The sequence below is a fragment of the Streptomyces sp. RKAG293 genome (assembly GCF_023701745.1).
Taxonomy (GTDB): Bacteria; Actinomycetota; Actinomycetes; order Streptomycetales; family Streptomycetaceae; genus Actinacidiphila.
This window is the reverse complement of the sequence record NZ_JAJOZB010000001.1, coordinates 2312887-2370557: the sequence shown is the minus strand read 5'-3', so window position 1 is coordinate 2370557 and position 57671 is coordinate 2312887. Positions and strand designations below refer to the sequence as shown.

Genomic DNA, 57671 nt, shown 5'->3' with positions numbered 1-57671 from the left:
CCACTGCCCAGCACCGACCAGGAGTGACCGTCATGCCGGCACCGTTCGACGTCCTGCGTATCGCCAACTGCTCGGGCTTCTACGGCGACCGGCTGTCCGCCGCCCGCGAGATGGTCGAAGGCGGTCCGATCGACGTATTGACCGGTGACTACCTCGCCGAACTGACGATGCTGATCCTGTGGAAGGCGCGGCAGCGCGACCCCGACGCCGGCTACGCCGTCTCGTTCCTCGCCCAGATGCACGAGGTGCTCGGCAGCTGTCTGGAACGCGGCATCAAGGTCGTCGTCAACGCCGGCGGTCTCAACCCGGCCGGACTCGCCGCCAAACTCGGCGAACTGGCCGCGCTCGGCGGCCTCCACCCCACCATCGCCCACCTGGAGGGCGACGACCTCCTCGACCGTCTCCCCGAGCTGCGCGAGAAGGGCCACGGGTTCGCCAACCTGTCCACCGGCCGGCTGCTCGCCGACTCCGGGATCGAGCCCGTCACCGCCAACGCGTACCTCGGCGGCTGGGGCATCGCCCGCGCACTGCGCGCCGGCGCCGACGTGGTCATCTGCGGCCGGGTCACCGACGCCGCGCTCGTCACCGGGCCGGCCGCCTGGGCCTTCGACTGGGCGCTCGACGACTGGGACCGGCTCGCTGGGGCGGTCGCCGCGGGCCACATCATCGAATGCGGCGCCCAGGCCACCGGCGGCAACTTCTCCTTCTTCACCGAGATCGAGTACCCCGTGCACCCCGGCTTCCCCATCGCCGAGATGCACCCCGACGGCTCCTGCGTCATCACCAAGCACGAGGGAACCGGCGGCGCGGTCACCGTCGACACCGTCACGGCCCAACTGCTGTACGAGATCGAGCGACCCGAGTACCTGAACGCCGACGTCGTCGCCCGCTTCGACACCCTGCGACTGGAGCAGGAGGGACCCGACCGGGTCCGGGTCACCGGCACCCGCGGCGAGCCCGCGCCCGACACCCTCAAGGTCTGCCTCAACTACCTCGGCGGCTTCCGCAACAGCGCCACCTTCGTGCTGACCGGCCTCGACATCGAGGCCAAGGCGCGGTTCGCGGAGGCGTCCCTGCTCGACGCGACGGGCGGCGGCGACCGCTTCGACGAGTTCGACCTGCGGATGGAACGGCCGGCGGCCGACACCGCCCGGCTGACCCTGACCGTCAAGGACCCCGACCGCGACAAGGTCGGCCGCGCGCTGTTCACCGCGGTCGCGGGCACGGCGCTGGCGAGCTACCCCGGCTTCTACCTGGAGCAGGCGTCCCCCGGCCCACCGAGTACGGGGTGTACTGGCCCGCGCTGGTCGCCGCCGACGAGGTGCCGGCCCAGGTCGTGCTGGCCGACGGCACCAGGCTGGACGTGCCGAGGCCGCCGACGGTGGCGCGCGTGCGACAGGAGCGGCCGGCCGCCGGCTCCGAGCCACGTCCGGCCATGGCGTCCGGCCCCACCGTCCGGGCACCGCTGGGCCGGCTGGTCGGCGCCCGCTCCGGCGACAAGGGCGGCGACGCCAACATCGGCCTGTGGGCCCGCACTGACGAGGCGTACGCGTGGCTCCACGCCCACCTCGGCGTCGACGAGCTGCGGCTGCTGCTCCCGGAGGCCGCCGAGCTGGAGGTCGTCCGCTACGAACTGCCCAATCTGCGCGCCCTCAACTTCGTCCTGCACGGCCTGCTCGGCGAGGGCGTCGCCGCCTCCACCCGCCCCGACCCGCAGGCCAAGAGCCTGGGCGAGTACCTGCGGGCCCGCCCGGTCGACATCCCCATGGATCTTTTGCCTGGCCTGTAGACATCTTTGCCCGGCGCGGAGATCTCTTTGCCCAAGTGCTGACGGTCGTCTGCGTACCGTGGGAAGCGGCCCACCGCAAGAGGCGGGTGGGCGTTCCGAGGGGGGCATTCCGATGGACCAGTCGATTCTGCACAAGGCGATCTTCCTGCTGCGCGACTGCCACGAGTCCGAGCAGCAGGTGGTCACCCGGCTCAAGGACTACTTCCCCGACCTCGACCTGAGCGCCCGCGAGCGCTACACCAGCGAGGCGATGGACCTGGTCCACGGAGTGCACCCGGGCATGTGAGGCACCGGGCATACGGGGTGCCGAGGCGTCCGCGGACCGGTGCGCGATGATCGGGGCATGAGCAACCTCGATGTGAAGCCCGCACCGACCGTGTGCGGCGGCCGCGACGACGTCTCGGCCGAGCCCGTCCGCGAGCTCCTCGCCGCCCGCACCGTCACCCTCGGCGAGAGCACCCAGGTGCGGCGCCTCCTGCCGAACCTGGGCCGCCGGATGGTCGGCGCCTGGTGCTTCGTCGACCACTACGGCCCCGACGACATCGCGCGCGAGTCCGGGATGCAGGTCCCGCCGCACCCGCACATGGGCCTGCAGACGGTGAGCTGGCTGCACGACGGCGAGGTGCTGCACCGCGACAGCCTCGGCACCCTGCAGACCGTACGCCCCCGCGAGCTGGGACTGATGACCTCCGGCCGGGCCATCTCGCACTCCGAGGAATCGCCGCGCGACCACCCCCGGCTCCTGCACGGCGCCCAGCTCTGGGTCGCCCTCCCGGAGGCCCACCGGAACACCGCGCCGGCCTTCGAGCACCACGCCGACCTGCCGGTCGTCACCGGAGGCGGCGGTCTGCAGGCCACCGTCATCATGGGCGAACTGGACGGCGCCGTCTCACCCGGCACCACCCACACCCCGCTCGTCGGCGCCGACCTCGCCCTGGCAGCGGGCACCGACACCCGCCTGCCGCTCCGCCCCGACTTCGAGTACGCGGCCCTGACGATGTCCGGCGAGGCCGAGGTCGACGGCGTACGCCTCGCCCCCGGCTCGATGCTCTACCTCGGCTGCGGCCGCCGCGACCTCGCGATCCGCGCCGACGTGGACAGCGGCCTGATGCTGCTGGGCGGCGAGCCCTTCGACGAGAAGATCGTCATGTGGTGGAACTTCGTCGGACGGTCCAACGACGACATCGCACAGGCCCGTTCGGACTGGATGAGCGGCTCCCGTTTCGGGGATGTGAAGGGCTATGACGGCGCCCCGCTGCCCGCGCCGGAGCTTCCGGCGACGCGGCTCAAGCCACGCGGGCGCGCCCGCTAGACGGCCTTTCGGTCGTCCAGCGAGCGGGCCGGGCGTGGGGCGGTGACCGTCAGGCGGTGGGGCGGGGCACGATGTGGCCCGTTACCTCGCCGAAGCCGATGCGGGTTCCGTTCGGGCCCGGTGCGGTGGCGGTGATGACGACCTCGTCGCCGTCGTCGAGGAACGTGCGCTCGCTGCCGTCCGCCAGTTTCAGCGGCTCCTGGCCGTTCCACGTCAGTTCGATGAGCGCGCCGCGCGTCTCGCGCTCGGGACCGCTGATGGTGCCGGAGGCGAAGAGGTCACCGGTCCGCAGGGACGCGCCGTTGGCGGTCATGTGCGCGAGCATCTGCGCGAAGGTCCAGTACATGGCGGCGAACGGCGGGCGCGAGACGACATGGCCGTTGAGCCGGACCTCGAAGGCGATGTCGAAGCCGGACGGCTCGGCCGCGGCGTCCCGGTCGTCGAGGTACGGGAGCGGCTCGACGTCGCGCTCCGGCGGGGTGGTGCGGGCCTGCGCGAGGGCGTCCAGCGGGACGATCCACGGCGAGACCGACGTGGCGAAGGACTTGCCGAGGAACGGGCCCAGCGGCACGTACTCCCACGCCTGGAGGTCGCGGGCGGACCAGTCGTTGACGAGGCAGACGCCGAAGACGTGCTCGGCGGCGTCGGCCAGCGCGACCGGGCTGCCCAGCTCGGACGGCGTGCCGACGACGAAGCCCAGCTCCGCCTCGATGTCCAGGCGGCGGGACGGGCCGAAGTCCGGAACCGGGTCGGCCGGGGCCTTGCGCTGCCCGGACGGGCGGGTGATCGGCGTACCGGAGACGACGATCGTGCCGGAACGGCCGTGATAGCCGATCGGCAGGTGCTTCCAGTTGGGCGTCAGCGGCTCGGAGCCGGGCCGGAAGATCCGGCCGAGGTTCGTCGCGTGGTGCTCGGACGCGTAGAAGTCGACGTAGTCGGCCACCTCGAACGGCAGGTGGAGGGTGACATCGGCGCGCGGCACCAGGCACGGCTCGACGGCCGCACGGAGGGCCTCGTCCGTCAGCCACCGGGTGATCGCGGCGCGCACCGCGGTCCAGACCGGCCGGCCGGCGGCCAGCAGCGGGTTCAGCGAGGGCGCGTCGAGCGTGGCGAATCCGGGTTCGGCGAGGGCACCGACGCTGCGGGCCGCCGCGCCCGCGTCGAGAACGTGGCCACCGATGGCGACACCGATCCGGCGCTGATCCGGCCGGTCGGCGGTGGTGAAGACGCCGTACGGCAGGTTGTCTACGCCGAACGGAGAGTCGTCCGGGACGGTGAGCGGGCTGCTGGCGCTCAACTGGCCTCCAGGGAGAGAACGAACGTGCCGAGACTATCTCCCGTCTCCAGGGCTCCCGTCTCAAGGGCCGGACGCGGGTCGGACGCGGGTCGGACGCGGGTCCGGCGGGGCCCTGCACCCGCACCATGGCGACGGTACGTGCCGGTCCGGACACCGACGGTAGATCCAGGGGGCGCCGACGGCCTCGAGTTTGGTGGTGCTACACGTGCGTACGTAGAGTTCCGCCTGACTCGGGTGGACTCGGGGCGGAACAGACAATCCAGAAGGCAGTAACGGCATGACAGCGAGTGATCAGACGGAAACCCGGCGCGACGATTCGACGGGCATCGACCCGGCGCGCCTGGAGCTCTGCCTGAGCGTGCTCGCGGAGCTCGACGAGCTCGACGTCGACCACCCCGACGCCATCGCCGTACGGCGCGCCACCGCCGGCATCTACCGGACGGTGAAGCAGCGCCGCCGCCAGGAGCGCCGCGCCTCGAAGACGGCGAACGACAAGGCCGTCACCGAGGCCACGGCCACCGGCGCGGCCGACCGCATCGACGACGAGACGCTGGGCAACATGCTCACGACGTCCGTGACGCAGGAGATCGCCGGCATCCTGGAGCGCCCCCGCTCCTGCTACGTCTGCAAGACCCGCTACGTCGAGGTCGACGCGTTCTACCACCAGCTCTGCCCGCCCTGCGCGAAGGAGAACCGCAGCCGCCGCGACGCGCGCACGGACCTCACCGGACGCCGCGCCCTGCTCACCGGCGGCCGCGCGAAGATCGGCATGTACATCGCGCTGCGCCTGCTGCGCGACGGCGCGCACACCACCATCACCACCCGCTTCCCGAACGACGCGGTCCGGCGCTTCAAGGCGATGCCCGACAGCCCGGAGTGGCTGCACCGGCTGAAGATCGTCGGCATCGACCTGCGCGACCCGGCCCAGGTGATCGCGCTCGCCGACGAGGTCGCCGCCGAGGGCCCGCTCGACATCCTGATCAACAACGCCGCGCAGACCGTCCGCCGCAGCCCCCGCGCCTACGCGGAGCTCGTCGCCGCGGAACTCGCCCCCCTGCCGGCCGGCGAACTGCCCTCGCGCACCGTCCTGGGCCACTTCGGCAGCGGCGCGCAGATCGCGCTGCCCGGCCCGTCGTCGGCCGGCCACGACGCGCTGACGCCCGAGTCGATCACCGCCCTGGCCCTGACCACCGGCTCCGCGACCCCGGCCCGTATCGAGGCCGGCACCGCCATCGACGCCGGCGGCCTCGTACCGGACCTGGACGCCACCAACACCTGGATCCAGCGCGTCGAGGAGGTCGACCCGCTCGAACTCCTCGAAGTCCAGCTCTGCAACGTCACCGCGCCGTTCGTCCTCGTCAGCCGGCTGCGCCCGGCGATGGCCGCGGCCACCGCGCGCCGCAAGTACGTCGTCAACGTCTCGGCGATGGAAGGCCAGTTCAGCCGCGGCTACAAGGGCCCGGGCCACCCGCACACCAACATGGCCAAGGCCGCGCTGAACATGCTCACCCGCACCAGCGCCCAGGAGATGCTGGAGACGGACGGCATCCTCATGACCGCCGTCGACACCGGCTGGATCACCGACGAGCGCCCCCACCCCGACAAGATGCGCCTCGCCGAAGAGGGCTTCCACGCCCCCCTCGACCTCGTCGACGGCGCCGCCCGCGTCTACGACCCCATCGTCCGCGGCGAACTCGGCGAAGACCTCTACGGCTGCTTCCTCAAGGACTACGCCCCGGCTGCCTGGTAACCCGGCTCGCCTGGCCGTTCGCCCGCGCCAGGGTGCGCGTGCCGGTTCGAGCAGATCCATGACGGAGCGGGCCGCCCACCTCCGGAACGACGTCCTGCCCGCGGTCACGCGCGACGTCGATCTCGGCGCCCATCTGCTCGAAGTCGGCCCGGGCCCGGGCGCGGCGACCGACTCACGTTCACGGCCCGCCGCCGACCGCCCGCCGCCCGGCGGAGGCGTAGCTCCGCTGTTCCGTGGGGCGTTGGGCGGGGACTCGTTGTCGGAGGGTGCGCGTAGGGTGACGCCAAGTGGTCGATGAGGCACATCGGCCACGCCAGGGGAGGCGCGTCGTGCATGCCGAGGAAGTCACGTTCAGCAAGCTGGTGGCCGGGGAGAAGCAGTTCCAGGTGCCTCTCTACCAGCGCACATACAGCTGGACGGACAAGGAGTTGAAGCAGCTGTGGGACGACGTCACGGAGCTGGTCGGCCAGGCCATGGCCGAAGTGAGGACGCCGTCCCACTTCCTCGGCTCCGTCGTCCTCGCACCGGGCCAGATGAGCGCCGGAGGCGTATCGCGCTGGCTGGTGGTGGACGGGCAACAGCGGCTCACGACCCTGATGGTGGCGTTCACCGCGCTGCGCGATCACATTCGCGAAACCGGCGGTCAGGAGATCGCCATGCTCGCGGAGAAGATCCACGAGCAGTATCTGGTCAACAAGTTCCTTGACGGCAACGACCACTACCGGCTGTTGCCGACCCAGGCGGACCGCGGCGCCTTCATCGCGTGCGTCGCGGGCAGCCCGCGCGCCGGGGGCGGGGACAACATCGGGCATGCCTACCGGTTCTTCCGGGGCGTGCTAGCGCGGGGCCAGGAGGAAGGTGGAGACACCTGGGCGAGAGTGGTCGTCACCGTTTTGGGCGGGCTGCTCTCCATCGTCGAGATCACCGCGGAGCCCGGGGACAACGTCTACCGGATCTTCAAGTCCATCAACAACACGGGTGTCCAGCTGCAGCAGAGCGACCTGCTGCGGAACCACCTCTTCATGCTGCTGCCCCGACAGGGTGAGCAGGTGTACCAGGAGCTGTGGCTGCCCATGCAGCAGGGCCTCGGCCCGAAGAACCTGGAACTGCTCTTCTGGCTGGACCTTGTGCTGCGGGGGGTGTCCAAACCGAAGGTCAGTGAGATCTACGAAGCCCAGCAGCAGCGTCTGAAGCCGGTGGAAGGTGATGAGGACGCGCTCAGGGCGGAGATCGCGGACCTCGTCCGGCTGTCGGAGCGCCTGCTGCGCGTCCTGCGTCCGGAGCGGGAGCAGCACCCGGCTCTGCGCGAGGTGTTGTCGCGGCTCGCGGACTGGGGCAACCAGACGTACTACCCGGTGGCGTTGCAGGTGCTCGATCTGGTGGATGCCGGCCGGCTCGACGCGGAGGCCGCCGTGGAATCCCTGACGTACGTGGAGAGCTTTCTCGTCAGGCGTCTCATCTGTCAGATCTCTCCGAGCAGTCTCAACCGGATCTTCGTCGAAGCCCCCAAGGAGCTGGAGAAGTCGCATCTGCCGGTACCCGAGGCGATCCGGCACTACCTGTCGGGCCGCCGCCGCTACTGGCCCACGGACGCTGAACTCTCCGCCGCCGTAAGGACCAAGCCGTTCTACTGGGCGGGAAAGTCCCACCAGCGCCACTACGTGCTTCGCCGGCTGGAGGAGAGCTACGACTCCGCCGAGCCGGTCGACTTCGCCAAGGCCGCGCTCACCGTCGAACACGTCCTTCCGCAGCATCCGGCCGAGGCGTGGTTCGAGCTGCTCGCGAAGGAGACCGAGGACGGCCAGACCCCGCAGGACCTGCGCGACCTGCTGGTGCACACCCTCGGCAATCTGACCCTCACCGGTGAGAACTCGAAGCTGTCGAACCACCCCTTCCAGCGCAAGCAACAGATCCTGGACGGCAGCGCCCTGCGCATGAACCGTGAGATCGCCGGCGCATCCGGCTGGGGGAAGGCCGAGATCCTGGTCCGCGCGGACGCGCTCTCCGCGCGGACGCGCTCTCCGAGCGGGCCGTCCAACTGTGGCCCGGACCCGAGGACGGTGCTCCCGGCGCCGACGACGAATGGCCCGGCTGGGCCGAACTGCGGGCCGCCCTTCTCGCGATGCCGGCCGGCACGTGGACCACCTACGGGGCGATCGCCGAACTCATCGGCAGCCACCCCGTCGCCGTGGGGACCTTCCTCACGGCCAAGGGCGTGCACGGCGACTACCGGGTGCTCAATGCCGACGGACGTGTCTCGGCCGCCTATGAGCCCGCTGATCGCTCACCGCGAGAACTGCTCGAAGCGGAAGGAGTCGGCTTCGACGAGGCGGGCCGCGCCCACCGGCCGTCGCGTCTCGTCGCGGAGGAACTGGCCGAGCTGCTCGGAAAGGAACTCCGGGCGCACGACGACGTCACGACCCCTTCCCCGGCAGCGGACACGACCGACCGGGCCACCCGCTTCGGCGAACTTCTCTCCACCAACCAAGCGCCGGCCACGAACGAGAGCCTCCGCAGCGTGCTCCGCTTCTGGCAACAGCAGGATCCCGCGTGCCACCTGGACTACGGAAGGGGCGCCGAGACCAGCTGCTTCCCCCTCCTCGACGTCGGAACCTCACCGCGCTCCCGAACGATGCGGCCGCTCGGCCTCTACCCGGTGACCGGCGTGGCGGAGGTCCCCTTCGGACACCTCAAGGAGCGGGCACCCTTCGACGACGCGGCGCTGCGCCGTGAACTCCTGCTGCGGTTCAACCGGATCGACGGCATCGATCTGGCCGAGGCGAAGCTGGAGCTGTATCCCACCTTCCCGCTGGATGTCTTCGCCTCTCGCCCGGACGAGATCTGTGCCGTCCTCGAGTGGTTCGTTCACACCACTGCCCTGCACGCCGGCGAACGTGATGCGGGATAAGTCGTCCGGACAGCCCTGAGCCGGTGAATCATGTGACGGAACCGGAGCGGGTGGATCACGAGGGGCGCCATGGGTGGGGTCGGGTTGGAGCGGAAGGCGGTGCCTGCCGGCAAGGGAGCCAGGGAGGTGCTTCTGAGGGCTGACGCCCTCATGGCGGCTGCCAGGGGAGTGATCGCCGATCACGATCAGGCCCGCGCCGCGGTCCGGAGCGCCCTGGACCCGTTGAAGGACGAGCTGGTCCGTCGTGAGCTGGACGGCATTCCGGTCTCCCGGCTCAAGGACGTGACCGAGGGCCGGCTGCGGCTGACCGCCCTGGAGCAGGCCGGGTACTCCACGGTCCGGCAGGTGTTGGACGCCCGGCAGTACGCGCTCCAGCAGCTCCCCGGCATCGGTGCGCAGAGCGCGGTTCAGGCGATAGCCGCCGCGCGGCAGATCGCGGAGGCGGTCGCGGAGCATGTCACCGTCCGCATCGATCCCGACGCGAGTGCCGATCCTCGTACGACGGAGCTGGTCACGGCATTGAACCAGCTGGTGAACGCCGGGCCGGACATTCCCCGGGCCGTCGCGGCAGCCGCTCGGATCGACGGTGAACTCGCCCCGCTGATGGCCGGCGCCCGGCCGGCCCGGGGGCGGTTGCGCATGCTGTTCGCCGGGCGGACGGGCCGCAAGGAGGCACAGGACGCGGTCCAGGCGATCGACGCCCTTCTCGTCGCGCGCACGGACGACGCCACGCCGCTGCTGCTCGCCCAGGCCTCCACGGATCTGCTGCGCCCACCGGTTCCGGCCGACGAGGCGTGGATCGACTTCCAGGTCCGCTCACCCGACTACTACAGCCTGCTCGCCGAGATCGCCGGGCTGGCGCCGGACGCGGACGCGGCCGAGGGGTTCCTGCCGACCGACATCTCCGGCCGGGTGCGGGCCCAGCGGCTGGACGACACCCACCGCCGGGTCTCACTGCGCGGCTACCAGGACTTCGGGGCCCGATTCGCTCTCACCCAGCGCCGGGTGGTTCTCGGCGACGAGATGGGGCTCGGGAAGACCATCCAGGCCATCGCCGCACTCGCCCATCTCAAGGCGGAGGGGCGGACGCACTTTCTCGTGGTCTGCCCGGCCAGCGTCCTGATCAACTGGACGCGGGAGATCGAATCCCGCAGCACGCTGGACGCGTACCGGGTGCACGGCCCCTACCGCGAAGCCGCTCTGGACGAGTGGCTCCGGTGCGGTGATGTCGCCGTCACCACGTTCGACGGCCTGAACACCCTGGTGGTCCCGGAGGAGACCACGGTCGGCATGCTCGTGGTCGACGAAGCGCACTACGTCAAGAACCCGGCGGCCCGCCGTTCCCGATCCGTCGCCCGCTGGACGGCCCGTGCCGGCCACGTCCTGTTCCTCACCGGCACGCCGATGGAGAACCGGGTCGAGGAGTTCCGCAACCTGGTCCACTACCTCCAGCCCGATCTCGTGCCCCACGTCCGCAACAGCGACGCCGTCGCCGGCTCTGAGGTGTTCCGCCGCGCCGTCGCCCCCGCCTACCTCCGGCGCAATCAGCTGGACGTGCTGACCGAACTCCCCGAGCTCATCCAGGTCGACGAGTGGGAGGAGTTCACCGCCGCCGACCTCACCGCGTACCGCTCGGCCGTGACCGCCGGAAACTTCATGGCCATGCGGCGGGCCGCCTACGCCGACCCCACGAAGTCCGCGAAGCTCCAGCGCCTGCTGGAACTCGTCAGGGAGGCCGCGGAGAACAACGCGAAGGTCGTCGTCTTCTCCTACTTCCGCGATGTCCTGATCGCCGTGCGGGAAGCCCTCGGCGACGCGGCCCTCGGCCCCATCACCGGCAGCGTGGCCGTCACCGCACGCCAGCAACTCGTCGACGACTTCACGGCCACCCCCGGCCACGCCGTGCTGCTCAGCCAGATCCAGGCGGGCGGAGTCGGCCTGAACATGCAGGCCGCGTCCGTCGTCATCCTCTGCGAACCCCAGGTCAAACCCACCATGGAGTCCCAGGCCATCGGCCGGGCCCACCGGATGGGCCAGGTCCGCCGGGTACAGGTCCACCGCCTCCTGACGGCCGACAGCATCGACCAGCGCATGCTCGAAATCCTCGACGGCAAGAAGCGCCTCTTCGACGCCTACGCCCGCCGCAGCGACACCGCGGAGTCCACCCCCGAAGCCGTCGACATCTCCGAACAGTCCCTGGCCCGCCAGATCGTGGCGGAGGAACAACTCCGCCTCGCCACCTCCGCCACGGGGGACGAGGCTTCGTGAACCGACCCCCGTGGCACGGCCCGCCCCGCTACGGGCGGCGGGCCGCCGGGCGTTCCAGTTGGGTGACGACGGTGGAGTGGAACCGGTCCACCGCGGCGTCGACGCTGCGGATGAAGCCGGACTCGGCACTGCCACGGGAACTGCCCATGCCCTTGAAGAGGGAGAGGCGGAACCCGGTGATCTGGCCGCCGTCCTTGGGGAGGAGGTCACCGGGCTCGGGGCGCAGCCTCTCCAGAGTGCCGCGGGGGCCGCTGCCGTGGCCCTCGACCAGGGTCTCGATATGGAGGTCGGCCGGGGCCTCGGCGAGCTGGCGGACCAGGCGTTTGGTCCACGAGAGCGGGTAGCCCTGCTCGGAGCGCGGGATCTCCAGGGAGATCCGCAGTTTTCCGGTGCGCAGGTCGGCGGTGATCGCCAGGATCCCGACGCTGCCGTCGATACGGATCTCCGCGTGCAACCGGCCGTCGTCGCAGAGCTTGTCGGCGAGGGCCGCGCGCCGTGACTGCGGATCGGAACCGCGCTTCGCGCGCTGGACCGGCAGGACCTTCTGGCCGAGTTCACCGCCGAGTCGCAGACAGACCTGCCGGATCAGCCGCTCCCAGTTCTCGACGACCTGCACCGCGCGCTGGTCGCCCTGGCAGAGGGTCTCCTCGTCGATGCCGTTGCGCACCGGCACCCACGCGGGGCCCATGTTCTGGAAGCCGTGGCAGCCGGAGTTCTCGTGCTGGAGGTAGTGCAGGAACTCCTCGAGGAGCGAGGCGTGTGCGGCGCTGCCGACGCCTTCGTGGCGGATCAGCATCTGGGCCTGCTGGGTGACCTCGGCCCAGGACAGGTGCCACAGGGCGACCTTGTGCTTGCGCCGCCCGTCGATCTTCACGTCCACGAGCGGGCTGCCTTCCAGAGCCACGTCGTTGGACACGGTGATCACGGCTTCGTAGCCCCGGCGGGCCGCGATGTCCATGTAGTCCTGGACCTGTTCGCCCTTGAGCGGATTGCCGTTGGTCTTCGTCTCGACCAGGGCGGTCCAGAGCCGGCCGGCGCGTTCCACCCGGATGACGCCGTCGGGGCGCTTCGGGGTCTCGCCGTGCGGCAGCGAGACTTCGGTGAACGTCTCCATCCGGCCGGCGGGAGCCCCGAACGCGGCGGTGAGCCGGCGCCCGAACTCGGGGACCTCGGCCATCACCGACAGCAGGATGGACGTGGCGCGCGTCTCCCGCTCGTGGTCGCTCTTGAGGGACGAGGCCGGGAAGAGCCGGGAGGGCCGCCAGGAGTCGTTCTCGGCGAGCGACTTCCTGGTCGCCTTGGGCAGCGTCACCTTCTTCTTGGCGGTACGCGGGCGCTTCACCGGTAAGGGGGTTTCGGGGACGTTCTCGGGGGCGGCGGCTCCCGCGGGGAGCACCGGAACCTCGGGGACCGGCTCATGTTCGAAGGCGGGCGGCGGCGCGGCCGGCACATCAGCAACGACCGCCGCACCTTCCTCCTCCGCCTCATGGGCATCGTCGACGTCCTCATCGGCGTCATCGACGTCGATGCCGTAGTCCGTGGCCAGTCCGCCGAGCCCGGTCTCGTACCCCTGCCCGACGGCCCGGAACTTCCACTCCTCGCCCCGCCGGTACAGCTCACCGAAGATGAACGCGCTCTCGACGCCCGCGTCGGTGATGGGGAACGCGAGGAGGTTCTCACCGGAACCGTCGGCCAGCGTCAGCCGCAGGTCCTCCAGGGTGCCGAACCGATCGTCGCCGTACCGGCTGGCCGCGACGACGACCTGCTGGACGTCCGCGGGCATCGCCGTCAGATCGAGGCTGATCCGGTCCTCGTTACCGTTCGCGGTGGGCGTCTTGCCCAGCAGCTGAACGCTGCCGTCCGGGGCGGCCGGATGGTTGTAGAAGAAGAAGTCCGCGTCGCTGCGGGCCTTGCCGTCGGCGTTGAGCAGGAGCACGGAGACATCCGCGTCCCCGTCCCCGGTCGCACTGCTCCAGCCCAGACTCACGATCACGGAGCCGGTGTCCTCGCTCAACGTCGCCAGGCCGACATTGGCGCCCTTGGTCATTTCCCGCATGAGGCCCCCTCGGTGCATGGCCGCGCGGGCGAACCCGGGCAACCGGTCGCGCTGTCAACGCAGTTGGGACGCGTCTCCAAGTGCGTTCGCTGAACCTTAGCGCCGGAAGCGACACCTTTGCCCTGGGAAGTCCTGACATGAAAAAAGACCCTGTCGCCAGGGTCTCTCACAGGTGTCCGAGGGGGGACTTGAACCCCCACGCCCGATAAAGGGCACTAGCACCTCAAGCTAGCGCGTCTGCCATTCCGCCACCCGGACCGGGTGTACCGCAGGCCTCTCGGCCGCGGCGACGAGGTAAACCATAGCAAAGATCCCAGGGGCCCGATCACGGGTGCCGGTGTGAAGGGATCATGACGTGGGGCGGGTGGCTCTTGGGTGCGGGGGGCGGGCGGGGGAGTATGGGGAGCGGAATCCGCCGCGGTCGCCGGATGCGGGCGCGGGAGTGCGTGAGGGACGAGGAGACAGCGTGAGCGAGTCGATTTCGGGCGCGAGGAGCGACAGGAAGATCACCGGTGAGGACGAGGTCGTCGACCTGTGCCGGGATCTGATCCGGATCGACACCAGCAACTACGGGGATCACTCGGGGCCCGGCGAGCGCGCCGCGGCCGAGTACGTCGCCGAGAAGCTGGCCGAGGTCGGTCTCGAACCGCAGATCTTCGAATCGCACAAGGGGCGGGCGTCCACCGTCGCCCGGATCGCGGGGGAGGACCCCTCCCGGCCAGCCCTGCTGATCCACGGGCACACCGACGTGGTGCCGGCCAACGCCGACGACTGGACGCACCACCCGTTCTCCGGCGAGATCGCCGACGGGTGCGTGTGGGGGCGCGGGGCCGTCGACATGAAGGACATGGACGCGATGACGCTGGCGGTGGTGCGCGACCGGCTGCGCAGCGGCCGTAAGCCCCCGCGCGACATCGTGCTGGCGTTCCTGGCGGACGAGGAGGCGGGCGGCGTCTACGGCGCGCGGCACCTCGTCAACAAGCACCCGGACCTCTTCGAAGGGGTGACGGAGGCGATCGGCGAGGTCGGCGGCTTCTCCTTCACCGTCAACGAGAACCTGCGGCTGTACCTGGTGGAGACGGCGCAGAAGGGCATGCACTGGATGCGGCTCACCGTCGACGGCACGGCCGGGCACGGCTCCATGACCAACAACGACAACGCGATCACCGAGCTGTGCGAGGCCGTCGGGCGACTGGGGCGGCACAAGTTCCCGGTGCGGATGACCAAGTCGGTGCGCGGTTTCCTCGACGAGCTGTCGGACGCGCTGGGCACCGAGCTCGACCCGGAGGACATGGACGCGACGCTGGCGAAGCTCGGCGGCATCGCCAAGATGATCGGCACCACGCTGCGCAACACCGCCGCCCCGACGATGCTCGGCGCGGGCTACAAGGTGAACGTGATCCCCGGCCAGGCCACGGCACACGTCGACGGGCGCTTCCTGCCCGGTTACGAGGAGGAGTTCCTCACCGACCTGGACCGGATCCTCGGCCCGCGGGTGAAGCGCGAGTCGGTGCACTCCGACAAGGCGCTGGAGACGGACTTCGACGGTGCCCTGGTGGACGCCATGCAGACCGCGCTGAAGGCCGAGGACCCGATCGCGCGGGCGGTGCCGTACTGCCTGTCCGGCGGAACGGACGCGAAGTCCTTCGACGACCTCGGAATCCGCTGCTTCGGATTCGCGCCGCTGAAGCTTCCGCCGGAGCTGGACTTCGCGGGCATGTTCCACGGTGTGGACGAGCGGGTTCCGGTGGACGGGCTGAAGTTCGGCGTTCGAGTGCTGGACCGTTTCATCGAAAATTGCTGATGATTCGACCATCTGTGTCAGTCGAACTGAGACGGGTGAAAGCTCCCGCAGTTTCGTAGCTCGTTTCCTTCGGGGTCGTTACGACTTGTGCGGTCCGCGGCTGGGACCGCATTTCGAACTAGGAGGAAACCATGATCAAGAAGATCGTCGCTGCTGCTGCTGTCTCTGGTGGTCTCGTGCTCGCCGGTGCGGGCCTGGCCGTTGCCGACGCCGGCGCGCAGGGTGCTGCCGTGCAGTCCCCGGGTGTGCTCTCGGGCAACCTGATCCAGATCCCCGTCCACGTCCCGGTCAACGCCTGTGGCAACACGGTCTCCGTGATCGGTCTGCTGAACCCCGCCTTCGGCAACAGCTGCGTCAACCAGTGACGTCATGTTCGACCCGTTGAGGGTCTGAACCGGGCCGGCCCCGGAGTGCTTATTCCGCGCTCCGGGGCCCCTCGGTCTTTATGGGGGAATCGGACAAGGATTTCACAGCCGTCCGTTCCCTTCCCGGGGCCGCGACCCCGGGGACTCACTGACAGCGAAGGTAGGGAAGGCTATGCGACAGGTCGCGAAAAAGGGCCTGATCACCGTGGTCGCGACGGGCGGCGTTCTCGCTGCCGGCAGCGGCTTCGCGTTTGCGGACTCGGGTGCCGTCGGCACCACGTCCGACTCGCCGGGCGTCGGGTCGGGCAACAACGTGCAGGTGCCGGTGCATGTACCGGTGAACCTGTGCGGGAACACGGCGAACGTCATCGGGCTGCTGAACCCGGCGATGGGCAACAGCTGCGCGAACGTCTCGGGCCATGGCGGACGGGGCGGAGCGGGTGGTTCCGGGGCGGTGGCGCACGGCGGTGCCTCGCACTCGCCCGGCGTTCTCTCCGGCAACTCGGCGCAGGTTCCGGTCGACGTTCCGGTCAACGCGTGCGGCAACAGCATCACCGTGATCGGCGCCCTCAACCCCGCGATGGGCAACGGCTGCGGGAACACGGAGTGGCACGCGCCGCACGGCTCCGACGACTGCCCCGACAACCCCGGCCAGCCTGGGCATCCGGGGAACCCGGGCACGCCGGGTCACCCGGGTCACCCCGGAAACCCGGGCACGCCGGGGCACCCGGGCCAGCCGAATCACCCGGGCCAGCCGAACCACCCCGGTCAGCCCGGCCACCCGGGTCAGCCTGGACATCCGGGGCACCCCGGTCACCCTGGCCAGCCTGGTAACCCCGGTACTCCTGGCAACCCGGGGACTCCGGGCAACCCCGGCCAGCCCGGTAACCCGGGAACGCCCGGTAATCCCGGCACTCCGGGTCAGCCTGGCAACCCCGGCAACCCCGGCACCCCGGGTAACCCCGGCACGCCTGGTAACCCCGGCACGCCTGGTAACCCCGGCACCCCGGGTAACCCCGGAACCCCCGGCACCGGTCACTCCAACCCGGGCGGGCCCTCGTCGCCCTACGCTCCGGCCGCGCACCACCCGACCGCTCAGCTGGCCGCCACCGGCGCCGGTGCGATCGGGATGGCGCTGCCGACCAGCGCCGCGCTGCTGCTCGGCGGCGGGATGCTCTACCGCCGTAACCGCGCCGCCCGTCGCTGACGGAAGGGAGCCGCAGGGCGGGCCGCGAGGCCAGCCGGGCGGCTCGGCGGGACAGCTCGATGGGACCCCGCGGTCGCGGGGTCCCATTTATGCGTTATGGGTTGATGTCAGTTCACCAGGTTGCTCTGACCTGGCGGATGATCCGGCGGCGCAGCCGCACCCGGCGGCTTCCGTCGGGGTAGAGGCGCAGCCGGTCCAACTCCCAGTGGCCGTACTCCGCGTGATCGGTCAGCAGTCGCGTCGCGTCCTTCCGGGACACACCCCGGGGGACGTACATCTCTGTGAATTCGTATTCCGGCATCGCATCTATTGTGCGGGCAACGCCCTGGTGCGGATAGCGTCTGCACCATGTCTGATGACGTGCAGCCCACCGTTGCCGAGGTACGTGCCGCCGCTGAGGCGGTCAAAGCCGCGCTGGACCGCCACCTTGAGGCGATCGAGAACCGGACGGGGGAGGACGACCCCGCCGTCTACACCGCTTTCGACGATCTCGCTTCGGCCGCCGAGGCCTATGACGAGCTGCTGTACGACGCCTATGACGAGGTCACGCCCTTCGAGGTGCCGTCCGGTGACACGCTGCCCGAGTACGCGGGCTCCGATGAACCTGCCGCGATCAGCGTGCTGATCCGCCGTGACTACAGCATCGTGGAGCCGCAGCGGCTGCTGCTGCAGGCCCGCCGGGTCGCCGACGCCGACTCCGGACCTGACACCGGGGTGAACGCGGCCGTCGGCATTCTCTTCGGCGAGTACGAGCCGGACGAGATCGCCCAGCGGCACAAGGAGTTCGGGCTCGAGGAGGGCGACTCGACCCTGTGGGTCTCCGCCGCGGAGCCCGCCGATCCGGGGGACTGGCTGGCCACCCCGTTCGATCAGGCCGACCCCCAACTGATCATCTGCCGGTTCGACGTCAGCTCGGTCTTCGACGACGAGCTGAGCGCGCTCGACCCGGACAACTAGAGCCGGACGACTGGGCCCGGACGGCCAAGGCCCCGGACGACCAAGGCCCCGGACAACTGGGCCGGACGGCCAGAGCCGGACTCCGCAGGAAAACGATTGCCGGGGCGGACGCTTTTCCGTCCGCCCCGGCCCGGCTCACTCCGCCGCCTGCTCGCGCGCCTGCTCGCGCAGCACCGAACGCAACCGGGTCGTACGGTCCTTCGCCGGGATGCCGGCCACCGCCTGGGCCAGGCCCTGATCGGCGCCCTGCACCACCGAGAGGTGGCGCTCGCCCCGGCCGAAGGCCGTGTAGACCCACGCACGGGTCAGCGCCTGCACCGCGTCGCCCGGCAGCACCACGACCACGGCGGGCCAGCGGAGCCCGGCGGACTGCTGTGCCGTCATCGCCCATCCGTGCCGCAGCGCCGCCACCTGGTCGCGCGGTACGAGGACCCGGGTGCCCGCGCAGTCCAGGTTCAGACCCTCGGGATCGGCCGACAGCACCGTGCCGGGCAGCGTCAGGCCCGGCTCCGGCGCGTACACCACCCGGTCGCCCGGGTCGAAGCCGCCGAACCGGCCCGGGCCGGGATTGAGCCGTTCCTTGAGCGCCGCGTTCAGCACCTGGGTGCCGACGGCGCCGCCGTGGCCCGGCGTGATGACCTGGGTCTCCGTGGCGGGCACCCCGATGACGCGCGGCACCGAGTCGGCGACCAGCTGCACCGCGCGGTGCACCGCCTCGCGGGGGTCGCGCACCGGGACGATGACGACCTCCTTGCCGGGGGCCTCCACCGCCGTCAGCTCCCCGATGCCGATCCCCGACACCAGCTCGCCGATCGGCCCCGGGTCCGGGGTCCTGGACGCCACCTGCGGGCAGGTCTTCGCCGCCAGCAGATCCGCGAAGGCCCGGCCGGGCCCGGCCGACCACAGCACCCCGGGGTCACCGCTGAGGACCAGCCGCGCGCCGTCGGGAACGGCCTCGACGAGCGTGGCCGAGAGCTCCACGTCGAGCTGCGGGGCGTCCAGCACGGCCAGCACGTCCAGAGCCAGGCTCCCGTCGGCCTCCCGGCCAGGACCCTCCTGCCCGGACAGCAGCCCGGCGACGGTGACGGCGGTGTCCTCGCCGAGGTGCGCGGCCAGCCGTCGCCGGCCCTCCGCGGTGTACGCGGCGGCATACGCGCGCAGCCCCAGCTCCCGGGCCGCGGCGACCAGTGCGGCCGGCTCCGCACGGGCCGCCTCGCCACCGGTGTGCGTGACGAGACCACTGACGGCGGCGGCACGGACCAGCGCGGCGGCGGACGGCGAGGACGTGGCGGCCGCGGCCGACTCCCAGTCGAGATCGTCGCCTTCGAAGGTCTTGAGCAGCCGGTCCAGGCCGTCCGCGAGGCTCTCCTCGGCGAGCGCGTACCGGTCGAGGCCGAGCAGCAGCCGGACCGGCGGCCCCTCGTCCCCCTCGTCCGTCGCGGCGGGCTTCGCCCCGGGGACGTCCTCGGCGTCCTGGAACACCAGCACGCGGCCCTCGGCGATGGCGGCGCTCAGTCCTTCCTCGGCGCCGGAGACCGACTGCTTCTCCAGCGCGGTGCGCAGCACGGACGATTCGAGGGCGGTGTGCCCCTGCTCGGCGGCCCGCTCCAACAGCCACACGACCAGGGCCCGTACGCGGCGCTCGTCGTCTGGCCCGCACTCGCCGCCGAGCAGCGCCCGCGCGAACCCGTCCGCGTGCTCGACCCGCACGCCGGCCAGCGACAGCACCTGCCACGGATCCTCGCGCAGTGCCTGCGCCGCCCGTTCGCCGAGCGCCGCCACCGCGGGTTCGGCCAGCTCCGCGGGCGCCCCGCCCTCGGCCAGCACGGCCCGCACCGCCTCGACGGCGGCCGGGTCGTACACCACCGGCACCCGCGCGAGACGGACCGGTTCGCGTTCCGCCCGCTCCCGGACCGGCCGTTCAGCGGGGACTGCGGCTGGAGCCGGGGCCGCAACGGGTTCGGCCGCGACGACCTCCTCGGGCTCGTCCTCCCCGGCGTCGTCGGGGCTCTCCGCCTCCGTCTCCGAAGGCGCGGGCGGTTCAGAGGGATCGGCGGACCCGTCGGGCGCCGACTCCGCAGCGTCCTGATCTTCCGCAGCGGCGGCCTCCGGACCATCGGCGACAGCCGACTCGTCCGCCCCCTCGGAACCCTCGGAACCGTCCGAACCCTCGGAACCCTGAGCCCCCTCCGCTGCTCCGGCCCCCTCCGTAACCTCGGCAACCTCGGCGACGTCGGCCCCCGGCACCGGACCGCCCGCCGCGGCCGCCGCCTCGGCGGCCTGGAGCTTCGCCGCCTCCGCGGCCATCGCGTCGCGGCGCTTGCGGCGGGCGGCCGCGGCATCGCCCTTGGGGGCGGGGGCCGCGGGGTTGTCGCCGCGTTCGATGGAGCGCATGGCGGCGGCGAGGTCCGCCAGGTCGACCGCGGGCTTGGCACGGGCGCCGGCCCGCGCGGCCGGGGCGGGGACGAGCGGCGCGGCGGCATCGTCTATGACCCGCTCCTGGGCCCGCTCCGTCTCGGCGAGGCGGGCGGGGGCCGTGGGCGGTTGCCCGTCGGCGCCGGGCGTCGCGACGTCCTGGTCGGTGCGGTCCTCGGTCACGTGGGCCTCCGTGGTGCGGCGTGGTGCGGCGGATCCCCGGCCGGGCTCGCTCAGAGCGTGCTCCAGTCGTGATCCGGGTAGCGGTGCAGCGGCGCCGACACATCGTCCAGCGCCTGGCAGATCTCACCCGGAAGACTAAGGGCCTCCACTGACAATGCCTGCGCCAGCTGCTGCGCGTTGCGCGCGCCGACGATGGGCGCGGTCACTCCCGGCCGGTCCCGGACCCAGGCCAGCGCGACGTCCATCGGCCGGACCGCGAGCCCGTCGGCCGCGGTGGTGACGGCGTCGACGATGAGCCGGGCGGTGTCGTCGAGGTACGGGTCGACGAAGGCCGCCATCTCCTCCGAACCGCCGCGCGACTCGACGGGCGTGCCGCTGCGGTACTTGCCGGTGAGCACGCCCCGGCCCAGCGGGGAGGACGGCAGCAGGCCGATGCCCAGATCGAGCGCGGCCGGCAGCACCTCGCGCTCGATGCCGCGCTGCAGCAGCGAGTACTCCATCTGCGTGCTCGCCAGCGGGGTCCGGCCGGGCACCGCGCGCTGCCAGGTCGCGGCCTTGGCGAGCTGCCAGCCGCAGTAGTTGGACACCCCGACGTACCGCGCCCGGCCGGAGGTGACGGCGATGTCGAGGGCCTGCAGCGTTTCGTCGAGCGGGGTGACCGGATCGAAGGCGTGCACCTGCCACAGGTCGACGTAGTCGGTGCCGAGCCGCTGCAGGGAGGCGTCGAGGGCCGAGAGCAGGTGGCCGCGGGAGCAGTCGAAGCGCCGGTCGGGATCGGGCACGCTGCCCGCCTTGGTGGCGATCACCAGATCCGCGCGGGGGACGAAGTCCTCGATGAGCCGCCCGAGCACGTACTCCGCGCCGCCGTCCGCGTAGACGTCGGCGGTGTCCACCAGCGTGCCGCCCGCCTCCCAGAACGTCTTCAGCTGGTCGGCCGCGTCGCGTTCCCCGGTGTAGCGCCCCCACGTGAGCGTGCCCAGGCCGAGCCGCGACACGCGCAACCCGGTGCGCCCGAGGTGCCTCTGTTCCATGACCGCTGAGATTACTGGTGAAGTGGCTGATTGGGCAGCAGTGACGAACCCGACAGGCGCGCGCAGCACGCCATGGCGCTAAAGTCCGGAGTGACAGAGACGTTACTCATCAGTAAGGGGAGCGGCATGCGGCTCGGAATCAACCTCGGCTACTGGGGCGCCGGGATGGACGCGGACAACCTGGCCGTCGCCCAGGAGGCGGACCGGCTCGGCTACGCGGTCTGCTGGGCCGCGGAGGCGTACGGTTCCGACGCCGCGACCGTGCTCTCCTGGGTGGCCGCGCAGACCGAGCGCATCGACATCGGCTCGGCGATCTTCCAGATCCCGGCCCGTACCCCCGCGATGACCGCGATGACCGCCGCCACCCTCGACTCGCTGTCCGGCGGCCGCTTCCGGCTGGGTCTCGGCGTCTCGGGACCGCAGGTCTCCGAGGGCTGGTACGGCACGCGCTTCGACAAGCCGCTGTCCCGCACCCGGGAGTACGTCGAGATCGTCCGCAAGGCGATGGCCCGCGAGCGGCTCTCGCACGAGGGCGAGCACTGGACGCTGCCGCTGCCCGACGGCCCCGGCAAGGCGCTCAAGCTCACCGTGCACCCGGTGCGCGAGCACATCCCGCTGTACATCGCCGCGATCGGCCCCAAGAACCTGGAGCAGACCGGCGAGATCGCCGACGGCGCGCTGACGCTCTTCTGCGCCGCCGAGAACATGGAGGACACCTCGCTGGCCCCGCTGCGCGCGGGCCGCGCCAAGGTCGGCAAGACCCTCGAGGGCTTCGACGTCTGTCCGACGCTGCCGCTCGCGCTGGGCGACGACGTGGACGCGCTCGCCGACATCTTCCGCCCCTACACCGCCCTGTACGTCGGCGGCATGGGCAGCAGGAAGCAGAACTTCTACAACCGGCTCGCGCAGCGCATGGGGTACGAGAAGGAAGCCGCCGAGATCCAGGACAAGTACCTGGCGGGCGACAAGGACGGCGCCGCGGCCGCCATCCCGCGCGAGCTGATCGACCGGACCAGCCTGCTGGGCCCGGTCGAGCGGATCGCGGACCGCATGCAGGAGTACGCGGCCGCCGGTGTCACCACCCTGACCGTCACCCCGGCCGGCTGGACGCTCGACGAGCGGGTCGCCGCGCTGCGCGCGGGAGTCGAGGCCATGGAGCGCGCGGGCCTCGCGTAGCCGGAAGAGGACCGGCCCCGGTCCCGCGCGGGACCGGGGCCGGTTGAGGTGCCGACGGGGACCGTCAGGGTCTCAGCTGGGCACCAGCCGTCCCAGCAGTCGTCCGAACGCGACGAGCCGGGCTATCTGGCCCGGTCCGCCGTCGTCGAGCGACTTGCTGAAGCGGAACGCCTCAGGACGGAAGCGGGCGGCGGCGACCGGTGAGTCCGGATCGCCCTGCACGGCGCTCAACTCGTGCGGCATCGACGTCGCGAGCACCAGGTACACCCCGCGGTCGACGCGCACCCCCTGCTCGTTCCTGCCGACCAGCGTCCGCATCCCGACATGGCCGATCGAGTTCAGCGGGAGCACCTGCACCGACGAGTCCAGCACGGTCCCGCCGGGTGCGCTGTCGTCGGCCAACTCCTCGCTGTGCCACAGGATCAGCCGCCGGCCGTCGCAGACCGCCGCCTCCTGCCAGACCGAGGTCCCGGCCTCCGTCAGATCCACCACCCGCTCCAGGGTGAAACCGAGGACCTTGCGGCGTCCGAGCACCCCCCTGATCGCGTCCAACGCGACGTCCGCGTGCAGGAAGTAGGCGTCCGACGCGTCCTCGAGGCGCTCGTACGGCGACCAGTCCGACCCCGCCGGACCCGACCGGCGCGTGGTCGGGCGGCTCCTCGTCGCCTTGCTGAACATGTCCACCTGCTTCGCGATTCACGGCCTCGTTGGCCCCTCAGCCCCCGTTGCACCTTACCCAGGAGGTAAGACAGTGCGGGATGAGGAGGCTCGACCGGATCGCTGGGATTCTGCGGCCGTGGTGGGGGCTCGGGGGTCTTCCCCGCCACGGCCGTCAGCAAACACAACGCCTCAGCGGGCCAGGAGTTACGCCCCACGGGCACCCGCCCCGCACCGTCACCGCCACCCACACCGTACGGTCACCGTCACCCGCCCCGCCCGGCCGCGACCACCCGCCCCCACCCCGCTACAGCCACCCGCGCCGTTTGAAGAACCGGTACAGGCCCGCGACGATGCCCGCCATCAGCGTCATGACGGCCGGATAGCCCCACGTCTGGTGGAGCTCCGGCATGTGGTCGAAGTTCATGCCGTAGATGCCGGCGATCATCGTCGGCGCCGCGGCCATCGCCGCCCACGCCGAGATCTTGCGCATGTCGTCGTTCTGCCGCACTCCCACCTGCGTGAGATGCGCGGCGAGGATGTCGGACAGCAGCCGGTCCAGGCTCTCGCCCTGCTCGTTCGCCCTGGTCAGGTGGTCGGCGACATCGCGGAAGAACGGCCGGCTGGCCTCCGAGACGAACGGCACCCCGCCGCCCGCGAGCCGGGCCATCGGGTCCATCAGCGGACCGGTGGCACGGCGGAACTCCAGCGCCTGGCGTTTGAAGGTGTAGATCGTGCTCGCGGTGTTCGCCGTGTCGCCGGCGTTCGGGGTGAACACGCTCGACTCCAACTCATCGAGATCCAGTTGCAGTTCGTAGGCGATCTCCACGTAGTGGTCCACCACTGTGTCGCTGATCACATAGAGCACCGAGGGCGGCCCGTGCTTCAGCAGCTCGGGATCCTTCTCCAGCCGGCGGCGCACCTCGGCCAGCGCGCTGCCCTCGCCGTGCCTGACCGTCACCACGAAGGCGTCGCCGATGAACACCATCAGCTCACCGGAGGTGACCGTCGCCGCCGCGTCGTCGTAGTCCAGCGGTTTGAGGACCACGAACAGCGAATCGTCGTAGACCTCCAGCTTGGGGCGCTGGTGTGCGGTCAGGGCGTCCTCGACGGCCAGCGGGTGCAGACCGAACTCCGAGGTCACCAGGTCGAACTCGTCCTCCGTCGGCTCGTGCAGCCCGATCCAGAGGAAGGCGTCGCCCGACGCCCGCGCCTGGTCCAGGGCATCGGAGAGGTCGTCGGGCCCCTCGGTACGGTGCCCGTCCTTGTAGATGGCGCAGTCCACGATCACGATGGCTATTCTTCCGCGATCCGGCGAAGTCACACCACCGACGTAGGCTGGCCCGCATGCCCACCGTGATCCTTGTCCGCCACGGGCGGTCCACCGCCAACGCCGACGGAGTGCTGGCCGGCTGGAGCCAGGGCGTCGCCCTGGACGACAGCGGCCGTGCCCAGGCCACCGAGCTCGCCGCCCGGCTGTCGGTGGTGCCGCTGGCCGCCGTCGTCACCAGCCCGCTGCAGCGCTGCCGGGAGACCGTCCAGCCGATGCTGGACACCCGCCCCGAGCTGCCCGTTCACACCGAGGACCGGATCGGCGAATGCCGCTACGGCGACTGGACGGGCCGCAAGCTCGCCGAGCTCGCCGACGAGCCGCTGTGGGCCACCGTGCAGCGCCACCCGTCCGCCGCGGTCTTCCCCGGACCGGACGGCGAGTCGCTGCGGGCCATGCAGGCGCGCGCGGTCGACGCGGTACGGGACTGGAACGCGCGGATCGAGGAGAGCCACGGACCCGACGCGGTCTACGCCGTCTGCTCGCACGGCGACATCATCAAGGCCATCGCCGCCGACGCCCTGGGCATGCACCTCGACCTCTTCCAGCGGATCGCCGTCGACCCCTGCTCGGTGACCGCGATCCGCTACACCGCCTACCGGCCGTTCCTGCTGCGGCTCGGCGACACCGGAGACCTCACCGGGCTGGCGCCCGCGCCGTCCGCGGCGGCCACCGAAGCGTCGGAAACGGCCGGAAACGCGGCCGGGGACACGACGGGGGACGCGGTGGTCGGTGGTGGCACCGGCACACCGTGATCGGCTTCCGCAGTAGGGTGGTGGACCGGCAGTGTTCCACCGCCCCGGACCCGTGTCCGGCGGTACGGAACGGCCGGTCAACAGCCATAACTGAGCCCAAACAATTGAGCACAGCCGCAACTGAGCACCGCCACAGCTGAGCAGTCCCACAGTCGAGCAGCCGCACAGTCGAGCAAACGGAGCAGGACGTGCCCCGTCAGGTCTTCTTCTACGAACAGCCGGACCGGTTCGTCGCCGGCACGGTCGGTGAGCCGGGCCAGCGCATCTTCTTCCTGCAGGCGACCGGCGCAGGCCGTACCACCAGCGTCGCCCTGGAGAAGACACAGGTCGCGGCGCTGGCCGAACGGATCGACGAGCTGCTGGACGAGGTCGTTCGGCGGACCGGCGGCAGCACCGTGGTGCCCGCGGTCGCGCCGGGCGAACTGGCCGACACCGCGCCGCTCGACAGTCCCGTCGAGGAGGAGTTCCGGGTCGGCACCATGGCGCTGGCCTGGGACAGCACCCAGGAGCGCATGGTCCTGGAGGCCCAGGCACTCGTCGAGGTCGAGCCCGACGCCGACGACGCCACCCTCGAGGCGGCCGAGGAACTGCGCGAGGACGACGAGAACGGCCCGCCGCTGCTGCGGGTCCACCTGACCGGCGCGCAGGCCCGGTCCTTCGCCAAGCGGGCCCTGGACGTGGTCTCGGCGGGCCGTCCGCCGTGCCCGCTGTGCAGCCTGCCCCTGGACCCGGAAGGACACGTATGCCCGCGCCAGAACGGGTACCGGCGGGGGGCCTGACCGGCGACGCCGGCCCGTCCGGCGCCGCGGGCGACACCACCGGCCCGCCCGCCGGCCCCGGCGCTGCCGGGGACGCCATGGAGCTGCTCACCCGCGGTGAGCTGACCGTGCGCGGGCGGCTGCGCGACGCCTCCAACGCCGTCCTGTACTGCGAGGTCGCCCTCGACGGCCGGACCGCCGAGTGCGTGTACAAGCCGGTCGCCGGGGAGCGCCCGCTGTGGGACTTCCCCGACGGCACCCTCGCCGAGCGCGAGGTGGCCGCGTACCTGGTCTCGGAGGCCACCGGCTGGGGCCTCGTACCGCCGACGGTGCTGCGCGACGGCCCGTACGGCGAGGGCATGTGCCAGCTGTGGATCGACGAGGCCGACGAGAAGCCCGGCCAGGAGCCGGAACTGCTGGCCCTGGTCGAGGAGGACGAGCCGGGCGAGGGCTGGAAGGCCGTCGTCCGCGCCGAGGTGGGCGGCGGCCGCACCGCGCTGCTGGTGCACGCCGACGATCCGCGGCTGCGCAGGATCGCCCTGCTGGACGCCGTGATCAACAACGCCGACCGCAAGGGCGGCCATCTGCTGTCCGCACCGGACGGCCGGCTCTACGGCATCGACCACGGCATCGCCTTCCACGCCGAGGACAAGCTGCGCACCCTCCTGTGGGGCTGGGCGGACGAACCGCTGCCCGAGGACGCCGTCGAGGTGCTCCGGCACCTCACGAGCGCCCTGGAGGGCGAGCTCGGCGGCCGGCTCGCCGAGCTGCTCACCGAGGCCGAGGTGGCGGCGGTCGGCACCCGAGTGGCGGATCTGCTGCGCACCGGTCGCTACCCGCGGCCGAGCGGCCAGTGGCCGGCCATCCCCTGGCCGCCCGTCTAGCCACCCGTCGAGGACTCCACAGCCCCAGGTCTGCCCTGCCGGCACAGCCGTCCGGCCGAGGACCCCGGGCCGCACCTCCCGGACGGCGGCGCGCGGAAAAGTCAAGACGGCGAATCCGGCCCATCCGCACTCCAGCCTGCCTCCGGTTCGTTTCCGGAACCCACGTCCGGTTACGCTCATGTCATGTATGCCTGGCCCGCTTCCGACGTCCCTGCCCTTCCCGGCAGTGGCCGCGACCTCCGCCTCCACGACACCGCGACCGGTGGCCCGGTAACCCTGGACCCCGGTTCGGTCGCCCGCATCTATGTCTGCGGGATCACTCCCTATGACGCCACCCACATGGGGCACGCGGCCACCTACAACGCGTTCGACCTCGTGCAGCGCGTGTGGCTCGATACGAAGCGTCAGGTGCAGTACGTCCAAAACGTCACGGACGTCGACGATCCGCTCCTGGAGCGGGCCATCGCCAACGGAGACGACTGGACCGCGCTCGCCGAGCGTGAGACCGCCCTGTTCCGGGAGGACATGACCGCGCTGCGGATGCTCCCCCCGGCCCACTACATCGGCGCCGTCGAGGCCATACCCGGGATCGTCCCGCTGGTCGAACGGCTGCTGGAGCTCGGCGCCGCCTACGAACTGGGCGGCGACACCTACTTCTCCGTCGACTCCGACCCGCACTTCGGCCAGGTCTCCCGGCTGGACGCGACCGCGATGCGGATCCTGTCCGCGGAACGCGGCGGCGACCCGGACCGTCCCGGCAAGAAGAACCCGCTGGACCCGATGCTCTGGCTGGCCGCCCGTGAGGGCGAGCCGAGCTGGGACGGCGCCTCCCTCGGCCGCGGCCGGCCCGGCTGGCACATCGAGTGTGTGGCCATCGCGCTGGACCACCTCGGCATGGGCTTCGACGTCCAGGGCGGCGGCTCCGACCTCGCCTTCCCGCACCACGAGATGGGCGCCTCGCACGCCCAGGTGCTCACCGGCGAGTTCCCGATGGCCAAGGCGTACGTGCACGCCGGCATGGTCGCCCTCAACGGCGAGAAGATGTCGAAGTCCAAGGGCAACCTGGTCTTCGTCTCCCAGCTGCGCCGTGACGGGGTCGACCCGGCCGCGATCCGGCTCTCGTTGCTCGCCCACCACTACCGCGCCGACTGGGAGTGGACGGACGGCGTGCTCGCCGACGCCGTCGAACGCCTCGCCCGCTGGCGCGCGGCGGTCTCCCGTCCCGACGGACCGCCGGCCGAGGTGCTCGTCGAGGAGATCCGCGAGGCGCTCGCCAACGACCTGGACGCACCGGCCGCGCTCGCCGCGGTCGACCGCTGGGCCGCCTCGCAGGCCCTGTCCGGCGGCACGGACGAGGGAGCACCCGGTGTGGTCTCCCGTGCGGTGGACGCACTCCTGGGCGTCGCGCTGTAACCCGACGACTCATAGCCCGACCGAACGGCCCTGGCGGATCACCGCCGGGGCCGTTTCGTTGTGCGCGGCGGACCGCGGAACGGGCCCGCCGCACCGCAAACCATGGTCCGGGACCCGAACGCCCTCTGGTCATGAGCACGGCATCTGCGCTATACACGCTCGCAGTTGCTCATTTCTTGCTTCTAACTGCGCGCAAGTGCAGCCGGAGAGGTGTTCATGCACAGGGATGCTCAAGAACGTCGCAGAATGTCGGCGATACCACTGATCGTGTTGCTGGGCCTGCTCGTGGCCCTCCTCGTCCCGGTCCCGGGCACGGCCCACGCCGCCGCGCCCGCCGACAGCACCGTCGGGAACCTGACCGGATTCTCCGCCGCCGGGCCCGTCTACCATCTGACGGCCGGCCAGGCCGAGGCCCGGGTCACCTTCGTGTCCGGGCAGACGTTCCGGGTGGAGCTCGCGCCCGACGGGAAGTTCAGCGACCCCACCGGCAGCGACATCGTGCTGCCGCAGGGCGCCGCGCCCGTCACCCGGTGGCGGGACGCGGGTGACCGGTACGAGCTGAGTACCTCGCAGGTCACCCTGCGCGCGTACAAGTCACCGCTGCGCTTCGCCCTCTACCGCGCCGACGGCACCAAGGTCTGGGCCGAGTCCAAGGGCCTGACGTGGAACGGCACCAGGACCACCCAGACCCTGGAGCGCGGCGCCACCGAGCAGTTCTACGGCGCCGGAATGCAGAACGGCCGCGGCAACACCTCGCACCGCGGCCAGACCGTCGAGGTCGGCGTGGACGACAACTGGAACGACGGCGGGCACCCCAACTCCGTCCCGTTCTACCTGTCCACGGCCGGCTACGGCGCCTTCCGCAACACCTACGCGCCCGGCACGTACGCCTTCACCGATCCGGTGGCGACGACCGAGCAGGAGAACCGCTTCGACGCGTACTACTTCGCGGGACCGTCGGCCAAGGACGTCATCGGCCAGTACACCCAGCTGACCGGCCGCCCCTTCCTGCCGCCCGTGTACGGGCTCGAAGTCGGTGACTCCGACTGCTATCTGCACAACGCCAACCGGGGCGAGCGGCACACCCTGGACTCCCTCAAGGTCGCCGACGACTACGTCAAGAACGACATGCCGAACGGCTGGATGCTCGTCAACGACGGCTACGGCTGCGGCTACGAGAACCTCCCGCAGACCTCCGCCGGTCTCCAGGACCGCAAGATGAAGACCGGCCTGTGGACCGAGGACGGCATCGACAAGCTCGCCGACCAGGTCAAGGCCGGCCAGCGGATCGCCAAGCTCGACGTGGCGTGGGTCGGCGACGGCTACAAGTTCGCCCTCGACGGCTGCAAGGACGCCTACCAGGGCATCGAGGACAACAGCGACGCCCGCGGCTTCACCTGGGCCCCCGAGAGCTGGTCGGGCGCGCAGCGCTGCGGTGTGCAGTGGTCGGGCGACCAGTCGGGCAGCTGGGAGTACATCCGCTGGCAGATCCCGACGTACGCGGGCGCCACGATGTCCGGCCTCGCCTACACCTCGGGTGACATCGACGGCATCTTCGGCGGCAGCCCCAAGACCTACACCCGCGACCTGGAGTGGAAGTCCTTCCTGCCGGCCGTGATGACGATGGACGGCTGGGCCGCGAACGACAAGCAGCCGTACCAGTACGGGGAGCCGTACACGTCCATCAACCGCCAGTACCTCAAGCTCAAGGAGTCGCTGCTGCCGTACACGTACTCCTACTCGGCCGAGGCGAACCGCACCGGCGTCGGCCAGGTGCGGCCGCTCGCGCTGGAGTACCCGAACGACCCGAAGGCCGCCTCCGACGCGGCGAAGTACGAGTTCCTGTCCGGCGAGGACTTCCTCGTGGCGCCGGTCTACCAGGACACCGCGGTGCGCGACGGCATCTATCTGCCGAAGGGCACCTGGACCGACTACTGGACCGGCCGCGTCTACCAGGGCCCGACCACGGTCAACGGCTACAGCGCGCCGCTGGGCACCCTGCCGCTGTTCGTCAAGGCCGGTGCCGCCGTGCCGATGTGGCCCGGCATCAGGTCCTACCAGGACCGCACCCCGTCCTCGCCGGTCGCCTGGGACGTCTACCCGCAGGGCACGTCCTCCTTCACGCTGTACGAGGACGACGGCGTCACCCGGCAGAGCCGGGCCGGGAAGTCCGCGCAGCAGAAGGTCACCGTCCGGGCCCCGTCGTCCGGCGCCGGCGATGTGACCGTCGACGTCGGCGCGAGCAACGGAACCTTCCAGGGCAAGCAGACCGCACGGCCGTACCAGTTCACCGTGCACACCGGTGACGCGCCGGCCGGTCTGCTGCTGGACGGGGCCGCGCTGCCGAAGTACACCTCCAAGGCCGCCTTCGACGCGGCCTCGCGCGGCTGGTGGTTCGACGCGGCCGACCGGGGCGGCGTGGTGCAGGCCAAGACCCAGTCGCTGAGCACCGCGAAGCCGTTCGCCCTGCGGCTGCTGGGCGCGAGCGCGCTCGGCGGCAAGGCGCCGGGCAGCGCCGCCGTCGTGTCGTCGCCGCCGGCGCAGGAGGTCGGCGCGGGCGTGCCGGCCACCGTGCCGGTGGACGTGACGGCGGGCAGCAGGGACGCCACCGGCGTCCAGCTGACGCTGAAGGCACCGGCAGGCTGGTCGGTGACCGCCCCCGCGCCGGTGGGCCGCATTCCCGCCGGGACGACCCGGCGGGTCCAGGTCACCGTCACCCCGCCGCAGAACGCGGCACCGGGGGAGGCCGTGCTGACGGCCTCCGCCGCCTATCGGACGACCGGGCAGGACCGGGTGACGGCGCAGCCGTTCGCGGTCTCCGCGATGCCACGGCCGCCGGTGGCCGACACCTGGGCGAGCGACATGGTGTGGCTGGGCGAGGGGAACGGCTACGGGCCGCCCGAACGCGACCGCAGCAACGGGGAGTCGGGTGCCGAGGACGGTCATCCGATCACCCTGGCGGGCACGGTCTACCCCAAGGGGATCGGTGCCCACGCCGACTCCGACATCGAGCTGTACACCGGCGGCCGCTGCACCCGCTTCACCGCGGACGCCGGGATCGACGACGAGATCAACGGCTACGGGGAGGTGGCCTTCTCGGTCGAGGCCGACGGCAAGGTGCTGTGGACCTCGCCCAAGGTGACGGGCGCCTCCGCGACCGTGCCGGTGGACGTCCCGCTCGGCGGGGCGCGCCACGTCCATCTGAAGATCACCGACACCAACAATTCCAAGAGCGGTGACCACGGGGACTGGGCCGCGGCGAAGTTCAGCTGCGCGTAGCGCGGTGGCGCCGTTGGCGCGGTGACCGACGGCCGGGGCCGGGGGCCGGTCCCTCCGGGAGGGGGGTCCGAAATCGACTATTCACGAGCCTGGCGGCTCACAAATAGCTCGGCAGCATTTCGGACCCCCCTCCCTACGGGCCCGTCCCCCGGCCCCTCAGTCGTCGTCGGAGTTGTCCGCCTCCGGCTCGTCCTTGGTGCCACCCCGTGCGGGATGCTGGGGCCCCTGATGGGGCCCGGAGGAGGTGTCCCTGAGGTAGGGATGGGCCTCGCCGGTGTCGGGGTCGCGGCGCCGCAGATAGCGCTCGAACTCCTTGGCGATGGCCTCGCCCGACGCCTCCGGCAGTTCGACGGTGTCGCGGGCCTCCTCCAACGTCTGCACGTACTCGGCGACTTCGCTGTCCTCGGCCGCGAGCTGGTCCACCCCGACCTGCCAGGCGCGCGCGTCCTCCGGCAGTTCGCCGAGCGGGATCCGCACGTCGAGCAGGTCCTCCAGGCGGTTGAGGAGGGCGAGCGTCGCCTTGGGGTTCGGCGGCTGCGACACGTAGTGCGGGACGGCGGCCCACAGGCTGACCGCCGGGATGCCGGCGTGCGTGCACGCCTCCTGGAGGATGCCGACGATGCCGGTCGGGCCCTCGTAGCGGGACTCCTCCAGGTTCAGGGCGACGGCCAGGTCCGCGTCGGAGGTCACCCCGGTGACGGGGACCGGGCGGGTGTGCGGGGTGTCGCCCAGCAGCGCGCCCAGCACGACGACCATCTCCACGCCGAGTTCATGGGCGAAGCCCAGGATCTCGTTGCAGAACGAGCGCCAGCGCATGCTCGGCTCGATGCCGCGGACCAGCACGAGGTCACGGGGCCGGGGGTTCTGGACGCGGACCACCGACAGCCGCGTGGTCGGCCAGGTGATCTTGCGTACCCCGGCGTCCAGCCAGACGGTCGGCCGGTTGACCTGGAAGTCGTAGTAGTCCTCGGCGTCCAGTGCCGCGAAGACTTCCCCCTTGAATTCCCGGTCCATGTGGCCGACCGCGGTGGAGGCTGCGTCGCCGGCGTCGTTCCAGCCCTCGAACGCGGCCACCATGACCGGGTCGATCAGCTCGGGTACTCCCTCGAGCTCGATCACCCAGCGCCTCCTTCCGGCCGGAGGGGGCGAGGCCGTCCCCTGCCGGCTGCTGTTCGTGTCAGTGCGGGACCAGCCTACGGCTTACGGAGGCCCTCTCCGCAGCCCTCGTACCAGGATGATCCCCACGGTCATCGCACGTACTCGCCCGGTCACCATCCGCTCGTACGGCGCTCAGCGCCCGCCCCATCCGGACCGGTACGCGGCCCAGTCGCCGGGGGTCGCGGCGAAGTCCACGTAGAGCGCCATACCGAAGGCCTCGCGGTCCTTTCCGTGCCTGGCCAGACCCAGTCGCGCGCCGCGTACGGCGGCCGTGACGGTCTCGGCGGAGGGATGGTGCCCGCTGGTGCTGGTGTGGTAGCCGGGCAGCCCCATGATCAGGTCGGTACCGGCCGGGGTGACCTCCAGGGCGAGGGCGGTCTGCTGGGCGAGGTAACCCCCGAACAGGCTTTCCAGTGGCATCGCCGAGTCGTACGCCATCACCGCGACCTGGTCGACGCGGCGGGCGACCTCGGCGAAGTACTTCTGCGACCACCACTTGGGATTGCCGAAGAAGAGCCCGGCGTGGTGCAGCCCCGGCAGCGGGTCGATCTGGTGGGTGGCCACCGACAGCGCGGCGCCGTGCGCCGAGGTCGTGGCGCGCAACCGGTCCAGGACGTCCAGGAAGTCCTTGTCGCCGGAGTAGTTGGGCTCCAGATCGAGGTGGACGCCGTCGAATCCGGCGGCCAGCACCTGCCGGCCGCTGGCCTGGATGCGGGCGCGGGTGGCCTCGTCGGCCAGGTGCAGCCCATCGTCCCCGTCGTGGTGCGCGATGACGTTGCCGAGCCAGGCCTGCACCCGGACGCCCGGCAGGACCCGGTGGACCTCGCTGATCAGCCACGCCGAGCCCGGGTAGAGCTTCGGATCGAGGCTGCCGTCCTGCTCCAGCGGTCCGGTGTGCACATAGAGGTCCCGGATCCCGGTGCCCTGCACCTGGACGCGCAGGGCTTCGAGGTCGGCCGCGTTGTGCCGGCCGTCGACCCAGGCGTGCCCGAGCCAGACCGCGTCATGCCCCCGGGTGCGGCCCGCCGCGCCGGGATCCCCGGCGTATTCGAGCCGCAGCGCGATGGCCACCGCCACTACGGGCACCAGGACCACCACAGCGGTCACCAGCGCCCCACGACGCAGCCATTTCAGGAGTCTCTCGCGAGACATCCGATCTGTCTTCCACAAAGTTGGCTCTACCCCCTGGACTTCGCGAGGTTTTCGGCGCTATACATCGGTTGTTCGAAAAAAGATCCGATGTCTCACGACGGGGGTGTACGTGAGTCCGACCATTACCGAGGTCGACGTCTACGACATACGCTTCCCGACCTCGGAGCAGCTCGACGGCTCGGACGCCATGAACCCCGACCCCGACTACTCCGCCGCCTACGTAGTTCTGCGCACCGATGACCCCGACGGCCTGGAGGGTCACGGCTTCTGCTTCACGATCGGCCGCGGTAACGATGTCACCGCCGCCGCGATCCGCTCCCTGCGACCCTACGTATTGGGGCGCGGCGTGGACAGTGTTACCGGTGATCTTGGCGGGCTCCACCGGGAACTGACCCATGACTCGCAGCTGCGCTGGCTGGGCCCGGAGAAGGGCGTCATGCACATGGCGGCCGGCGCCGTCATCAACGCGGCCTGGGACCTGGCGGCCAAGCGGGCCGGACAGCCGGTCTGGGAGTTCCTCGCCTCGATGAGCCCGGAACAGATCGTGGACATGGTCGACTTCCGCTATCTGACCGACGCGCTCACCCGCGAGGAGGCGCTGGACATCCTGCGCGCCGCGGAACCCGGCCGGGCCGCGCGGGCCGCGCTGCTGCGCGACCGCGGCTACCCCGCCTACACCACCTCGCCGGGGTGGCTCGGTTACTCCGACGAGAAGCTCGCCCGGCTGTCCAAGGAAGCGGTCGCCGACGGCTTCCACCAGATCAAGCTCAAGGTCGGCGCCGATCTCGGCGACGACCTGCGCCGGATGCGCATCGCCCGCGAGGCCGTCGGCCCGGACATCCGGATCGCCGTCGACGCCAACCAGCGCTGGGACGTCTCCGCCGCGCTGGAGTGGATGAAGGCCCTGGCCGTCTACGACCCGTACTGGATCGAGGAGCCCACCAGCCCGGACGACATCCTCGCGCACGCCGCGGTGCGGGCCGGGCAGCCCGTCAAGGTCGCCACCGGTGAACACGCCGCCAACCGCGTCATGTTCAAGCAACTGCTGCAGGCCGGCGCCGTGGACTTCGTCCAGATCGACGCGGCCCGCGTCGCCGGGGTCAACGAGAACATCGCGATCCTGCTGCTCGCCGCCAAGTTCGGGGTGCCGGTCTGCCCGCACGCCGGCGGTGTCGGCCTGTGCGAACTGGTCCAGCACCTGGCGATGTTCGACTACGTCGCCGTCTCCGGGAGCTGGGACGACCGGGTCATCGAATACGTGGACCACCTCCACGAGCACTTCGAGGACCCCGTCGTCATCGACCACGGCCGCTACCGCGCCCCCGCCCGTCCCGGCTTCTCCGCCCGGATGAAACCCCGTTCCATCGCCGACCACCGCTACCCGGAAGGCCCGGTCTGGCAGATCCGGCAGGAGGGCTGCCCGGTCCCGCAGACCCGGGAGGAAGGATCCGCATGAACAGCAGCCAAGACCGTGACCTCCAGGGGCTCACCGCCCTCGTGACCGGCGGCGCCTCCGGCATCGGCGCCGCCACCGCCGCCCTGCTCACCGCGCGCGGCGCGCGCGTCGCCGTCCTGGACCGCGACCCCGCGGGAGCGCCGCCCGGCACCCTGGCCGTCACCGCGGACGTCGCCGACGGCCCCGCGGTACGCGCCGCGGTCGCCGAGGCCGTCGGACTCCTCGGCGGCCTGCACATCCTCGTCAACAACGCGGGGATCGGCGCGATCGGCACCGTCGAGGAGAACGACGACGACGAATGGCTCCGCGTCCTGGACATCAACGTCCTCGGCATGGTGCGCACCGCGCGGGCCGCACTGCCGCACCTGCGGGCCGCCGCTGCGGACCGCCCCGGCTGTGTGTCCATCACCAACACCTGCTCCATCGCGGCCACCGCGGGACTCCCGCAGCGCGCCCTGTACAGCGCCAGCAAGGGCGCGGTGCTCTCGCTGACGCTCGCGATGGCCGCCGACCACGTCCGCGAGGGCGTACGCGTCAACTGCGTGAATCCCGGTACCGCCGACACCCCCTGGATCGGCAGACTGCTCGACCATGCCGACGATCCGGCCGCCGAGCGCGCCGCACTGAACGCCCGGCAACCGCTGGGCCGCCTCGTCGCCGCCGACGAGGTCGCCGCGGCCATCGCCTACCTGGCGAGCCCCGCCGCCGCGAGCGTCACCGGGACGGCACTCGCCGTCGACGGTGGCATGCAAGGCCTGAGACTCCGCCCCACCTCCTGAGCATTTCCGAGCCGCTACACACCAAGAAGGGCAGGACTCGACGATGAGACTGCGGCAGCGTTCCCTCACGAGCACCATGGTCACGGCGTGCGCGGCACTCCTCGCGGTCACCGCCGTCGCCGGCTGCAATCGCGGCAGCGACGACAAGGCGGGTACCTCGGGCAAGGTCGGCATCGACCTGCCGCGCGCCGACAGCGATTTCTGGAACTCGTACCAGCAGTACATCGAGAAGGGCGTCAAGGACGGAGTCGTCTCCGCACTGCCGCGCAGCAACTCGCAGAACGACATCACCAAGCTCGTCGCGAACACCCAGACCTTCACCGACCAGGGCGCCAAGGCGGTGGTGATGGCCCCGCAGGACACCGGCGCCATCGCCTCCACCCTGGAACGCCTGGCGGACAAGAAGATCCCCGTCATCAGCGTCGACACCCGCCCCGACAAGGGCGACGTCTACATGGTGGTGCGCGCCGACAACAAGGCGTACGGGCAGAAGGCGTGCGAATACCTCGGCCAGCAGCTCGCCGGCAAGGGCAAGGCCGTCGAGTTCCAGGGCGCGCTCGACTCCATCAACGGGCGGGACCGCTCCGAGGCGTTCGCGTCCTGCATGAAGGAGAAGTTCCCGAACATCAAGGTCATCGAGCTGGCCACCGACTGGAAGGGCGACGTCGCCTCCTCCAAGCTGCAGGCCACCCTCGCCTCCGACCCGGACATCAACGGCATCTACATGCAGGCCGGCGGCGTCTTCCTGCAGCCCACCCTCGCGCTGCTGGAGCAGAAGCACCTGCTCAAGCCGCCGGGCACGGCAGGCCACATCACCATCATCTCCAACGACGGGATCCCCGAGGAGCTGAAGGCGATCCGCGAGGGCAAGATCGACGCGACGGTCTCGCAGCCCGCCGACCTCTACGCCAAGTACGCGCTGTTCTACGCGAAGGCCGCGCTGGACGGCAAGACGTTCCAGCCCGGTCCGACCGACCACGGCTCCAACATCATCAAGATCCCGAACGGTCTGGAGGACCAGCTGCCCGCCCCGCTCGTCACCAAGAGCAACGTGGACGACGCGGCGCTGTGGGCCAACCAGCTCGGAAAGAGCTGACCATGTCCCAGGCACCAGCCAAGGAACTCCCCGGCCAGGAGCCGGCGGCCGGGGCACCGCCGCCGGCCGTGCACGCCGAGGGTGTCGTCAAGCGCTTCGGCCCGACCGTCGCGCTCGACCGGGTGCGGCTGACCGTGCAGGCCGGCGAGTCCCACGCGCTCGTCGGCCGCAACGGCGCGGGCAAGTCCACCCTCGTCTCCGTACTGACCGGGCTGCACGCCCCGGACGCGGGCTCCGTCGCCTTCCAGGGCGAGGCGGCGCCCGCGTTCGGGGACACCACCGCCTGGCAGTCGAAGGTCGCCTGCGTCTACCAGAAGTCCATGGTCGTCCCGGATCTGACCGTCGCGGAGAACCTCTTCCTGAACCGGTACGGCCTCGCGGCCGGCCGGTTCGGGGAGGGCCGGATCCGCTGGCCGAAGTTGCGCGAGCGGGCCCGCGAACTGCTCGCCGAGTACGGCGTCGAGGTCGATCCGGCGGCGCGCGCCAAGGATCTGACCGTCGAGCAGCGGCAGTTCGTAGAAATCGCGAGAGCGCTGTCTTTCGGCGCCCGCTTCATCATCCTCGACGAACCGACCGCCCAGCTCGACGCGGCCGGTATCGAGCGGCTCTTCGCCCGGCTGCGCGAACTGCAGCGGCAGGGCGTCGCCTTCCTGTTCATCTCCCACCACCTCCAGGAGGTGTACGACCTGTGCACCACCGTCACCGTCTACCGTGACGCCCGGCATGTGCTCACCGCGCCCGTCGCGGAGCTGGGCAAGGCCGACCTGGTGCAGGCGATGACCGGGGACGCGGCGCAGTCCGCCACCGCCTGGCAGGCGGGCGCCGCGCTGCGGCGGGAGGACGAACCCGTGCTCCGCGCCGAGGGGCTGGCGCTCGACGGCGCCTACCAGGCCATCGACTTCACCGTGCGCCCAGGCGAGGTGCTCGGCCTGGCCGGGGCGACCGCCAGCGGCAACACCGCGCTGGGGGAGACCCTGGTGGGGCTGCGCAAGCCCACCGCGGGTCGGACCGTCGTCGGGGGCCGGACCGTACGGCCGGGGAGCGTGCCGCACGCGCTCGGCGCCGGCATCGGCTACGTACCGGAGGACCGGCACCGGCAGGGCCTGGTGCTGGGCCGCAGCGTCGCGGAGAACGCGACGCTCACCGTCACCGACCAGCTCGGCCCGTACGGCACTGTGCTGCCCTCCCGCACCCGGGAGTTCGCACAGTCGATGATCGACTCGCTGGACATCAAGACCTCAGGACCCGGCCAGTCGGTCTCCGACCTGTCCGGCGGCAACCAGCAGAAGGTCGTCATCGCGCGGGCCCTGGCCCGCAAACCGCGGGTGCTGGTGGCGATCAGGCCGACCGCGGGCGTCGACGTCAAGTCCAAGGACTCGCTGCTCGGTGTGGTGCGGGAGGTGGCGGACAGCGGGAACGCCGCGGTCATCGTCTCGGACGAGCTGGACGACCTGCGGGTCTGCGACCGCGTCCTGGCCCTGTTCCACGGGCAGGTGATCGCCGAGTTCGACAGCGGATGGACCGACAGGGACGTGGTCTCCGCGATGGAAGGACTGCCCGTGACCCCGGGCGGCCGTAAGGGAGACGACGAAGATGAGTGACACCACCCAGCTGACCGTGGAGCCGGTCGGCACCGCCAGGACGCGCCGGCCGGGAGGTCTGAGCTTCCAGCTGGCCCGCTACCGGGACCTGTCGCTGATCCCGGTGCTGCTCGTGCTGTGCGTGATCGGCTTCATCGTCTCGCCGGCGTTCCTGACCTCCGACAACCTGATCGGCGTCGCCCAGCAGTCCACCGAACTGAGCCTGCTGGTGCTGGCCGAGGCGCTCATCCTCATCAGCGGCCGGATGGACCTGTCGCTGGAATCCACCATCGGCGTGGCCCCGGTCATCGCCATGTGGCTGGTGCTGCCCTCGTCGGGCCCCGCGACCTTCCACGGTCTGGGCGTACTGCCGTCCTGGACCGCGATCCCGGTCTGCCTGGCGGTCGGCGTGGTGATCGGCGGCATCAACGGCTTCCTCATCCTCAAGCTGCGCGTCAACGGCTTCATCGCGACGCTCGGGATGCTCACCATGCTGCGCGGTCTGCAGATCGGGGTGGCCGAGGGCAAGTCGATCGTCAACGTGCCCGAGTCCTTCGCCTACCTCGGCAAGGCCTCCTGGTTCGGCGCGCCCGCCGCCATCTGGATCTGCCTGGTGCTCTTCGCGACCGGCGGCCTGGCCCTCGGCTATCTGCGGCACGGCCGGGCGCTCTACGCGATCGGCGGGAACACCGAGGCGGCGCGCGCCGCCGGCATCCGCGTGGACCGCATCACCTGGATCGTGCTCGGGCTCGGCGGGCTGCTCGCCGCGTTCGCCGGAATCCTGTACACCGGCCACTACGGCTCGGTCTCGGCCAGCCAGGGCAACGGCTGGATCTTCCAGGTGTTCGCCGCCACCGTCATCGGGGGCGTCAGCCTCAACGGCGGGCGGGGCACGCTCTTCGGGGCGCTGACCGGGGTGCTCACCCTGCAGCTGGTCGTCAACGTGATGACGCTGGGCGGTGTGCCGCCGCTGTGGAACCAGTTCCTCAACGGCGCGATCATCATCGTGGCCCTGATCATCTCCCGGTTCGCGAGCGGCGAGAAGCAGGACTGACCCCCGGACCCACCGACCGGACCGGCCGACGCGAGGACAAGGACCGACACATGCCCGTACCGCCACTGCCCCGCCTGGGCCTGGGCTGCGCGCCGCTGGGCAATCTGTACCGGGCCATGCCGGACGGGACCGCGGCCGCCGTCACGGCGGCCGCCCTCGACCTCGGCTGCGGCTACCTCGACACCGCCCCGCACTACGGCCTCGGCCTGTCGGAGGAGCGCCTCGGCCGGGCGCTCGCCGGCCGGCCGCGCTCCTCGTACGTGCTGTCCACCAAGGTCGGCCGCCGGCTGCGGCCGCTGGCCCCGGGGGAGCGGACCGACGGGCAGGGCTTCGTCGACACCCCCGCCCGCGCCCGTGAGTGGGACTTCACCGCCGACGGGATCCGGGCCACGCTGGAGGGCTCCCTGGAGCGGCTCGGCACCGACCGGGCCGACATCGTCTACCTGCACGATGTCGAGGACCACCTGGCGGAGGTCTACGCGACCGGCTTCCCCGCCCTCGCCGCACTGCGCGACGAGGGCCTGGTGGGAGCCATCGGCTTCGGCATGAACGACAGCGGGGTCCTCGCGCGGCTCGTCGCCGACCTCGACGTCGACGTGGTGCTGTGCGCCGGCCGCTGGACGCTGCTGGAGCGCACCGCCTACGACGACCTGCTGCCGGTGTGCGCCGAGCGCTCCACCGCCGTGGTCGTCGGCGGCGTCTACAACTCCGGGCTGCTCGCCGACCCCCGGCCCGGCGCCCCGTACAACTACGCGGCGGCGCCGCCCGAACTGGTGCGCCGGGCCCTGGACATCGCGGCCGTCTGCGCGGAGTTCGGCGTCCCGCTGCGGGCGGCCGCGCTCCGCTTCCCGTTCGGGCACCCGTCGGTGGTCTCCGCGGTCGTCGGCGCGGCGAGCCCGGAGGAGGTCCGGGACAACGCCGCGCTCTTCACGTACGAGATTCCCGGCGGGCTGTGGAGCGCCCTCGTCGAGCGGGGACTGCTCGACGAGGACATCCCGCTGCCCGCGCCCGTCTGACGAGTCCTACAGCGTGGAGCGCAGCCACTGCTCGACGCTGGCGATGTGCACGGTCGCCCAGGAGCGGGCGGCCTCCGCGTCACGGTCGCGCAGTGCGGACAGGATCGCCTGGTGCTCGTGCAGGGTGCGGCTCACCGCGTCCTGCTGGGTGAGCCCGCGCCAGACGCGGGCCCGGGTGGTGGGCCCGGACAGCCCGTCGAGCAGTGAGCAGAGCACCGAGTTCCCCGACGCCTGCACGATGCCGCGGTGGAACTCCAGGTCGGAGGCGACCAGTTCCTCGACGGAGGGCTCGGGGCCGAGCGCGTCCAGCTTGCCCTGGAGCACGTCGAGTTCCGGCCCGGGGATGCGCAGCGCCGCCATCGCGGTCGCGGCCGGCTCCAGGATCCGCCGGACGGCCAGGAACTCCAGCACGGTGTCGTCGCGGTGGAAGTCCACCACGAAGCTCATCGCCTCCAGCAGCAGCTGCGGATCCAGGCTCGTCACGTAGGTGCCGTCGCCCTGCCGCACATCCAGGATCCGTATCAGCGACAGCGCCCGCACCGCCTCGCGCAGCGAATTGCGCGACAGCCCCAGCTCGGCCGCGAGCTCGCTCTCCTTCGGCAGCCGGTCGCCGGGCCGCAGCGCCCCTGAGACGATCATTTCCTTGATCTTCTCGATCGCCTCGTCGGTGACCGCCATCGCGACCTCCCCCTGTCCTGGTCCCGCTACCCGCCGCCAGACCTCCGATGTATCCGGCCATTATGCCCCCGGACGGGCCGCTGCGCGGACTCCCTGCGCAGACGGTCTCCGGCTCCGGACTACTCGCCCGCGTAGCGGGCCGGGGAGGCGCCCACCGTGGCGGTGAAGTCCCGGGTGAGATGGGACTGGTCGCTGTAGCCGAGGTCGGCGGCGAGGGCCGACCAGTCGATGCCCACGCCCTGGTCGGCTCGGGCGGCGGCCTCGTGCAGCCGGGCCCGGCGCAGCACCCACTTGGGGCTGGCGCCGACGTGTTCGGCGAAGAGCCGCTGGAGCCTGCGGACGGAGACCCCGAGGTCGTCCGCGACCTCGTCGACGCGGAACAGGGAGGGGGAGGCGGTGATCCGCTCCACCATGGCGGCGACCTCCGCCGTGACCGGGTCGGGGGCCGTCTCCGGGCCGGGCAGCAGGCTCAGGAGGAGCGATTCGGCGGTGGCGGTCATGGTGGATACGTCGGACGCCCCGAGGATCGTCCGCTCCGCGGTGGTGACGGCCGGCCCGAACAGCTCCGCGGCGGGCACCGACCGGTCGGTGAGGTCCGCGACCGGTGAGCCCAGCAGCGGGCGGAAACCGCCGGGCCGGAACTTGATGCCCAGCACCTGGCCGCGGTCGCGCAGCACCCGGGTGAACACCCCGCGCTGCACCCCGTAGACCGCGGTCTCGGGCTCCTCGAAGACCAGATGCACATTGGGGTGCGAGAGGACCTTCTGCTCGTGCGGCGGCCGGCCGCGCAGATCCCAGCGCACGATCCAGTAGAACTCCACGTACGGAGCGACGGCCTCGGCCGGCTCCTCCCGCAGCAGTTCGAACCGGGTCGCCGCCACGGCGGGACGCAGCACTCCCCGCCCCATCTCCGGGGTCGTCATCCGGCCAGCCTAGGACCTCTGAGCTGTCGCGTTTGTTCAATACGGGCCCCGGCCGCGGATCTACCGTGGGATTCATGAACATTCATCCGCAGCTGGTCCGCGGTGCCGCAGAAGCCGCCCGTATCGCCCGCACCATCACCCCGGAACACCTCAGCGCGCCGACCCCGTGTCCGGAGTTCGACGCCCGCACGCTGATCAACCACTGGGTGCTCTACACCTCCCACGGCCTGGAGCACCGCGCCCTGCGCACCACCCTCCCCGAGGAGCTCACCGAGCACGACTTCACCGCGGACCCGGAGTGGGCCGAGGCGTACGCGGCGCAGCTCGACCGCGCGCTCGCCGCCTGGGCCCGGCCCGAGGCGTGGGAGGGCGGTATGGACATGGGCGGGGCCGAGATGCCCGCCGCCGACATCGCCGCGATGCTCCTGCTGGAACTGGTCCTGCACGGCTGGGACGTCGCGAAGACCGTCGGCCAGGAGTTCCGCGCCGACGACGAGACCGGCGCGGTGGTGCTCGCCGCCGTGGAGCAGCAGGCCGAGATGTTCCGTCAGTACAAGGGCTTCGCCGAACCCGTCGTGCTCACCGGCCCGGCCACCGATCTCGAACGCGCCCTCGCGCTCTCCGGCCGCGACCCGCAGTGGAGCGCATGATCCGCGGACCGGGCGGCGCGACGCGCGAACGGCCGGGCGAACGGGGGATCCCCGCTCGTCCGGCCGTTCCGTTGCCGCTTGCCGTGTACCGCCGGACGGCTCAGGCCCTGCGGGCCAGCATGTCCTCGACCCGGGTCCTGACGGCCTCGGTGTCCAGACCGCGCACCGTCAGCGTGGTGCGGCGGCGCAGCACGTCGTCCGCCGTCTGGGCCCACTCGTGGTCGCGGGCGTACACGACCTGCGCCCAGATCTCCGGGCCGTCCTCGTGGATCCGCTCACCGAGCGTCGGGTCCTCGTTGACGAGCCGGGCGATGTCGAACGACAGCGACCCGTAGTGGCTCGCGAGGTGACGCGCCGTCAGCGGGTCCATCCGCATGCCCGGGTCACGGTCCACCAGCAGCCGGTGGGCGACCGCGTTCGGGTTGGCGAGACCCGGCAGCGGCATCCGCCGGGGCAGCAGCTTCTGCGGCTCCATGTCCTCGCCGAGCGGCCCGCCGGGCAGCTTCGCGAGCTTGTTCATCACCGTGCGGCCGATGTGCCGGTACGTGGTCCACTTGCCGCCCGCCACCGACAGCATCCCGCCGCGGCCCTCGGAGACGACCGTCTCCCGCTTGGCGGACTCGACGCCGCCGGGCCCGCCCGGCAGCACCCGCAGCCCGGCGAAGGCGTACGTGATGAGGTCCCGGTCCAGGTGCTCGTCCTTCACGGAGAACGCGGCCTCGTCCAGGATCTGCTGGATGTCGGCCTCGGTCGCCCGGACGGCCGCCGGGTCGCCGGTGTACTCCTCGTCCGTGGTGCCCAGCAGCAGCTGGTCCTCCCACGGCAGGGCGAAGGTGATGCGGTACTTGTCGATCGGGGTGGCCATGGCGGCCTTCCACGGCACCTTCCGCTTCATCACCACGTGCGCGCCCTTGGACAGCCGGATGCTGGGCGACGAGCCCTTGTCCTCCATCGTCCGCAGGTGGTCCACCCACGGCCCGGTGGCGTTGAGCACCAGCCGGGCGCTGACCCCGAACTCGGTCCCGTCCAGCTTGTCGCGCAGCTCCGCGCCGGTGACCTTGCCGTGCGTGAAGCGCAGCCCCGTCACCTCGGCGTGGTTCAGCACCACGGCACCGGACTCCACGGCCGCGCGGACCGTCATGACGGCCATCCGCGAGTCGTTCATCTGGTGGTCGTGGTAGACCGCGACGGCCTTGAGGTTCTCCGTGCGCAGGCCCGGGTTGTCGGCCACGGCCTTCGCCGGGGAGATGACCCGGCCGACGCCGTCACCGAAGGCGGACAGCGCCGAGTACGCGAAGACACCCGCACCGAGCTTGGCGGCGCCGTGCGGGCCGCCCTTGTACACCGGCAGGTAGAACGTGAGCGGGTTGACCAGGTGCGGAGCCACGTCCTTGGCGAGCACCCGCCGCTCGTGGTGGTTCTCGGCGACCAGCTTGACCGAGCCGGTCTGCAGGTAGCGCAGCCCGCCGTGGACGAGCTTGGAGGATGCCGACGAGGTGGCGCCGGCGAAGTCGCCGGCGTCCACCATCGCGACCCGCAGCCCGGACTGCGCGGCGTGCCAGGCGACCGAGGTGCCGAGGATGCCGCCGCCGATCACCAGTAGGTCGTACGTGGCGTGGCTGAGCAGCTCCCTGGTCTCGGATCGGCTGGGGTCGGTGCCGGCGGTCGGGTGCGTCCCGAGGGTGGGGACGCTCTGCAGGGTGGAAGACATTCTGATCAGTTCTCCTCTTCGATCCAGCCCATGGTCCGCTCGACGGCCTTGAGCCAGTTCTTGTACTCGCGGTCGCGCTTGTCCGCGTCCATTCGGGGGGTCCATTCGGCGGCCCGGCGCCAGTTGGCGCGCAGTGCGTCGGTGTCGGGCCAGAAGCCGACGGCGAGACCGGCCGCGTAGGCGGCGCCCAGGCAGGTGGTCTCGGCGACCATCGGACGGACGACGGGGGCGTCCACGAAGTCCGCGATGGTCTGCATCAGCAGGTTGTTGGAGGTCATACCGCCGTCGACCTTGACCGCGGCCAGTTCGACGCCGGAGTCCTTGCTCATCGCGTCGACGATCTCGCGGGTCTGCCAGGCGGTGGCCTCGAGCACCGCGCGGGCCAGGTGCGCCTTGGTGACGTAACGGGTGAGGCCGGCGATCACACCGCGGGCGTCGTCGCGCCAGTACGGGGCGAACAGGCCGGAGAAGGCGGGCACGAAGTACGCGCCGCCGTTGTCCTCGACGGAGCTCGCCAGGGTCTCGATCTCGGCGGCGCTCTTGATGATGCCCATCTGGTCGCGCATCCACTGCACCAGCGAGCCGGTGACGGCGATGGAGCCCTCGAGGGCGTAGACGGCCTTCTGGTCGCCGATGCGGTAACCGACGGTGGTGAGCAGGCCGTTGTAGGAGTTGACGGCCTTCTCGCCGGTGTTCATCAGCAGGAAGGTGCCGGTGCCGTACGTCGACTTGGCCTCGCCCTCGGCGAAACAGGTCTGGCCGAACAGCGCGGCCTGCTGGTCACCGAGCGCGGAGGCGACCGGCACACCGGCCAGCACGCCGACGGCGGCGGTGCCGTAGACCTCGGAGGAGGAGCGGATCTCCGGGAGCATGTTCATCGGGACGCCGATGGACTCGCAGATCTTCTCGTCCCACTCCAGGGTGTGCAGGTTCATCAGCATGGTGCGGGAGGCGTTGGTGACGTCCGTGACGTGCACACCGCCGTCCGGGCCACCGGTCAGGTTCCAGATGACCCAGCTGTCCATGGTGCCGAAGAGGATCTCGCCGCGGTCGGCGCGCTCGCGCAGGCCCTCGACGTTGTCCAGCAGCCAGCGGGCCTTCGGGCCGGCGAAGTAGCTCGCCAGCGGCAGGCCGGTCTCGCGGCGGAAGCGGTCCTGGCCGACGTTGCGGCCCAGCTCGCGGCAGAGCGCGTCGGTGCGGGTGTCCTGCCAGACCAGCGCGTTGTGGACCGGCTCGCCGGTGTTCCTGTCCCACAGCAGCGTGGTCTCGCGCTGGTTGGTGATGCCGATGGCCTTGACGTCCTCGGCGGTGATCCCGGCCTTCTCGACGGCACTGGCGACGACTTCCTGGACGTTGGTCCAGATCTCCGCGGCGTCGTGCTCGACCCAGCTGGGCTTCGGGAAGATCTGCTCGTGCTCCTTCTGGTCGACGGAGACGATGCGGCCGTCCCGGTCGAAGACGATGCAGCGGCTGGACGTGGTGCCCTGGTCGATCGCGGCGATGAACGGCCCTGCGGTGTGTGCGTCGGTCACGGTGTGCTCCTCAAGGGGTCTGCGTCGGTCGGACAGGAGGGGTTAGAAGGCCAGCCGGTAGAGGCCGCCCGCCAGGACGGCGCCGATGAGCGGGCCGACGACGGGGATCCAGGCGTAGCCCCAGTCGGAGCCGCCCTTGTTGCGCAGCGGCAGAAGGCTGTGCACGATACGCGGGCCGAGGTCGCGGGCCGGGTTGATCGCGTAGCCGGTGGGCCCTCCGAGTGACAGACCGATGCTGACGACCACCAGGGCGGTGATCAGGGCGCCGGTTCCTGACAGTGCGAGGCCCGGCGTCAGGCCCTGGGTGAGAACGGCCAGGACGAGAACGGCGGTGCCGATGATCTCGGTGGCGAGGTTCTGCACGGTGTTACGGATCTCGGGCCCGGTGGAGAAGATGCCGAGGACCGGTCCGGCCGGACCGCTGTCAGGTCCGAGCGGCGGTGCCAGCTCCGGGTCGTCCATGTGCGCCTGGAACTGTCCGTAGTAGGCCACCCAGACCAACGCCGCGCCGATGATCGCGCCGAGCATCTGCCCGGCTATGTAGAGCGGCACGTCGTTCCAGTCGCCCGTCTTGACGGCGATGCCGACGGTGACGGCGGGGTTGAGGTGCGCCCCCGAGAGGCTCGACGAGATGTACACCGCGGTGAGCACCGCGAAGCCCCACCCGAAGGTGATGGCGAGCCATCCCGCGTTGCGGGCCTTGGAGCTCTTGAGCGTGACGGCGGCGCAGACACCACCACCCAGCAGGATGAGGATGGCGGTACCGATGGTCTCGCCGAAGAAGATATGGCTGTTGGACACCGCGACTCCCTTGTCTTACGTCCATTCAGGCGGACCGGGTCCCGTCCGGTGTTCGACAATGTCGACCGCCGAACGGCAGTTTTCTCTTCAATATCTTCCTCGTCAAGAGCTTGGGGCTGAGGACTCCGGATCGTGACCCGAGTCCCTAGAACCGTCCGGCGCCGAGGTCGCGCGACACGGCGCGGGCGCAGTCGCGCACCGCGGCCACCAGCCGCGCCTGGATGTCGCCGTCCTCCTGGCAGACCCGTTCCACGGCTCCGGTGATCCCCACCGCGCCGACCGGCATCCGCCGCCGGTCCAGGATCGGCGCGGCGACCGAGGCCACGCCCTCCCACGTCTCCTCCAGGTCGGACGCCCAGCCCCGGGTCCTGGCGAGCTCCAGCACGTCCTCGAAGCCGGCCGTGTCGGTGATGGTGCGCGGGGTGAGGGCGAGCCGCTCGTTCTCGGCCGCCTCGCTGTGCGCGACCGGGTCGTACGCGGCCAGCACCTTGCCCAGTGCCGAGCTGTGCAGCGGCTGCATGGCACCCACCTCCAGCACCTGCCGGCTGTCGTCCGGACGGAAGACGTGGTGCACGATCAGCACCCCCGACTGGTGCAGTACCCCCAGGTAGACGGCCTCGCCGCTGGACCTGGCCAGATCGTCGGTCCACACCAGGGCGCGGGCCCGCAGCTCGTGCACGTCCAGATAGCTGTTCCCCAGCCGCAGCAGTTCCGCGCCCAGCTGGTACTTGCCCGACGCGGCGTCCTGCTCGACGAAGCCCTCCTGCTGGAGGGTGCGCAGGATGCCGTGCGCGGTCCCCTTGGCGAGGCCCAGGGAGGAGGAGATGTCGGAGAGGCCCAGCCGGCGCTCACCACCGGCCAGCAACCGTAGGATCGCGGCTGCCCTCGCCAGCGACTGAATCGGTCCGGGCATCCGCCAACCTCCGCAAGCCGTTCGACATTGTCGAACCCCATAGTCTCAGAGAAGATTCTGACACCTTCGTCCACCCCTCGGAACTCTTTCGAGGCCGACGCACCGCGCCCGCTACCCTGGCCAGGCACGTCAAGCCGACAGCCGTCGCACTCCTGGGAGTACATCCATGGCCCCGCAGTCGTCCTCCACCCTCGCCAGCCAAGCCCGAGCCGACGCGCTGCGTCAGGCATTCGCCACCCGGGTGGTGGTGGCCGACGGTGCGATGGGCACCATGCTCCAGGCCCAGGACCCCACCCTCGAGGACTTCCAGGACCTGGAAGGCTGCAACGAGATCCTGAGCGTCACCCGGCCCGACATCGTCCGGTCGGTGCACGAGGAGTACTTCGCGGTGGGTGTCGACTGCGTCGAGACCAACACCTTCGGCACCAACCTCGCCGCGCTCGGTGAGTACGACATCCCCGAGCGCATCTTCGAGCTCGCCGAGGCCGGCGCCCGGCTGGCCCGTGAGGTGGCGGACGGTTTCGCCACGCCGGACCGGCCGCGCTGGGTGCTGGGCTCCGTAGGACCCGGCACCAAGCTCCCGACCCTCGGCCACGCCCCCTACGCCGCCCTGCGCGACGCGTACGAGGTGAACGTGGCGGGTCTGATCGCCGGCGGCGCGGACGCCATCCTGGTGGAGACCACCCAGGACCTGCTGCAGACCAAGGCCTCGATCGTCGGCGCCCGCCGCGCCCTCAAGGCGGCCGGCTTCAGCCTGCCGATCATCTGCTCCGTGACCGTCGAGACGACGGGCACGATGCTGCTGGGTTCCGAGATCGGTGCGGCGCTGACGGCGCTGGAGCCGCTCGGCATCGACATGATCGGCCTGAACTGCGCCACCGGCCCCGCCGAGATGAGCGAACACCTCCGCTACCTGGCCCGGCACGCCCGGACCCAGGTCTCCTGCATGCCGAACGCCGGCCTGCCGGTCCTGGGCAAGGACGGCGCGCACTACCCGCTGTCGCCGGAGGAGCTCGCGGACGCCCACGAGACGTTCGTGCGCGAGTACGGGCTGTCCCTGGTGGGCGGCTGCTGCGGGACGACGCCCGAGCACCTGCGGCAGGTCGTGGACCGCGTCCGGGGCCTGGACCTGTCCCCGCGCAGCCCGCGCCCGGAGCCGGGCGCCGCCTCGCTCTACCAGACCGTCCCGTTCCGGCAGGACACCTCGTACCTCGCCATCGGCGAGCGGACGAACGCCAACGGGTCGAAGAAGTTCCGTGAGGCGATGCTGGAAGGCCGCTGGGACGACTGCGTCGAGATGGCCCGCGACCAGATCCGCGAGGGTGCCCACCTGCTGGATCTGTGCGTGGACTACGTGGGCCGTGACGGTGCCGCGGACATGGCCGAGGTCGCGGGCCGCTTCGCGACGGCCTCCACCCTCCCCATCGTGCTGGACTCCACCGAAGTGCCCGTCCTGCGGGCGGGGTTGGAGAAGCTGGGTGGCCGGGCGGTCATCAACTCCGTCAACTACGAGGACGGCGACGGTCCCGAGTCCCGGTTCGTGCAGATCACGGCGCTGGCCGCCGAGCACGGCGCCGCGCTGATCGCGCTGACGATCGACGAGGAGGGCCAGGCCCGGACCCCGGAGCACAAGGTCGCCATCGCCGAGCGGCTGATCGAGGACCTGACCACCAACTGGGGCATCCTCGAATCGGACATCCTCGTCGACTGTCTGACCTTCACGATCGCGACCGGCCAGGAGGAGTCCCGCAAGGACGGCCTCGCCACCATCGCGGCGATCAAGGAGCTGAAGCGCCGGCACCCGCTGGTGCAGACGACCCTGGGTCTGTCGAACATCTCCTTCGGCCTCAACCCCGCCGCCCGCGTCGTGCTGAACTCGGTCTTCCTCAACGAGTGCGTGGAAGCCGGCCTCGACTCCGCGATCGTGCACGCCAGCAAGATCCTCCCGATCGCGCGGCTCACCGAGGAGCAGCGCGATGTGGCCCTGGACCTGATCTACGACCGGCGCAGCGAGGGTTACGACCCGCTGCAGAAGTACCTCGAACTCTTCGAGGGCGTCGACATGAAGTCCGTCAAGGCCGGCCGCGCCGAGGAGCTGGCCGCGCTGCCGCTGGACGAGCGGTTGCAGCGGCGGATCATCGACGGTGAGAAGAACGGCCTGGACCGGGACCTGGACGAGGCGCTCACGACCCGCCCCGCGCTGGCGATCGTCAATGACACGCTGCTGGAGGGCATGAAGGTCGTCGGTGAGCTGTTCGGCTCCGGGCAGATGCAGCTGCCGTTCGTGCTGCAGTCCGCGGAGGTCATGAAGACCGCGGTCGCCTACCTCGAACCGCACATGGAGAAGTCCGACGCGGACGGCAAGGGCACCATCGTGCTCGCCACGGTTCGCGGCGACGTCCATGACATCGGCAAGAACCTCGTCGACATCATCCTGTCGAACAACGGCTACAACGTCGTGAACCTCGGGATCAAGCAGCCGGTGGCGGCGATCCTGGACGCGGCCACCGAGCACAAGGCCGACGTGATCGGCATGTCGGGTCTCCTCGTGAAGTCCACCGTGATCATGAAGGAGAACCTGCAGGAGCTCAACCAGCGCAAGATGGCCGCCGACTATCCGGTGATTCTGGGCGGCGCCGCCCTGACCCGCGCCTATGTCGAGCAGGACCTGCACGAGATCTACGAGGGCGAGGTCCGCTACGCCCGCGATGCCTTCGAGGGCCTGCGGCTGATGGACGCGCTGATCGCCGTCAAGCGCGGCGTCCCCGGCGCCGTCCTTCCCGAGCTCAAGCAGCGCCGGGTGGCCAAGCGCGCCAGCGTCGTGGAGGAGGAGCCCGAGATCAACCTCGGGCAGATCCGCTCGGACGTGGCCGTGGACAACCCGATCCCGACGCCCCCGTTCTGGGGCAGCCGCGTCATCAAGGGCATTCCGCTCAAGGACTACGCGTCCTGGGTCGACGAGGGCGCGCTCTTCAAGGGCCAGTGGGGCCTCAAGGAGGCCCGCGCGGGCGGCGCGACGTACGAGGAGCTGGTGGAGACCGAGGGCCGCCCCCGGCTGCGCGGCCTGCTGGACCGGCTGCAGACCGACGGCCTGCTGGAAGCGGCCGTGGTCTACGGCTACTACCCGTGCGTCTCCAAGGGCGACGACCTGATCCTCCTCAACGACGACGGCAGCGAGCGCACCCGCTTCACCTTCCCGCGCCAGCGCCGCGGCCGCCGGCTGTGCCTGGCGGACTTCTTCCGCCCGGAGGACTCCGGCGAGACCGACGTCGTGGGTCTGCAGGTCGTGACGGTCGGCAACCGGATCGGGGAGGCGACGGCCGAGCTGTTCGCCGCCAACGCCTACCGCGAGTACATGGAGCTGCACGGACTGTCCGTCCAGCTCGCCGAGGCCATGGCCGAGTACTGGCACGCCCGGGTCCGCAGCGAGCTGGGCTTCGCCGGCGAGGACCCGAACGAGGTCGAGGACATGTTCGCCCTGAAGTACCGGGGCGCGCGGTTCTCGCTCGGCTACGGGGCCTGCCCCGACCTGGAGGACCGGGCGAAGATCGCCGAGCTGCTGCAGCCCGAGCGGATCGGCGTGAAGCTGTCCGAGGAGTTCCAGCTGCACCCGGAGCAGTCCACCGACGCGATCGTCATTCACCACCCCGAGGCGAAGTACTTCAACGCCCGTTAAGCGTTGGTCAGCGACCCGACGTACACTGGACGGTCCGGCACAGGCCGGTCGCCGCACTCCGATCAGGAGTGTGTCGCGACCGGCCTTTGTGCCCCCCTGGCCCAGCTGAGGAGTGGTGCGCATGACCAGTAGCATTCCCGCCGTCGACACCCGTCCGGCCCAAGGCCGCGGGCTGCAGGCCGTGCTTCTCGACATGGACGGCACCCTGGTCGACACCGAGGACATCTGGTGGGCCGCCGAGGTCGAGGTCTTCGCGGCCCTGGGGCACGTCCTGGACGGCGAGCACCGCGCGATCGTGGTCGGCGGCCCGATGGCCCGCAGTTTGGGCCATCTGATGGCCGTCACGGGCACCGAGGTCACGCTGCCCGAGCTGTCCGCCGCGATCAACGCGCGCTTCGTCGAGCTGATCGCCCGGGGCGTGCCGCTGATGCCCGGCGCCCGGCGGCTGCTGACGGAGCTCGCGGCGCACCAGGTGCCGACCGCGCTGGTGTCCGCCTCGCACCGGCACATCATCGACTCGGTGCTGCGCACGCTCGGTGCGGAGAACTTCGCGTTCACCCTCGCCGGCGACGAGGTCGCCCGCACCAAGCCGTTCCCCGACCCGTATCTGCTCGCCGCGGCCCGGCTCGGTGCGGAGCCCACCCGGTGCGTGGTCGTGGAGGACACCCCGACCGGGGTCGCCTCCGCCGAGGCGGCGGGCTGCCAGGTGGTCGCGGTGCCCTCGATCGTCCCGATCGAGTCAGCTCCCGGCCGCACGGTGGTGGCCTCGCTGGAGCAGCTGAGCGTGCCTTTTCTGCGCTCTCTGAATGCGACTGTTCACTGAGCGTATGCCGCTGAATAGCTTGGAAACTCTGGGCGCCCGGCTGCTCATTCCGCGTTACGAATGCGCTGGCTGAATTCCGTCCGGCTCCCATTTTTGGTCACGTGATTTTTGTCACCCCCCAGTTGGTCGACAGGTACGGACGCGCATGATCCGTTTGCGCGAATCGGGGCAACAAACGCGACGTTGTGTCCGGGTTGCGACACAGAGGGGCGGATCGTTCCATCGTCCGCATATCGGTACTTGCAGTGCCGTTATCGGGATGTGATTTTGCCTCAACTTCTCCGTGTTCTGGCGCGGTAGAGCGTTCCCACTAGTGTCCTGACTGGTCAATGCCGAATCGAGTGATCGGCATTTGAGCAAGGGGAATCACTAGATGTCACGTACTAAGCGTGTCGTCGCCGCAGCTGCCGTGGCCTTCCTGGCCGTCGGTGTGACCGCGTGCGGTGGCAACAAGGACAATTCGGCGTCCGGCAGCAAGGGCGCCGTGATCGTCGGGACCATCGACTCCGTGTCGTCACTCGACCCCGCAGGAGCGTACGACTACGGCTCCTGGGAGGTCATCGACAGCGTTTACCAGAAGGTGATGCGCTTCCCGACGGGCGGCACCAAGCCTGAGCCGGACGCCGCCAAGTCGTGTGCTTTCACCGACCCGAAGACCTACACCTGCACCCTGCAGTCCGGTCTTCAGTTCTCCAACGGTGACAAGCTGACCTCGGCCAGCGTCAAGTTCTCGTTCGACCGCATGCTGAAGATCGCGGACCCCAACGGGCCGTCCAGCCTCTTCGGCACGCTGGAGTCGACCGAGGCCAAGGGTGCGGACCAGGTGATCTTCCACCTGAAGAGCGCCGACTCCACCTTCCCGTCGGTGCTCGCCACCGACGCCGGTGCGATCGTCGACGAGAAGACCTTCCCGGCCGACAAGCTCCTCGCGGGCACCAAGGTGATCGGCTCCGGCCCGTACACCCTGGACAAGTACACCGCGAAGCAGCAGGCGTCCTTCAAGGTCAACGCCAAGTACAGCGGCCCGGTCAAGGCGCAGAACAGCCAGTTCGTTCTGCAGTACTTCGCCGAGGCGTCCGCGCTGAAGGCGGCCGTCAAGGACGGCACCGTCAACGCGGCCTTCCGTACCCTGTCGCCCACCGACACGGCCGACCTGAAGAAGACCCAGGGCGTCAAGGTCGTCGAGGGCACGGGCACCGAGAAGCGCTACTTCGTCTTCCACGCGAAGGTGAAGCCGTCGGACCAGAAGGCGGTCCGTCAGGCCGTCGCGCAGATCATCGACCGCGAGGGCATCGCGAAGGACGCCTACAACGGCACCGTCGCACCGCTCTACTCGATGGTCGGCAACGGCATCGACGGTCACACCGACGCCTTCAAGGACAAGTACGGCGCTCCGGACAAGGCCAAGGCCGCCGACATCCTGAAGGCCGCCGGCATCACCGCCCCGGTCGCGCTGTCCTACACCTGGACGCCGAGCCACTACGGTGCCGCGGCTGCCGATGAGGCCACCGCGATCAAGCGTCAGCTGGACGCCTCCGGCCTGTTCAACGTCAAGTTGAGCTCGACCGAGTGGCAGCAGTACCAGAAGGACGAGAAGGCGGGCAGCTACGCCTCGTACATGATCGGCTGGTTCCCTGACCTGCCGGACGCCGACAACGACGTGTCGCCGTTCCTCAGCAAGTCGCCGTTCCTGGGCACGGGTTACGACAACCCGGCGATCCAGGCGCTGCTGGTCAAGGAGCAGGGCTCCAACGACCCCAAGGTGCGCAACGAGGCCTTCGCCGAGATCCAGAAGATCGTCGCCGAGGACGCCCCGATCATCCCGGTCTGGCAGGGCAAGCAGACCGCTGTCGTGCGTGACGGTGTGACCGGCGTGGACAAGGCGCTGGACCCGACGATGTTCCGCTTCTACGAACTCTCGACGGGCAAGTGACGGCCGGCCGGCCCGCGGGGGAGTCTCTCCCCCGCGGGCCGGCCGCCACTCCGGCTAAGAAAGACACCCCTCCATGAGTAAGCAGTCCGGGTCGCTGCGCCGCTACATCCTCACCAGGATCGCGCTCGCAATCCCCATGGTTCTCATCCTGCTGGTCCTGGTCTTCGTCCTGATGCGGGTGGCTCCCGGTGACCCCATCTCGGCCTCCCAGGGCGGCAAGCTCAACGCGGCGGAACTCGCGGCGAGACGGCATGCCGCGGGCTTCGACGCCCCGATGTACCAGCAGTTCTGGGACTACCTGAAGTCCGTCGTCACCCTGAACTTCGGCACCACGTTCTCCGACCACCGCCAGGTGCGGGACATCATCATCGAGAACGGCGGCGCCACCCTCACCCTGACCTTCGGCGCTCTGGTCTTCGCGAGCGTCATCGGCATCCCGGTGGGCCTGCTCGCGGGCCGGCTGCGGGACAGCACGATCGACGTGGCGGGCCGGCTCTTCGGCATCCTCAGCTACGCCGTGCCGGTCATCGTCGCAGCGCCCATGCTGATGCTCGCCTTCGGCGCCACGTCCGGCCAGGCCTCACCCCTGGTGCAGCTGAACGTGCCGACGCAGACCCACATCCTCATCGTGGACGCCATGATCGTGGGTGACTGGGACGCGGTCGGCGACATCGCCAACCACCTGGTCCTGCCCTCGATCGCGCTGGGTCTGCTGATCGTCGGTGTCTTCATCCGCATGATCCGCATCAACCTCATCCAGTCGCTGCAGGGCGACTACATCGAGGCGGCCCGGGCCCGCGGTGTGAAGGAGACCGCTGTCGTCGGACGGCACGCCTTCCGCAACGCGATGGTCCCGGTGATCACGGTCCTCGGCCTCCAGGTCGCGATGCTGCTCAGCGGTGCGGTGCTCACCGAGCGAATCTTCACCTGGCCCGGTATCGGTCGCCAGCTCATCGACTACATCAACCAGCGCGACTACGTCGCCGTCCAGGGCATCGTCACCGTCTTCGCCCTCGTCGTCGTCGTGATCAGCATGCTGATCGACTTCATCAACGCGCTGATCGACCCGAGGGTGCGGTACTGATGGCCCAGACGACACTCCCCGTTCCGCTCGACCCGGAGATAACCCCCAAGGCCCCGGGTCCCGGAAAGTCCGTCCGCTTCGGCGGTCTGCGGCGCATCGTGATCGCCGTCCGGCAGGCCCACGGCGTGCCCAAGTTCATGCTGTGGACCGGCGCGATCCTCTCGCTGCTCTTCGTGCTGACCGCGATCTTCGCCCCGCTGATCGCCCCGTACGACTTCGACACGTACCAGTCCGGTGGCAAGACCTTCCCGAAGCAGGGCGCGCCGGACGGCGACCACTGGTTCGGCACCACCGTGCAGAGCCTGGACGTGGTCTCCAGGACCGTCTACGGCGCCCGCACCGCGCTGGAGGTGATGGTCCTCGCCGTCGTCTTCTCGCTCATCCTGGGGGTCCTCCTGGGCCTCCTGGCGGGTTACTTCGGCGGCTGGCTGGACCGCATCCTGGTGCTGGTGATGGACGCGCTCTTCGCGTTCCCGTACCTGCTGCTCGCCATCGTGGCCGGCTTCGTCTTCGCCAGCATCACCGGCGGAGGCGTGGTGACCGCCGCGCTGTCGATCACCGTGGTCTACATCCCGCAGTACTTCCGGGTGGTCCGCGCCTCGGCGCTCTCCGCCCGTGAGGCCACCTTCGTGGAGGCGGCCCGCGCGATGGGCGCCAAGCCGTCCGTGGTGATCCGCAAGTACCTGTTCGGCAACGTCATCCAGTCGGTGCCCGTCATCGGCACGATGAACGCCGCCGACGCCATCGGCACGCTGGCCGGCCTGGGCTTCCTGGGCCTCGGCATCCAGCCCACCGACGCCGCCGAGTGGGGCTACGACCTCGACCGCGCGATCAGCGACGTCAACGCCGGCATGTGGTGGACCTGCCTCTACCCGAGCATCGCCATGGTGATCGCCATCCTCGGCTTCACGCTGCTCGGTGAGGGCCTCAACGACGTCCTCAACCCGACCATGCGCCGCCGCCGCATCACCAAGGTGGCACTGCCGGCGCTCAGCCGCCGCCGCGTCGTCACCGCGGAGACCGCAGTCATCGCGAAGACCGCCGAGCCCGCAGAAAGCGCGGAGCCCGCAGCAACCGCAGCAACCGCAGAAGAAGGGGAGGCCGCGAAATGACCGAACCTGTCCTTTCCGTACGCGACCTGCGCGTCTGGTACGGCACCGAACGCGGACCGGTCCGCGCCGTCGACGGCGTCAGCTTCGACGTACGCCCCGGCGAGACGCTCGGCCTGGTCGGCGAGTCCGGCTGTGGCAAGTCCACCCTCGGCCGCGGTGTGCTGGGCCTGGCGCCCACCGTCGCCTCCGTCGACGGTGAAGTGATCCTGAACAGCAAGGGGGGCAAGGGCCGCAATCTGGTCGGCCTGCCCGCCAAGGAGCTGCAGAAGCTCCGCGGCCCGGACCTCGGGCTGATCTTCCAGGAGCCGATGACCCGGCTGAACCCGCTGATGCGGATCTCCCAGCACTTCGAGGAGGCCCTGCACACGCACCACAAGGACCTCTCGAAGAAGGAGCTGCGCGAGCGCGCCATCGAGGCGCTGCGCGGGATGGGCATCCCGGCCAGCCGGTACGAGAGCTACCCCCACGAGTTCTCGGGCGGTATGCGCCAGCGCATCATGATCGCGCTCGCCCTCGTGCTGCGCCCGGCGTTCATCGTCGCGGACGAGCCCACGACGGCGCTCGATGTCCTCGTCGAGGCACAGATCATTAAAATCCTGGCCGATCTGCGCAAGAACTTCGACACATCCCTTGTGCTGATCACCCACAATCTCGGTATCGTCGCCGAAGCGTGTGACCGGGTCGCGGTGATGTACGCGGGCCACATCGTCGAACAGGGCGATGCCCGCGAAGTGTTCGCGAACCCGCAGCACCCGTACACCAAGGAGCTGCTCCGCTCCACGATCTCGCTCTCCACCACCGGACTGCACTTCATCCCGGGTAGCCCCCCGGACCTGGTGCACCCCCCGGAGGGCTGCCGGTTCAGCCCGCGCTGCCCGGTGGCGATGCAGGGATGCGCGAAGGTGGAGCCGCCCGAGGTGGTACTGCCGTCCGGCGTGCACAGCGTCTGC

At 70.8% G+C, this 57671-nt stretch carries 43 protein-coding genes, 1 tRNA gene and 3 pseudogenes (1 of these 47 running past the window's edge); 31 read left to right on the top strand and 16 right to left on the bottom strand.

Annotation, left to right across the window (positions count from 1 at the left end; all coding sequences use genetic code 11):
• Positions 1-32: 32 nt before the first annotated feature.
• The 3 genes and pseudogenes from LNW72_RS10425 to LNW72_RS10415 all read left to right on the top strand — a co-directional run bounded on the left by LNW72_RS10425 (position 33) and on the right by LNW72_RS10415 (position 3101).
• A pseudogene (locus tag LNW72_RS10425) lies at positions 33-1789 on the top strand (acyclic terpene utilization AtuA family protein).
• A gap of 112 nt (positions 1790-1901) precedes the next feature.
• Positions 1902-2075: a hypothetical protein gene (locus LNW72_RS10420; protein WP_250975140.1), complete on the top strand. Its 174-nt coding sequence runs from the start codon at positions 1902-1904 to the stop codon at positions 2073-2075.
• A 57-nt stretch (positions 2076-2132) separates the two neighbouring features.
• Positions 2133-3101, top strand: a complete 969-nt coding sequence (locus LNW72_RS10415; protein ID WP_250975139.1) for a pirin family protein — start codon at positions 2133-2135, stop codon at positions 3099-3101.
• 49 nt (positions 3102-3150) lie between these two features.
• Here LNW72_RS10415 and fahA read toward each other — a convergent pair whose 3' ends face one another.
• Entirely contained in the window at positions 3151-4398 is a 1248-nt protein-coding gene (gene fahA, locus LNW72_RS10410; protein ID WP_250975138.1) for a fumarylacetoacetase, read from the bottom strand.
• A gap of 277 nt (positions 4399-4675) precedes the next feature.
• Here fahA and LNW72_RS10405 point away from each other — a divergent pair, with 277 nt between their 5' ends.
• From LNW72_RS10405 to LNW72_RS10385, 5 genes and pseudogenes are all read left to right on the top strand, one after another.
• Positions 4676-6148, top strand: coding sequence for an SDR family oxidoreductase (locus LNW72_RS10405; RefSeq protein ID WP_250975137.1), 1473 nt, complete (start codon positions 4676-4678; stop codon positions 6146-6148).
• Between the two features lie 287 nt (positions 6149-6435).
• Positions 6436-8094 (top strand): annotated as a pseudogene (locus tag LNW72_RS10400) (DUF262 domain-containing protein); the annotation flags it as partial.
• 176 nt (positions 8095-8270) lie between these two features.
• Positions 8271-8405, top strand: a pseudogene (locus LNW72_RS41600) (hypothetical protein); the annotation flags it as partial.
• 408 nt (positions 8406-8813) lie between these two features.
• A complete protein-coding gene (locus LNW72_RS41595) occupies positions 8814-9056 on the top strand; it encodes a hypothetical protein (protein ID WP_250980490.1) in 243 nt (80 codons plus the stop codon).
• 69 nt (positions 9057-9125) lie between these two features.
• Positions 9126-11324, top strand: coding sequence for a DEAD/DEAH box helicase (locus LNW72_RS10385; protein WP_250975136.1), 2199 nt, complete (start codon positions 9126-9128; stop codon positions 11322-11324).
• 28 nt (positions 11325-11352) lie between these two features.
• On the opposite strand, the gene LNW72_RS10380 is transcribed toward LNW72_RS10385, so the two are convergent.
• Together LNW72_RS10380 and LNW72_RS10375 are read right to left on the bottom strand one after the other, a co-directional pair.
• Entirely contained in the window at positions 11353-13371 is a 2019-nt protein-coding gene (locus tag LNW72_RS10380; RefSeq protein WP_250980091.1) for a TerD family protein, read from the bottom strand.
• Between the two features lie 182 nt (positions 13372-13553).
• Positions 13554-13638: transfer RNA gene (locus tag LNW72_RS10375), tRNA-Leu, on the bottom strand.
• Between the two features lie 208 nt (positions 13639-13846).
• Here LNW72_RS10375 and LNW72_RS10370 point away from each other — a divergent pair.
• From LNW72_RS10370 to LNW72_RS10360, 3 genes are all read left to right on the top strand, one after another.
• A complete protein-coding gene (locus tag LNW72_RS10370; RefSeq protein ID WP_374117202.1) occupies positions 13847-15184 on the top strand; it encodes a M20/M25/M40 family metallo-hydrolase in 1338 nt (445 codons plus the stop codon).
• A gap of 131 nt (positions 15185-15315) precedes the next feature.
• Positions 15316-15549 carry a chaplin gene (locus LNW72_RS10365; RefSeq protein WP_250975135.1) on the top strand — a complete coding sequence of 78 codons (234 nt, stop codon included), beginning with the start codon at positions 15316-15318 and terminating at the stop codon, positions 15547-15549.
• Positions 15550-15721: 172 nt separating this feature from the next.
• Positions 15722-16756, top strand: coding sequence for a chaplin family protein (locus LNW72_RS10360; protein ID WP_250975134.1), 1035 nt, complete (start codon positions 15722-15724; stop codon positions 16754-16756).
• Positions 16757-16868: 112 nt separating this feature from the next.
• Here LNW72_RS10360 and LNW72_RS10355 read toward each other — a convergent pair whose 3' ends face one another.
• Entirely contained in the window at positions 16869-17057 is a 189-nt protein-coding gene (locus LNW72_RS10355; protein ID WP_138353264.1) for a DUF5703 family protein, read from the bottom strand.
• 47 nt (positions 17058-17104) lie between these two features.
• Between LNW72_RS10355 and LNW72_RS10350 the strand changes: the two genes are divergently transcribed.
• On the top strand, positions 17105-17713 hold the full coding sequence (locus LNW72_RS10350; RefSeq protein WP_250975133.1) for a hypothetical protein: 609 nt from the start codon (positions 17105-17107) through the stop codon (positions 17711-17713).
• A gap of 135 nt (positions 17714-17848) precedes the next feature.
• Here the strand turns inward: LNW72_RS10350 and LNW72_RS10345 are convergent, their stop codons facing one another.
• Together LNW72_RS10345 and LNW72_RS10340 are read right to left on the bottom strand one after the other, a co-directional pair.
• On the bottom strand, positions 17849-20020 hold the full coding sequence (locus LNW72_RS10345) for a helix-hairpin-helix domain-containing protein (RefSeq protein ID WP_374117405.1): 2172 nt from the start codon (positions 20018-20020) through the stop codon (positions 17849-17851).
• 341 nt (positions 20021-20361) lie between these two features.
• Positions 20362-21342, bottom strand: a complete 981-nt coding sequence (locus LNW72_RS10340; RefSeq protein WP_250975132.1) for an aldo/keto reductase — start codon at positions 21340-21342, stop codon at positions 20362-20364.
• Positions 21343-21468: 126 nt separating this feature from the next.
• On the opposite strand from LNW72_RS10340, the gene LNW72_RS10335 reads away from it, so the two are divergent.
• Entirely contained in the window at positions 21469-22518 is a 1050-nt protein-coding gene (locus LNW72_RS10335) for an LLM class F420-dependent oxidoreductase (protein WP_250975131.1), read from the top strand.
• 72 nt (positions 22519-22590) lie between these two features.
• On the opposite strand, the gene LNW72_RS10330 is transcribed toward LNW72_RS10335, so the two are convergent.
• Positions 22591-23196 carry a hypothetical protein gene (locus tag LNW72_RS10330; protein WP_138354776.1) on the bottom strand — a complete coding sequence of 202 codons (606 nt, stop codon included), beginning with the start codon at positions 23194-23196 and terminating at the stop codon, positions 22591-22593.
• A gap of 286 nt (positions 23197-23482) precedes the next feature.
• A complete protein-coding gene (corA, locus tag LNW72_RS10325) occupies positions 23483-24475 on the bottom strand; it encodes a magnesium/cobalt transporter CorA (RefSeq protein WP_250980089.1) in 993 nt (330 codons plus the stop codon).
• A 47-nt stretch (positions 24476-24522) separates the two neighbouring features.
• On the opposite strand from corA, the gene LNW72_RS10320 reads away from it, so the two are divergent.
• The 5 genes from LNW72_RS10320 (at position 24523) to LNW72_RS10300 (ending at position 31594) form a co-directional block, all read left to right on the top strand.
• Positions 24523-25260 carry a histidine phosphatase family protein gene (locus LNW72_RS10320; protein WP_250975130.1) on the top strand — a complete coding sequence of 246 codons (738 nt, stop codon included), beginning with the start codon at positions 24523-24525 and terminating at the stop codon, positions 25258-25260.
• Between the two features lie 188 nt (positions 25261-25448).
• Positions 25449-26039, top strand: a complete 591-nt coding sequence (locus LNW72_RS10315; RefSeq protein ID WP_138354778.1) for a DUF3090 domain-containing protein — start codon at positions 25449-25451, stop codon at positions 26037-26039.
• On the top strand, positions 26003-26902 hold the full coding sequence (locus LNW72_RS10310) for an SCO1664 family protein (RefSeq protein ID WP_250975129.1): 900 nt from the start codon (positions 26003-26005) through the stop codon (positions 26900-26902). The genes LNW72_RS10315 and LNW72_RS10310 overlap by 37 nt, the downstream gene beginning before the upstream one ends.
• Before the next feature lie 183 nt (positions 26903-27085).
• The gene (gene mshC, locus LNW72_RS10305) at positions 27086-28315 is read left to right on the top strand and encodes a cysteine--1-D-myo-inosityl 2-amino-2-deoxy-alpha-D-glucopyranoside ligase (RefSeq protein ID WP_250975128.1); all 1230 of its coding nucleotides are present in this window, start codon (positions 27086-27088) and stop codon (positions 28313-28315) included.
• Between the two features lie 246 nt (positions 28316-28561).
• Positions 28562-31594 carry an NPCBM/NEW2 domain-containing protein gene (locus LNW72_RS10300; protein WP_250975127.1) on the top strand — a complete coding sequence of 1011 codons (3033 nt, stop codon included), beginning with the start codon at positions 28562-28564 and terminating at the stop codon, positions 31592-31594.
• 156 nt (positions 31595-31750) lie between these two features.
• Here the strand turns inward: LNW72_RS10300 and LNW72_RS10295 are convergent, their stop codons facing one another.
• Both LNW72_RS10295 and LNW72_RS10290 read right to left on the bottom strand, forming a co-directional pair.
• Complete coding sequence (locus tag LNW72_RS10295; RefSeq protein WP_250975126.1) at positions 31751-32713, bottom strand: PAC2 family protein; 963 nt, start codon at positions 32711-32713, stop codon at positions 31751-31753.
• Between the two features lie 171 nt (positions 32714-32884).
• On the bottom strand, positions 32885-33904 hold the full coding sequence (locus LNW72_RS10290; RefSeq protein WP_250975125.1) for a hypothetical protein: 1020 nt from the start codon (positions 33902-33904) through the stop codon (positions 32885-32887).
• 109 nt (positions 33905-34013) lie between these two features.
• Here LNW72_RS10290 and LNW72_RS10285 point away from each other — a divergent pair, with 109 nt between their 5' ends.
• The 6 genes from LNW72_RS10285 to LNW72_RS10260 are packed head-to-tail and all read left to right on the top strand — an operon-like array spanning position 34014 to position 40885.
• On the top strand, positions 34014-35360 hold the full coding sequence (locus LNW72_RS10285; protein WP_250975124.1) for an L-fuconate dehydratase: 1347 nt from the start codon (positions 34014-34016) through the stop codon (positions 35358-35360).
• Positions 35357-36139, top strand: a complete 783-nt coding sequence (locus tag LNW72_RS10280; RefSeq protein WP_250975123.1) for an SDR family oxidoreductase — start codon at positions 35357-35359, stop codon at positions 36137-36139. The genes LNW72_RS10285 and LNW72_RS10280 overlap by 4 nt, the downstream gene beginning before the upstream one ends.
• A gap of 43 nt (positions 36140-36182) precedes the next feature.
• On the top strand, positions 36183-37235 hold the full coding sequence (locus tag LNW72_RS10275; RefSeq protein WP_250975122.1) for a sugar ABC transporter substrate-binding protein: 1053 nt from the start codon (positions 36183-36185) through the stop codon (positions 37233-37235).
• A gap of 2 nt (positions 37236-37237) precedes the next feature.
• Complete coding sequence (locus LNW72_RS10270; RefSeq protein WP_250975121.1) at positions 37238-38836, top strand: sugar ABC transporter ATP-binding protein; 1599 nt, start codon at positions 37238-37240, stop codon at positions 38834-38836.
• Complete coding sequence (locus LNW72_RS10265; protein WP_250975120.1) at positions 38829-39869, top strand: ABC transporter permease; 1041 nt, start codon at positions 38829-38831, stop codon at positions 39867-39869. Before LNW72_RS10270 ends, LNW72_RS10265 begins: the two co-directional genes overlap by 8 nt.
• 50 nt (positions 39870-39919) lie before the next feature.
• Positions 39920-40885, top strand: coding sequence for an aldo/keto reductase (locus LNW72_RS10260; RefSeq protein WP_250975119.1), 966 nt, complete (start codon positions 39920-39922; stop codon positions 40883-40885).
• A gap of 6 nt (positions 40886-40891) precedes the next feature.
• Here the strand turns inward: LNW72_RS10260 and LNW72_RS10255 are convergent, their stop codons facing one another.
• Both LNW72_RS10255 and LNW72_RS10250 read right to left on the bottom strand, forming a co-directional pair.
• The gene (locus tag LNW72_RS10255; RefSeq protein ID WP_138354790.1) at positions 40892-41563 is read right to left on the bottom strand and encodes a FadR/GntR family transcriptional regulator; all 672 of its coding nucleotides are present in this window, start codon (positions 41561-41563) and stop codon (positions 40892-40894) included.
• A 119-nt stretch (positions 41564-41682) separates the two neighbouring features.
• Positions 41683-42486, bottom strand: coding sequence for a helix-turn-helix domain-containing protein (locus LNW72_RS10250; RefSeq protein ID WP_250975118.1), 804 nt, complete (start codon positions 42484-42486; stop codon positions 41683-41685).
• Positions 42487-42560: 74 nt separating this feature from the next.
• Here LNW72_RS10250 and LNW72_RS10245 point away from each other — a divergent pair, with 74 nt between their 5' ends.
• Complete coding sequence (locus LNW72_RS10245; RefSeq protein WP_250975117.1) at positions 42561-43136, top strand: TIGR03086 family metal-binding protein; 576 nt, start codon at positions 42561-42563, stop codon at positions 43134-43136.
• A gap of 100 nt (positions 43137-43236) precedes the next feature.
• Here LNW72_RS10245 and LNW72_RS10240 read toward each other — a convergent pair whose 3' ends face one another.
• The 4 genes from LNW72_RS10240 to LNW72_RS10225 all read right to left on the bottom strand — a co-directional run bounded on the left by LNW72_RS10240 (position 43237) and on the right by LNW72_RS10225 (position 48093).
• A complete protein-coding gene (locus LNW72_RS10240) occupies positions 43237-44847 on the bottom strand; it encodes a glycerol-3-phosphate dehydrogenase/oxidase (protein ID WP_250975116.1) in 1611 nt (536 codons plus the stop codon).
• Between the two features lie 5 nt (positions 44848-44852).
• A complete protein-coding gene (gene glpK / locus LNW72_RS10235; RefSeq protein WP_250975115.1) occupies positions 44853-46379 on the bottom strand; it encodes a glycerol kinase GlpK in 1527 nt (508 codons plus the stop codon).
• 42 nt (positions 46380-46421) lie between these two features.
• Positions 46422-47180 carry an MIP/aquaporin family protein gene (locus tag LNW72_RS10230; RefSeq protein ID WP_250975114.1) on the bottom strand — a complete coding sequence of 253 codons (759 nt, stop codon included), beginning with the start codon at positions 47178-47180 and terminating at the stop codon, positions 46422-46424.
• Positions 47181-47325: 145 nt separating this feature from the next.
• Positions 47326-48093 carry an IclR family transcriptional regulator gene (locus tag LNW72_RS10225; RefSeq protein WP_138354795.1) on the bottom strand — a complete coding sequence of 256 codons (768 nt, stop codon included), beginning with the start codon at positions 48091-48093 and terminating at the stop codon, positions 47326-47328.
• Between the two features lie 166 nt (positions 48094-48259).
• On the opposite strand from LNW72_RS10225, the gene metH reads away from it, so the two are divergent.
• From metH to LNW72_RS10195, 6 genes are all read left to right on the top strand, one after another.
• The gene (metH, locus tag LNW72_RS10220; protein WP_250975113.1) at positions 48260-51769 is read left to right on the top strand and encodes a methionine synthase; all 3510 of its coding nucleotides are present in this window, start codon (positions 48260-48262) and stop codon (positions 51767-51769) included.
• A 121-nt stretch (positions 51770-51890) separates the two neighbouring features.
• The gene (locus tag LNW72_RS10215; RefSeq protein ID WP_250975112.1) at positions 51891-52592 is read left to right on the top strand and encodes an HAD family phosphatase; all 702 of its coding nucleotides are present in this window, start codon (positions 51891-51893) and stop codon (positions 52590-52592) included.
• Between the two features lie 373 nt (positions 52593-52965).
• Positions 52966-54525, top strand: coding sequence for an ABC transporter substrate-binding protein (locus tag LNW72_RS10210; protein WP_250975111.1), 1560 nt, complete (start codon positions 52966-52968; stop codon positions 54523-54525).
• Between the two features lie 73 nt (positions 54526-54598).
• On the top strand, positions 54599-55609 hold the full coding sequence (locus LNW72_RS10205) for an ABC transporter permease (RefSeq protein WP_138354799.1): 1011 nt from the start codon (positions 54599-54601) through the stop codon (positions 55607-55609).
• Positions 55609-56721, top strand: coding sequence for an ABC transporter permease (locus tag LNW72_RS10200; protein WP_250975110.1), 1113 nt, complete (start codon positions 55609-55611; stop codon positions 56719-56721). Before LNW72_RS10205 ends, LNW72_RS10200 begins: the two co-directional genes overlap by 1 nt.
• Positions 56718-57671: the 5' portion of an ABC transporter ATP-binding protein gene (locus LNW72_RS10195; protein WP_250975109.1), read on the top strand. It continues 108 nt past the right edge of the window; only the first 954 of its 1062 coding nucleotides appear in the window; it begins with the start codon at positions 56718-56720; the stop codon falls past the right edge of the window. Before LNW72_RS10200 ends, LNW72_RS10195 begins: the two co-directional genes overlap by 4 nt.

Bases quoted from the DNA above. Each gene is read 5' to 3' on its own strand.
- metH (WP_250975113.1), top strand. From the start codon at position 48,260: ATGGCCCCGCAGTCGTCCTCCACCCTCGCCAGCCAAGCCCGAGCCGAC.
- LNW72_RS10200 (WP_250975110.1), top strand. From the start codon at position 55,609: ATGGCCCAGACGACACTCCCCGTTCCGCTCGACCCGGAGATAACCCCC.
- LNW72_RS10240 (WP_250975116.1), bottom strand. From the start codon at position 44,847: ATGTCTTCCACCCTGCAGAGCGTCCCCACCCTCGGGACGCACCCGACC.
- mshC (WP_250975128.1), top strand. From the start codon at position 27,086: ATGTATGCCTGGCCCGCTTCCGACGTCCCTGCCCTTCCCGGCAGTGGC.
- LNW72_RS10365 (WP_250975135.1), top strand. From the start codon at position 15,316: ATGATCAAGAAGATCGTCGCTGCTGCTGCTGTCTCTGGTGGTCTCGTG.
- LNW72_RS10250 (WP_250975118.1), bottom strand. From the start codon at position 42,486: ATGACGACCCCGGAGATGGGGCGGGGAGTGCTGCGTCCCGCCGTGGCG.
- LNW72_RS10335 (WP_250975131.1), top strand. From the start codon at position 21,469: ATGCGGCTCGGAATCAACCTCGGCTACTGGGGCGCCGGGATGGACGCG.
- LNW72_RS10340 (WP_250975132.1), bottom strand. From the start codon at position 21,342: ATGGAACAGAGGCACCTCGGGCGCACCGGGTTGCGCGTGTCGCGGCTC.
- LNW72_RS10210 (WP_250975111.1), top strand. From the start codon at position 52,966: ATGTCACGTACTAAGCGTGTCGTCGCCGCAGCTGCCGTGGCCTTCCTG.
- LNW72_RS10320 (WP_250975130.1), top strand. From the start codon at position 24,523: ATGCCCACCGTGATCCTTGTCCGCCACGGGCGGTCCACCGCCAACGCC.
- LNW72_RS10280 (WP_250975123.1), top strand. From the start codon at position 35,357: ATGAACAGCAGCCAAGACCGTGACCTCCAGGGGCTCACCGCCCTCGTG.
- LNW72_RS10260 (WP_250975119.1), top strand. From the start codon at position 39,920: ATGCCCGTACCGCCACTGCCCCGCCTGGGCCTGGGCTGCGCGCCGCTG.
- LNW72_RS10215 (WP_250975112.1), top strand. From the start codon at position 51,891: ATGACCAGTAGCATTCCCGCCGTCGACACCCGTCCGGCCCAAGGCCGC.
- LNW72_RS10255 (WP_138354790.1), bottom strand. From the start codon at position 41,563: ATGGCGGTCACCGACGAGGCGATCGAGAAGATCAAGGAAATGATCGTC.
- LNW72_RS10270 (WP_250975121.1), top strand. From the start codon at position 37,238: ATGTCCCAGGCACCAGCCAAGGAACTCCCCGGCCAGGAGCCGGCGGCC.
- LNW72_RS10245 (WP_250975117.1), top strand. From the start codon at position 42,561: ATGAACATTCATCCGCAGCTGGTCCGCGGTGCCGCAGAAGCCGCCCGT.
- LNW72_RS10345 (WP_374117405.1), bottom strand. From the start codon at position 20,020: ATGGCCGCGGAGGCGGCGAAGCTCCAGGCCGCCGAGGCGGCGGCCGCG.
- LNW72_RS10205 (WP_138354799.1), top strand. From the start codon at position 54,599: ATGAGTAAGCAGTCCGGGTCGCTGCGCCGCTACATCCTCACCAGGATC.
- LNW72_RS10290 (WP_250975125.1), bottom strand. From the start codon at position 33,904: ATGTCTCGCGAGAGACTCCTGAAATGGCTGCGTCGTGGGGCGCTGGTG.
- LNW72_RS10415 (WP_250975139.1), top strand. From the start codon at position 2,133: ATGAGCAACCTCGATGTGAAGCCCGCACCGACCGTGTGCGGCGGCCGC.
- LNW72_RS10275 (WP_250975122.1), top strand. From the start codon at position 36,183: ATGAGACTGCGGCAGCGTTCCCTCACGAGCACCATGGTCACGGCGTGC.
- LNW72_RS10360 (WP_250975134.1), top strand. From the start codon at position 15,722: ATGCGACAGGTCGCGAAAAAGGGCCTGATCACCGTGGTCGCGACGGGC.
- LNW72_RS10330 (WP_138354776.1), bottom strand. From the start codon at position 23,196: ATGTTCAGCAAGGCGACGAGGAGCCGCCCGACCACGCGCCGGTCGGGT.
- LNW72_RS10420 (WP_250975140.1), top strand. From the start codon at position 1,902: ATGGACCAGTCGATTCTGCACAAGGCGATCTTCCTGCTGCGCGACTGC.
- LNW72_RS10405 (WP_250975137.1), top strand. From the start codon at position 4,676: ATGACAGCGAGTGATCAGACGGAAACCCGGCGCGACGATTCGACGGGC.
- LNW72_RS10310 (WP_250975129.1), top strand. From the start codon at position 26,003: ATGCCCGCGCCAGAACGGGTACCGGCGGGGGGCCTGACCGGCGACGCC.
- LNW72_RS10300 (WP_250975127.1), top strand. From the start codon at position 28,562: ATGTCGGCGATACCACTGATCGTGTTGCTGGGCCTGCTCGTGGCCCTC.
- LNW72_RS10350 (WP_250975133.1), top strand. From the start codon at position 17,105: ATGTCTGATGACGTGCAGCCCACCGTTGCCGAGGTACGTGCCGCCGCT.
- LNW72_RS10265 (WP_250975120.1), top strand. From the start codon at position 38,829: ATGAGTGACACCACCCAGCTGACCGTGGAGCCGGTCGGCACCGCCAGG.
- LNW72_RS10385 (WP_250975136.1), top strand. From the start codon at position 9,126: ATGGGTGGGGTCGGGTTGGAGCGGAAGGCGGTGCCTGCCGGCAAGGGA.
- LNW72_RS10225 (WP_138354795.1), bottom strand. From the start codon at position 48,093: ATGCCCGGACCGATTCAGTCGCTGGCGAGGGCAGCCGCGATCCTACGG.
- LNW72_RS10380 (WP_250980091.1), bottom strand. From the start codon at position 13,371: ATGACCAAGGGCGCCAATGTCGGCCTGGCGACGTTGAGCGAGGACACC.
- LNW72_RS10355 (WP_138353264.1), bottom strand. From the start codon at position 17,057: ATGCCGGAATACGAATTCACAGAGATGTACGTCCCCCGGGGTGTGTCC.